At 43.5% G+C, this 57,671-nt stretch carries 37 protein-coding genes (2 of these 37 running past the window's edge); 1 reads left to right on the forward strand and 36 read right to left on the reverse strand.

The features are described from left to right. From ACFFGT_RS05955 to ACFFGT_RS06045, 19 genes are all read right to left on the reverse strand, one after another. On the reverse strand, positions 1-698 hold the 5' portion of the coding sequence (locus ACFFGT_RS05955) for an amidohydrolase family protein (protein WP_377021591.1). Its footprint begins 472 nt before the window's first position; 698 of the gene's 1,170 nt are visible here — the first part of the coding sequence; its start codon is at positions 696-698; its stop codon lies off the left edge, out of view. Between the two features lie 41 nt (positions 699-739). Then, complete coding sequence (locus ACFFGT_RS05960) at positions 740-1,852, reverse strand: acyltransferase family protein (RefSeq protein ID WP_377021592.1); 1,113 nt, start codon at positions 1,850-1,852, stop codon at positions 740-742. Between the two features lie 30 nt (positions 1,853-1,882). Further along, a complete protein-coding gene (locus tag ACFFGT_RS05965; protein WP_377021593.1) occupies positions 1,883-2,968 on the reverse strand; it encodes an acyltransferase family protein in 1,086 nt (361 codons plus the stop codon). Between the two features lie 3 nt (positions 2,969-2,971). Then, positions 2,972-4,102, reverse strand: coding sequence for an SGNH/GDSL hydrolase family protein (locus ACFFGT_RS05970; RefSeq protein ID WP_377021594.1), 1,131 nt, complete (start codon positions 4,100-4,102; stop codon positions 2,972-2,974). A gap of 10 nt (positions 4,103-4,112) precedes the next feature. Further along, complete coding sequence (locus ACFFGT_RS05975) at positions 4,113-5,306, reverse strand: glucuronyl hydrolase (RefSeq protein WP_377021595.1); 1,194 nt, start codon at positions 5,304-5,306, stop codon at positions 4,113-4,115. A gap of 156 nt (positions 5,307-5,462) precedes the next feature. Beyond that, complete coding sequence (locus ACFFGT_RS05980; protein WP_377021596.1) at positions 5,463-6,884, reverse strand: RagB/SusD family nutrient uptake outer membrane protein; 1,422 nt, start codon at positions 6,882-6,884, stop codon at positions 5,463-5,465. A gap of 12 nt (positions 6,885-6,896) precedes the next feature. Continuing rightward, positions 6,897-10,013 (reverse strand): SusC/RagA family TonB-linked outer membrane protein, encoded by a 3,117-nt coding sequence (locus tag ACFFGT_RS05985; RefSeq protein ID WP_377021597.1) that lies wholly within the window; start codon positions 10,011-10,013, stop codon positions 6,897-6,899. Between the two features lie 79 nt (positions 10,014-10,092). Then, positions 10,093-12,201 (reverse strand): glycoside hydrolase family 20 zincin-like fold domain-containing protein, encoded by a 2,109-nt coding sequence (locus ACFFGT_RS05990; protein ID WP_377021598.1) that lies wholly within the window; start codon positions 12,199-12,201, stop codon positions 10,093-10,095. Positions 12,202-12,248: 47 nt separating this feature from the next. Next, on the reverse strand, positions 12,249-13,028 hold the full coding sequence (locus ACFFGT_RS05995) for a glucosamine-6-phosphate deaminase (protein ID WP_377021599.1): 780 nt from the start codon (positions 13,026-13,028) through the stop codon (positions 12,249-12,251). A 168-nt stretch (positions 13,029-13,196) separates the two neighbouring features. Next, positions 13,197-14,579: a Gfo/Idh/MocA family protein gene (locus ACFFGT_RS06000; RefSeq protein ID WP_377021600.1), complete on the reverse strand. Its 1,383-nt coding sequence runs from the start codon at positions 14,577-14,579 to the stop codon at positions 13,197-13,199. Positions 14,580-15,025: 446 nt separating this feature from the next. Beyond that, the gene (locus ACFFGT_RS06005) at positions 15,026-16,375 is read right to left on the reverse strand and encodes a Gfo/Idh/MocA family protein (protein ID WP_377021601.1); all 1,350 of its coding nucleotides are present in this window, start codon (positions 16,373-16,375) and stop codon (positions 15,026-15,028) included. Positions 16,376-16,429: 54 nt separating this feature from the next. Further along, positions 16,430-18,349, reverse strand: a complete 1,920-nt coding sequence (locus ACFFGT_RS06010; protein WP_377021602.1) for a glucosamine-6-phosphate deaminase — start codon at positions 18,347-18,349, stop codon at positions 16,430-16,432. A gap of 84 nt (positions 18,350-18,433) precedes the next feature. Beyond that, positions 18,434-19,591, reverse strand: coding sequence for a phosphotransferase enzyme family protein (locus tag ACFFGT_RS06015; protein ID WP_377021603.1), 1,158 nt, complete (start codon positions 19,589-19,591; stop codon positions 18,434-18,436). A 588-nt stretch (positions 19,592-20,179) separates the two neighbouring features. Next, complete coding sequence (locus ACFFGT_RS06020) at positions 20,180-20,959, reverse strand: glycoside hydrolase family 16 protein (RefSeq protein ID WP_377021604.1); 780 nt, start codon at positions 20,957-20,959, stop codon at positions 20,180-20,182. A gap of 144 nt (positions 20,960-21,103) precedes the next feature. After that, a complete protein-coding gene (locus ACFFGT_RS06025) occupies positions 21,104-22,444 on the reverse strand; it encodes a glycoside hydrolase family 18 protein (RefSeq protein ID WP_377021605.1) in 1,341 nt (446 codons plus the stop codon). 27 nt (positions 22,445-22,471) lie between these two features. After that, complete coding sequence (locus ACFFGT_RS06030; RefSeq protein ID WP_377021606.1) at positions 22,472-23,488, reverse strand: glycosyl hydrolase family 18 protein; 1,017 nt, start codon at positions 23,486-23,488, stop codon at positions 22,472-22,474. A gap of 18 nt (positions 23,489-23,506) precedes the next feature. Further along, positions 23,507-25,090 (reverse strand): SusD/RagB family nutrient-binding outer membrane lipoprotein, encoded by a 1,584-nt coding sequence (locus ACFFGT_RS06035; RefSeq protein WP_377021607.1) that lies wholly within the window; start codon positions 25,088-25,090, stop codon positions 23,507-23,509. 29 nt (positions 25,091-25,119) lie between these two features. After that, positions 25,120-28,629, reverse strand: coding sequence for a SusC/RagA family TonB-linked outer membrane protein (locus ACFFGT_RS06040; RefSeq protein ID WP_377021608.1), 3,510 nt, complete (start codon positions 28,627-28,629; stop codon positions 25,120-25,122). A 43-nt stretch (positions 28,630-28,672) separates the two neighbouring features. Further along, the gene (locus ACFFGT_RS06045) at positions 28,673-29,728 is read right to left on the reverse strand and encodes a FecR family protein (RefSeq protein WP_377021609.1); all 1,056 of its coding nucleotides are present in this window, start codon (positions 29,726-29,728) and stop codon (positions 28,673-28,675) included. 191 nt (positions 29,729-29,919) lie between these two features. Here ACFFGT_RS06045 and ACFFGT_RS06050 point away from each other — a divergent pair, with 191 nt between their 5' ends. Next, positions 29,920-30,537, forward strand: coding sequence for an RNA polymerase sigma factor (locus ACFFGT_RS06050; protein WP_377021610.1), 618 nt, complete (start codon positions 29,920-29,922; stop codon positions 30,535-30,537). Between the two features lie 80 nt (positions 30,538-30,617). Here the strand turns inward: ACFFGT_RS06050 and ACFFGT_RS06055 are convergent, their stop codons facing one another. The 17 genes from ACFFGT_RS06055 to ACFFGT_RS06135 all read right to left on the reverse strand — a co-directional run. Continuing rightward, a complete protein-coding gene (locus ACFFGT_RS06055; RefSeq protein WP_377021611.1) occupies positions 30,618-32,768 on the reverse strand; it encodes a glycoside hydrolase family 31 protein in 2,151 nt (716 codons plus the stop codon). Positions 32,769-32,772: 4 nt separating this feature from the next. Next, the gene (locus tag ACFFGT_RS06060) at positions 32,773-35,343 is read right to left on the reverse strand and encodes a glycoside hydrolase family 95 protein (RefSeq protein ID WP_377021612.1); all 2,571 of its coding nucleotides are present in this window, start codon (positions 35,341-35,343) and stop codon (positions 32,773-32,775) included. 1 nt (position 35,344) lies between these two features. After that, the gene (locus tag ACFFGT_RS06065; protein ID WP_377021613.1) at positions 35,345-37,810 is read right to left on the reverse strand and encodes a glycoside hydrolase family 2 TIM barrel-domain containing protein; all 2,466 of its coding nucleotides are present in this window, start codon (positions 37,808-37,810) and stop codon (positions 35,345-35,347) included. Position 37,811: 1 nt separating this feature from the next. Then, positions 37,812-38,651 (reverse strand): SMP-30/gluconolactonase/LRE family protein, encoded by an 840-nt coding sequence (locus ACFFGT_RS06070; protein WP_377021614.1) that lies wholly within the window; start codon positions 38,649-38,651, stop codon positions 37,812-37,814. 32 nt (positions 38,652-38,683) lie between these two features. After that, entirely contained in the window at positions 38,684-40,741 is a 2,058-nt protein-coding gene (locus tag ACFFGT_RS06075; RefSeq protein ID WP_377021615.1) for a glucosidase family protein, read from the reverse strand. 26 nt (positions 40,742-40,767) lie between these two features. Then, positions 40,768-42,372 (reverse strand): glycoside hydrolase family 28 protein, encoded by a 1,605-nt coding sequence (locus tag ACFFGT_RS06080; protein ID WP_377021616.1) that lies wholly within the window; start codon positions 42,370-42,372, stop codon positions 40,768-40,770. Positions 42,373-42,374: 2 nt separating this feature from the next. After that, a complete protein-coding gene (locus ACFFGT_RS06085; protein ID WP_377021617.1) occupies positions 42,375-43,592 on the reverse strand; it encodes a glycoside hydrolase family 88/105 protein in 1,218 nt (405 codons plus the stop codon). A gap of 32 nt (positions 43,593-43,624) precedes the next feature. Continuing rightward, positions 43,625-44,077 carry a c-type cytochrome gene (locus ACFFGT_RS06090; protein ID WP_377021618.1) on the reverse strand — a complete coding sequence of 151 codons (453 nt, stop codon included), beginning with the start codon at positions 44,075-44,077 and terminating at the stop codon, positions 43,625-43,627. A 6-nt stretch (positions 44,078-44,083) separates the two neighbouring features. Beyond that, complete coding sequence (locus tag ACFFGT_RS06095) at positions 44,084-45,367, reverse strand: PQQ-dependent sugar dehydrogenase (protein ID WP_377021619.1); 1,284 nt, start codon at positions 45,365-45,367, stop codon at positions 44,084-44,086. 13 nt (positions 45,368-45,380) lie between these two features. Further along, a complete protein-coding gene (locus tag ACFFGT_RS06100) occupies positions 45,381-46,937 on the reverse strand; it encodes a rhamnogalacturonidase (RefSeq protein ID WP_377021620.1) in 1,557 nt (518 codons plus the stop codon). Positions 46,938-46,992: 55 nt separating this feature from the next. After that, entirely contained in the window at positions 46,993-48,702 is a 1,710-nt protein-coding gene (locus tag ACFFGT_RS06105; RefSeq protein ID WP_377021621.1) for a RagB/SusD family nutrient uptake outer membrane protein, read from the reverse strand. An 11-nt stretch (positions 48,703-48,713) separates the two neighbouring features. Beyond that, positions 48,714-52,079 carry a SusC/RagA family TonB-linked outer membrane protein gene (locus ACFFGT_RS06110; protein ID WP_377021622.1) on the reverse strand — a complete coding sequence of 1,122 codons (3,366 nt, stop codon included), beginning with the start codon at positions 52,077-52,079 and terminating at the stop codon, positions 48,714-48,716. A gap of 158 nt (positions 52,080-52,237) precedes the next feature. Continuing rightward, entirely contained in the window at positions 52,238-53,125 is an 888-nt protein-coding gene (locus ACFFGT_RS06115; RefSeq protein ID WP_377021623.1) for a FecR family protein, read from the reverse strand. A gap of 97 nt (positions 53,126-53,222) precedes the next feature. Beyond that, positions 53,223-53,786, reverse strand: coding sequence for an RNA polymerase sigma factor (locus ACFFGT_RS06120; RefSeq protein ID WP_377021624.1), 564 nt, complete (start codon positions 53,784-53,786; stop codon positions 53,223-53,225). A gap of 415 nt (positions 53,787-54,201) precedes the next feature. Then, a complete protein-coding gene (locus tag ACFFGT_RS06125) occupies positions 54,202-55,008 on the reverse strand; it encodes a DUF4350 domain-containing protein (protein ID WP_377021625.1) in 807 nt (268 codons plus the stop codon). Positions 55,009-55,031: 23 nt separating this feature from the next. Further along, complete coding sequence (locus ACFFGT_RS06130) at positions 55,032-57,203, reverse strand: alpha-galactosidase (RefSeq protein WP_377021626.1); 2,172 nt, start codon at positions 57,201-57,203, stop codon at positions 55,032-55,034. Continuing rightward, a protein-coding gene (locus tag ACFFGT_RS06135) for an AraC family transcriptional regulator (RefSeq protein WP_377021627.1) crosses the window boundary here: on the reverse strand, positions 57,196-57,671 show its 3' portion. It continues 415 nt past the right edge of the window; 476 of the gene's 891 nt are visible here — the last part of the coding sequence; the start codon falls outside the window, past its right edge; its stop codon occupies positions 57,196-57,198. Before ACFFGT_RS06135 ends, ACFFGT_RS06130 begins: the two co-directional genes overlap by 8 nt.

Genomic DNA, 57,671 nt, shown 5'->3' on the forward strand with positions numbered 1-57,671 from the left:
TACTCATATGATGGCCGGTCGGGGTGTAAGTACATGTACTCCTCACTATGTGCAGCAGCATAGTCACGGTTCCCTTTTACCGTCATTTTATCCAACGGAAGCCATGAATTCTTATGCTCGCCTAAATGGCCGATAAGCGGAATGTGATTAATAGCAAGGTAGTTAAATATGGTATCGAACCTTTCATTATCAACAAAAACCAATTTGTTGTCTTTATCCCTCAGCTGCATTCCCACGTTTTTCCATACTTTAACCGCAATGGCACCTTTGGCAAATGAATTTTTCAAATAGGCGATAACTTCACTTTGCCAACCGGGTTCATTATAGTTTTTTAAAGAGAAGGTAGTAGCATAAGCAATAAGCCCCGGATGGGCTTTTACCAGCTTAATGGCAAAATCCTGTTGTTCTTCAATGGGCGTACCGGATGAGCTATATACGTTTATAGTCAGCATCCTAAAATTATCTGCCTGTGCCTGGCTGATAAATGCCGTATCTATATCTTCGGTTAAGTGCACGTGCGAGTCGATCTTTTTTACCTTCTTAAAGTCATCAACGGTATAATACCGTCCGTCCGAAACATCTTTTGCAGGTTTGGCCGTTTTTTTATGCTGATAATTTTGAGACGACAGTAAAATTACCGGCAAACTGAGGCAGGTAAGCCTTGTGATCATTTTAAGCATTGATGTACCTTTAATCATATGTTAAGCTTGTTCTATATTAAATACTACGCTGCTAAATTTTATATTTTGATAAATACCTTTTTCCTGAACATATACCAGCACAAAAACCACTCAAGTAAAAAGGTTAACGCGGAAGCAATTATCCCGATGAACAATACCGGCAGATGGGTTGGGGTTAGGAAAGCTATCGTTATATGATTAACATACTCGTTAATTCCGCCAGAAATGGTTTCGATAAAAAGATAAATGAATAACGAATTCATTCCTACTACAGTAACGATCCACGCATATCGGGTATGCCCTTTAATGTCATTCCACCAGTATAAAAATGCCAGGGCAACCAGACACCATCCGCCCGAAACCAGTACAAATGAACTTGTGGCAATTCTTTTAACAATAGGGGTAAGCGTAGCTCCATTGATGTATCCTAAAGCCAGCAAGATTATTCCGGTCATCATTAACCACTTTAATTTTAAACCGGCTGGTTTATTAGACAACAAGAGCGACCCGGCCATCATTCCCCAAATGGTATGGCAGGCTGTTGGAATAAAATTGATAGTAACCCAGCCCCCCTTGCTAATCTTATGCACCAATAAAAGGTCGATATAATTCCCGAAGTTATGCTGATCGGTAAAGGGCTGATTAAAGCCGCTCACATTGGTAAAGCGATATAGGATTTCGGTTAAAACCAGTAAAAAAAGACTAAAAAGGATCTGATTTTTAATTGACCAGCTAAAAATCAGAAAGGCCATCAACGTTGTAAACGCAAGCTGGGCCAAAACATTCCAGAGCTCAAAATTTAGTCCTTCGGGCTTTACTGCCCTTGTCCATATACCCCAAAATAACAAAAGAGCAGAGCGTTTCAGTATTTTTATAAACGATTGTCTCCAGGGCACACCCTGCTCCTGTTGCCGGTGCAATGAATAGGCCATTGCGGCACCGGCAATAAACATAAAGCCGGGCTGAACAAGGTCCCAAAACCGGAGACCATTCCAGGGATGATGGAAAAATTGCTGCACAACAACATTAAAACCAGTACCGGCTGTTGCGGCATCTAATTTTTCAAATAAGCCGGTACCCTCCAATATCAGCAAAATCATGATGAACCCGCGCATAAAATCGAGGGATAGCAACCGTTGCCGGGGCTCAGCAAAATAAGTTGGATTGGCCATGATCATTTTTTATTTGAAGCTTTGATAGTTTTAAATCTTGATGAATATTTTTCGCTTGTACAAAAAGTAACAGATATACCACATCATACCGGATACGACAAGTATTGTAGCGGTAGTAATTGCGTCAGGGCTTATCCAGCCAAAAAGCCTGTTTGTAACCGGTTTAGTAAGGTTCATGAGTACAAGCCTACCTCCTGAATGCCAGAACAGGTAAATAAACAGTGGGTTCATGCCAACAATTGCAAAAAAAGCAGCACCCTTTTTAAAATCGAGTACATCAATCAACAAGTAAGAAACGGCAAGGCCAACAAAAGCATATCCTCCGCTTAGTATGATAAATGAGCTTGTGCAAATACGCTTAATAACAGGAATATATATACCAAGGATGTACCCGGCTATGATACCGGCAATGCCTATGGTAAGCAGTACCCACACTTTTTTTTGAGGCGTATAATCTTTCATTAGTATCATCCCGGCAATTACCCCCCAAATGGTGTGGGCGGTTGTAGGAATAGCGTTAAATGCAACCCATCTATCTTCGCTTAGCCCCCCGGTGAGGAAAACATCGAACCATGAGCCAAAATTATGATCGGCAGTAAAGGGCTGATTAAAACCCTGAACAGGCCACGCCCGGTAGATCACGTCGGTTAAAACAATCAATACAACCGAAACCAACACCTGCCATTTGATGGCTTTGCGCATTACCAAAAAGGCGATAAGGTAGGTTACCGATAACTGAGCGAGAACATTGGTAAAAGATGATTTTGTTTCGGAAGATAAAAGCCAGCCGAGGAAGAGCAATAAAAGCGACCGTTGTAAAACGCCCCGTAACGACTTGTTCCAGCTCTCGTGCTTAGCCCATTTCCTTGAAAAAGAAAACGGCATTGCTACCCCAACAATAAACATAAAAAAAGGCTGAATGAGGTCCCAGGCGGTAAGCCCCTGCCAGTTGGCGTGATCCATTTGCCTCCCCAGGAGCGAAACAACCGGGTTACTGCTGGCTGGATTAAACAGCTGCCCGTAACCGGATACAAGCATAAACATAGTAAAGCCACGAAAAAAATCAATAGAAAGAATACGCTCCTGGTCAGTGTTCAGTTTATCCTGGTTTATCATTTTTTATTGATTTTCTTTTTTTAAAACAGACTTGATAAGCGGTAACATTTGCTCAGAAAACCTTAGCATCCCCACATCGTTCGGATGCACTCCATCTGCAGTCCCTTCATGGTCATATCCAATTAAGCCATCTCCTGTTTTGTAATACAACCCCTTAATTCCCGATTGTTTAAGCAGGTCAAAGGCTCGCCTCAACTCCTTTCTCTTAGCGTCAATATTAGCCAGGCCATCCTTGTTAAAGTAACTATCCTCATAATAAAACCCTTCTACCAGCAAAACCGGGATCAATGGTCTTTTCGCTTTCAACAGCCTTACTACCTTTATCGCGCTGTCACAAATAATTTCCTTTTTTGAGTTGGGGGTACAATCAATAATATATAAAGCAGCATCTACCTCGCTCATTGCCAACGCCACCGACAGATCAAATTTCCCCTCGCCGCTAAACCCAAAATTGATGAATGGTACATCTAATTTTCGTGACAGCATATTAGTAAAAGCCATCCCCGGCCGAGAAGCTGCCGCACCCTGGGCAATGCTGCTGCCATAGTATATAATGGGTTTCTTCTCAACAAGATACTTTTCAACAGGCTTCGAAATTACAGCGCCCTCATTTACCCCGATAGCAAGTGAATCGACCCCGTTATACAAAGGAAGGTTTAGCAAATACTCCTTGTATGCTCCGTCGCCGTTACGCAGCAGTATAAACTCGTTAACTTTTTGTTTGGGTTTCCCGGTATTTACATATTGCCAGCCGGCTCCGGTGTTACAATACAAATCAATACCGTCCGTTCCGACAGGGCCTGCTTTTTTTGATAGCGGGTCAATTTCTCTCAAAGACCATCTTACCGCAATGCGTGTTGCATTGGTCCGAAACCGGATAGCAATACCCGCCGAACTCAAACTCTCTTCCCACACCTCAGCCCTCAAAACCTGTTGATACCGGCCGGGAAAGCGCCGGTAGTTTTCTTCATGATGAAACCGGCCTATCACCGTGAACTGGCGGGCATCATAAAAAGTCACAGAATCTGCGGCTATATCATTTCCGGGCAAACACCTTGCATCAAATGCAAAAACGGTTATTACTAAAATTGGCAATACTATTTTTAAATAAACAAAGTGTATCCTTTTCATCATTTCCTACGTGCTATAAATACCACTTTTTATATCTCATCAAAGCCTCAACAAAATAGTAATCTGCATAGGTTAATGGTACATCAACTTCGGCATTAAAAGGTATAGCGCCAACACTATGCTTAAGCAGAAAGCCGCCGTTTGTGCCCGGTCTGGCTCTGAATAAAGGTGAGGAAAGCGTTTTAATTATTTTTTCTGCCGCGGTTATGTATAGTATTTTGTTCTGCCCACCGGTGTACCTGCTTAATTCAAGAAAGGCCGATGCCATTATTGCCGCCGCCGAAGCATCGCGATAAGTATTTGGAATACCCGGTGCATCAAAATCCCAGTAGGGTATCATATCGGCCGGGAGGCGCGGATGGGTTAATATAAACCGGGCAATATGTTTTGCCTGTACCAGGTACCGGCTATCCTTAGTAAACCGGTACATCATGGTATAACCATATAAACCCCATGCCTGCCCCCTGCTCCAGGCAGATGAATCGGCTGCGCCCTGCCTGGTAATTTTACGCATTACCTTACCTGTCGGTAAGTCATAATCGATTAAATGATAGGAACTATAATTGGGGCGGAAATGATTTTTTAACGTTGTGTTTGCATGGTTTACGGCAATATCGCCAAGTTGCTTGCTCCCTCCATTTTTACTGCTCCATTCCAGCAATTCAAGGTTCATTAAATTATCAATAATTACCGGACACTTATACATTGCGGACGAGTCCCAGGATTGAATTGACTTAATGGAAGGACGATACCGCGTTGCTAAAGATTTTGCGGCCGTTAGTACAAGTTCCTTATATTCCTGTTGCCCTGTTACGCGGTATGCATTACCAAAACTGCAAAATATTTTAAACCCAAGATCATGATTGCCCGCGTTAAAAACCTCTTGTTTTATAATTGCCATCCGCTGCTCTGCTTCTCTTTTCAATACGGTATCGGCCGAATATTCATATAAATACCATAGCGTACCCGGATAAAATCCGCTACACCACCAGTCCGAATCGCTTGTAAGCAGTTTATCTGTTGCTGCATCATAAGTTTTCGGCATTTTACCGGCCGGTAAAATGTTTATCAGCGATTTATATTGCTGTACGGAAAATGCCAAATCACCGGTCACTAACTTCCGCATTGATTCGCGGGATGTTCTTTTTTGTGCAAACAGCACAGCGCAAAGAGATATTAATATCCCGGATAGTATAATTTTTTTCATTTGAGCTTTTGCCAAACAATCAGTAATAAATAAAAAGCAGTATTGATTTATTACGGGCAAGTGACATACGCCGATATCACTTTACCCAGGCCTGATTAATTTTGAATTAATTTATGAAATTTTATCCTTGATGCACGCACAACTCAGCCTGATAAATTAATACCCAGGATTTTGCGTAAGCGAGGGATCAACCTTGATATCATTTGTGGGGATTGGCCAAAGGTAATCGTCACTGCTAAAATTGATTTGTACATCCGGCAGGCTTTCCTGTTTAAGTATGTGCTTTCTTATCAAATCAAACCACCTGTCTATTTCAAAACATAGTTCGTAGTTTCTTTCCTGTATCACCTTGTTATCAAATGCAGCCATCGAGAGGCTGGTTGTGGCCAAAGGATCCTCGTTATTTACAACGTAACCATTTGCGCGGTTTATAACCTTGTTAATAGCATCGACAGCCTGTTGTGTGGGTCCGCCTTTTGACATGTTCTCGGCCTCTGCAAAAATCAGCAGCACATCGGCAAAACGGATAACCGGCATATTCACAATTGAGCGTCCGGCGGCAAAATCTGCAGGTGAGTCATACTGAAACTTTTTAACACCAGGCCAATAATCACCAAGATTGTAGTAGAGAACCCCATCCAGGGTTGTTTCGATAAAGGCATCTTTCCTTGGCTGTTTTGGATAGGCTTGTTCCCAGGTGGGTTCGGCGCAAATATCACCAAAGCCCCTCATGTCTGACCATATACGGGGATCCGGGCCCAGGTTTTGATAATTTGAATTCAGGCTCCACATCATCTCCGGTCCGTATTGGGTAGCAACACTAAATAAATCCTTAATATCCGGCACCAATGAATAATGAGCGCTGTCAATTACTTCCTTGGCCATTTCTGCAGCCTTTGCATAATTAGCAGGCATATTCAAGGGGTAAGTAGCCATTGTAAGGTAAGCTTTCGCCAATAAGCCCTTGGCTGCATCCCGGGTTGGCAATCCTCGCATATCTGCCGAACGGGTTACCGGAAGTTTGGCAATAGCATCGGTAAAATCACTTACAATCTGATCATACACTTGCTGAACCGATGCACGTGCCAATTTATTAGTAACCGGATCGGGCGTAGTTTCAATAATCAGCGGCACGCCACCAAATATCCTGACAAGCATAAAGTAATTGTAGGCTCTTAAAAACTTACCCTCGCCTATCAAAACATCAGTCTGCGATTTGTCTGCACCCGGTAATCCTTTTTTTAATGCTTTAATTGCTGTGTTAATATTTAACAACGCGTTATAGTGGGCGGCCCATAACTCGGCGCCATAATCCTCTGGTATATTCAAATCTCCCCGTACTATCTGATCGTCCTGGTTAAAATCATCCATATAAGCCTGGTAGCCTACATTATGTCCCCACAATGCATTTAAAGATGCTGTATAGGCCGATTGTACCTGGGTTGCAGTTGTATAAAAATTGTCAGGAACGATAACGCTTGAAGGTTTTTCCACTAATTTTTTACACGATGATAAAAATATGAGGGCAGCTACTAACAGGTAGCGTGTGTTCCTGGTAAATAATTTAAAATTTTTCATTGCCATGATTATTTATAATGAAACATTTACTCCAATGTTGTATATTTTGGATTGCGGGTAGGTACCAAAATCCGACCCGAACTGGGCGTCGTTTCCTGTGTATGAACTTACTTCCGGATCGCTGCCTTTATATTTTGTAATGGTTATTAAATTGGTTCCGCTTACATATATCCTCAGGTTGCTTACATGGATGCTTTTTGCTATGCCTGCGGGCAAATTATAACCCAGCGTGATATTCTTTAAGCGTACATATGAGCCATCCTCAACCCAACGGGAATTTCTGTTGGCCGAAGCTCCCGGTATCTTTACCTTGTTTACTAAACCTGCGCTGGCCCGTGTTGCCTGATCAATAATAGCGGGGATAGAGGAATTCTCGTTGCCTGGCGACCACCTGTTTAACAAATCGGCACTGGTGCCGCCGGGCGATTCAAGGGCGATTCTTGATATATCAAAAATACTGTTGCCATGCGTTCCCTGTACCAGGAAATTTAAATCGAAATGTTCATAGCTGAACTTGTTAGTCCATCCAAAAATAAATTTCGGCATCGAGTTGCCTATTACTTTTTCGTCGCTTGCATTGATAACACCATCGTTGTTTACATCGTCATAGCGCGGATCGCCCGGTAATTGGCCATACTTGGCTGCGGCTGCCGCTTCACTTGTTTTCCATACACTTTTGTAACCGTAGCCAATCATTTCGCCGTATGGCTGCCCCTTTACCAGGTACATAAATGAGCTGCCAACTCCCTGGCCCCCTGTGCCGCCTGATGCAAAAGCAATGCGGTCAATACCTCCAAGGTCTACTACTGTAGCCCGGTTGGCCGAGAAAGTAATGCCCGTATTCCACGAGAACTTCCCTACAAACGGATCGCCCGAAATTCCAAATTCAATACCGCGGTTGCGGATAGAGCCCACGTTATCCAGAATGGTGGATAATCCGGAGTAAGTTGGCAGTACCCTTGGCAGCAATAGGTCTGTTGTGAGCTTATTATAATAATCAAACGTAAGCTCCAGTCTCCGGTTTAATATTGCCATATCCACACCCGCATCGGTTTGGGCTGTTTTTTCCCATTTAAGCTTTGGGTTGGCAGTTGAAGTAATGGAATACCCAAGGTTATTTACATCGGTACCAAAGTAAGGGTAATTATAGCCCGATGTAATGTGCGCCAGCGTTTGATAAGGGTTTATGGCCTGGTTGCCTGTAACGCCATAGCTAACCCTGAATTTCAGGTCAGAAAAAATATTAAGATTTTTGATAAACTGCTCTTCGGATGCTTTCCAGGCGATTGATCCCGACGGAAAGTATCCCCATTTATTATCGGTCCCAAAAACGGATGAACCATCGGCCCTGACACTGGCGGTTAAGAGATACTTATTATCAAAAATATAATTTACCCTGGCAAGGTATGAGTTGATAACCCTTTCATAGGTGTTTGAGGCGGTAGTAACCGTTTTTGCACCACCCACGTCAAAAATACCGGTTTGCTGCACTGCAAAATCATTAGCATTAATAGTGGAGTTAAGGTCTTTGGTATATTTTTGTTCGGCTACCGCGGTAATAGTAAAGTGGCTTTTGTGTAAGGTTTTATCATAGGTAAGTATGTTTGAGTTTTGGAAATAGCTGTTATTGTCAGTAAAAATATTACCGCTTCCGTTCAGTAAAAAGCCGCTGAATGTTTTGTTATTATAAAAGCTGTAATTGTTTACATTGGTTAATATAGCGCCGCCTGTAATTTTGAGCGTTAAACCTTCCAGCAGCTTAAATTCCAGGAATGCATTAATATTATTACGGATAACACCGTTGTTAATTATAGGCTCTTTGGCGCTGGCAACGGGGTTCCAAAGTGTTGGATTGGCATACCGCAGGGCAGCCGCGCTATAGTTACCGGTGGTATCATATACAGGTATTGTAGGCGAAAACCTTGGGGCAGCAATTACGGGGTTTGCCGGGTAATTAATACTGCCGCCAAACAGGGCAGAGTTTGATTTTTCTTTGGATGTAGATAAATTTACCCCGAAACCAACCCATTTATTAATATCACCTTTAAAGTTTGCCCGAATGGAATAACGGTCATAAGCAGAATTGATGAGTATGCCCTGCTGATTTAAATAAGCACCCGATAATAGGTAACTGATCTTCTCGCCGGCGCCGCTAACAGATATCTGGTGATTTTGAGTATAGGCTGTTCTGTACACCTGGTCAACCCAGTCTGTTCCGCCATTTTTTTGGAATGCCTGAATTTCTGCGTCCGAAAAAATTGGCTGGGGTTGCGCTCCGTTACCATTTTGCGCTAAACGCACCTTATTTATTTCCCTTGCATAATCGGCCGCATCTAATAGTTTAGGCTTGTTATTAAGGTTGGCAACGCTACCGTCAAAAGTGTAATTAATAATTGCCTTGCCGGGTTTGCCCAATTTGGTTGTTACCAATATAACACCATTTGCACCCTGCGACCCGTATATGGCTGTAGCCGAGGCGTCCTTCAGGATTTCGATAGAAGCAATATCATTAGGGTTTAATGAGTTAAGGGTCCCCCCTTGTAATCCATCTATAACAACCAGGGCACTGTTATCTCCATTTATAGAGTTTGATCCTCTGATGCGGATTACCGTGTTGCCGCCCGGAGAACCATCCGTATTTTGTACAGATACACCAGGTGCGCGGCCCTGCAAAGCCTGATCAACACGCTGTGTTGGCAATAATTTAAGGTCTTCGCCTTTTACACGGCTTACCGATCCTGTAAGGTCGCTCTTTTTCTGAGTGCCATAGCCAACAACCAACACTTCACCCAACTGGCCGGTTAGCGAATTAAGGACGATAACATACTGGTTTTTTGAACCAATTGTAACTTGGCTTTTTTCATAACCCACAGCCGAAAAAATAAGCATCGAACCGGGTGCTGCAGCTATTGAAAACCTGCCCGATGAATCTGTTTGGGTTGCCTGGCCGCCACCTTTCACTGTTACCGTTACGTATGCCAAATTATGTCCGTTCTCGTCTTTTACGACGCCCGAAATCGGTTTCGCTTGCGCAAAGAGCAGGATAGGGGTTATAACAAGCAATATGCCTGTTATAATTTTCCATTTCAAAGTGCCTCTTTTTAATGGAAGATAAGTAAAGTGTTGCATGCTCAAAAGTTTACTGTTAAATACCAAGGGTTAATTTGTAGTATAAGTTATAGGGGTACTATTTGCTTCATTTCAAAATTTATTGTTCAACACGATTGGACCGAACCCACTCCGACACCTTCCTGTTCATTGCCAGTTCATACCAATACATCCAATCGGTGTTATAGGTGCTGCTTGCCAAATGGGCGTGAAGGTTTGAGTCTAATTTGTATCCTTCCGGCCTGGCCATGACGCGGGTTACCGCAAACACTTTTTCCAGCCGCCGGCGTATCACCGGAAATTGACTTTCATAATCATCAATCCGGTGTAATACCATTTTCTTATCGGCCAATGACCTGGCATCATCGTATTGCTTAAGCAGGATCAATAGTTTTGAGGAATAGGCCTGCAGCTCATTTATTTGCCCAAATACCTCCAGGTTATACTTGTTTCTTTCCGCAAGTATCATGGCTTCTGCTATCCGGTTTTTTACGGTATCATACATGGAAACTGCTTTTGCGGCCTGTTTTAGCCGGTCTTTATACAACGTGCTCCATTGCCCGCTTTTGGATTTGTCGGGCATATCTACCAGCTTAAACAATTGGTGATAGTTTTCCCTGTCGCCGTTAACTATAAAGGCTGTATCCCAAATGCTTACCGCTCTTTCTAAAATATCCTCAAACTCATACCGTTCTCCCGCCAGTTTGGGCGAATAAAACCGGTGCCTGAACGCGGCATGAACAACTTTCCCGCTATAATCTTTATCATTCCAGCTAAACCATGCAAAGTCATGGATACCGCGCCAGGTGGTCTCGAAATGAGGCGAACTATCATCCCATACCGTACATAGTATCCCTTTTAATTTTTTACCGGCAGTAAGCCGGCAAAAATCTTTAATTGACTGAAAATTAGATTGGTTACGCTGCAGCATGGCATAGGACATTTGTGCCGATGTTGCCGCCATTACATCCAGGTTGTGCGCTTTATACCAATCAAGCGCCAATATGTTGCCTGCAGCGGCGGGCGCCTCATAATTCCAGCGCATGTAAATACAGTTCCTGGGAAAAAGGGGGATGTTTTTATCCAGCGTGCTTTTGTTTTTGTCCCAAAGCTTATTAACCTCTTTTACGTTTAAAGTCGAATCCCAGGTTGTTTGGTATAAATTGCCCAGTTTAAAAACCATATCGTCCCAAAAAATTGGGATGCGGTGGTGTTCAACAGCAAAATCGGTAACTTTTTTGAGCCAGTACATCTGGAGCTCCAGCGGGCTTTTGCCCGACGCTTTGGACAGCTCCGATTTGCCCAGGGCACCAACTTCATCTCCGCCAACGTGCAGGTATTTCCCATAGGGGGTAGCTTCTATGGCATCTTCGTACATCGAAAACTGGAGATCGTAAGTTTTTGGGTTAAGCGGATCAAATGCCCAATCCGATGTTGGGTTATCACGCAGGTCTTTATAAGCATCGTGTTTTAAAATGAAAGATGCATGCCCCAGCCCCTGAACAAGGGGGCTTATTTCAATGAAACGATCTTTTGCATATTTGCTTAATGCAGCAAATTCACCGATGGATATGGCATCCGCCGCGCCTACATCCTTTGCCTTTTTGTACCGCAGCTTGTCTTCAAATTCAAAAATGATATTGTTTATCTTAATTGCTGCTAAGCGGTCTATGGTTCTGTAGTAGTAATTGCCTGCATCCAGGTGGTTTTTCAGGTCGATATGAACAGCCCTCACCGGGATAGCGGGATAGTCGGTTATCCTGCAGGCCGGAATCACCACATGTTGATCGTGTGCATCCTCCAGCAATTGGTTCAGGGTCTGCATGCCGTAAAATAACCCGCTTTTGGTTGACGCTTCAATAACCACCTTTTTGTTTTTCACTAAAAGAATATAGCCTTCATCTGATGGGAGCGCCAGGTCCTTCTTTATTACCAGCAAAAGGGAACCCTTTGTTGAGGCCTTTAAGCGTCGGAGATTGTTTAGCAAGCCCGGAATAACCAGGTCCGCATCGACGCCATTCAAACAAATGCTATGTAAATCTGTAAATAACAGCCCTTCTCCGTTTAATAACTGAACATTTTGAGGCCGGGGCAAAAGCTTAAAGTAACGGTCGAAAGTGGGGATATCTTTCGCTGCGCATACGGAACACAACAATACAGACATTGTCAATATCATTATATAACGGGCATGTTTTACTTTTTTGAGCATTTTATTTACGTTTATAAAGCCGGGGTTACAATTTTTATACTGAAGTATCAACCTTCATAATTCGCCGTCATTTTGTAATGAGAGGCATCGTTTGAAAGCAATGAGGCAGACAGCGTTTCCAGGAACAGGCAGCAGCTTTGGTGCGAGGACAAAATAGTAGCCGGATACAAATTGCTTATTGGTTTTTCCAGGCAATTTTTAACCGCTTTTGCTTTTCGCAAATCCGGGACAGAACAAATAATATTTTTGGATTTCATGATTTGCCGAACCGACATACTTATAGCCTGTGCAGGAACTTCATCAAGGGAAGCGAACCAGCCTTCATTCATTTGTTGTTGCTTACAATCCTCATCTAATTTATAAATGATGATATAGGGGTCAGTAGTTTCAAAATCAGCAGGAGGGTCATTGAATGCTAAATGACAGTTTTCGCCAATACCGATTAAGGCAACATCTATCGGATGCTTGTCAATAAGCTTGTTCAAGCGTTCGCATTCTGCCGTTGGATCTGTTTCGCCGTTAATCAGGTGCGCGGCTTTTAATGGCGGTAATTTGTCAAGAAACAGTTCTGTCAGATATTTCCGAAAGCTTGCCTTATGCGATGCAGCGATATTAATATATTCATCTAAATGAAACATAACCACCTTGTCCCATGCTATTCCGGGCGCTTTGATCAACTGCTTTAATGTTTCAAATTGACTTGTGCCTGTTGCCAGGATGATGTTGGCCGTGCCCTGCCTGGCTATTGCTTCGCGAATGTGCTGTGCAGCTGCATCGCCGGCAATAGCGCCTAAGTCTTGTGCATTTTTTTCGATGTAAACTCTCATAAAGATGACTCGTGTTTTCTTATTTATAAACTATTGTACATAACCCTGCCGGTAGCCTGGTTTTTAGCCTGCTTTATCTGTGATAGTATTAACCCGGGGTGTCTTTTCTACGCACCATTAATACCATCTGTATTAACTCCGTATTAGTTGCCAGACATTCCGCTTGGTTTACGAAATGTTGAAAGGTGTATTATTTTGCCATGCGCCGCGTGTAAAATCCGGAACCTCTATCGGTTTCGATCCATTAGCTACAGACCATTCGCTCAAGGGGGCTATCGAGCTCCAAAGGGCAGCATCGTAAACATCATGGTCTACCGGAAGACCGTTACGTAGACAATCAATTAGCCGCCAGTCTGTTAAAAAATCCATTCCCCCGTGTCCGCCAACTTTTTTGGCCAGTTCGCCTACTTTTGCAATGAATGGAAGGGTGTATTTTGCCTCTATTTCTGCAAAAACCTCCGGCGAAACCCACCCATCATGACTGGTGGAAATTTTGGCCGGCCCGGCATCGCATTGAATAGTTGCTTTGGTGCCGCTAATGAGATACCTGGATGATTTAGGCCGGGGCGAAGAAGTATCATGCTGCAGCATAATTGTCCTTCCCTTTGTGGTGCGTATGGTGGATGTATTCATATTACCCCTAAAATGTTTATCGACGTATTTTGAATACATAGCATCTTTGGCAGCCAGTTCTACGGCTATATCATGTAAAGTGAAATCATTGGTACTTACTGAGGTTAAAAAATCCATTTTATCGCCACAATTGATATTCATGACCTGGCAGATTGGCCCCAGCCCATGTGTTGGATACAGGTTACCATTACGATGGGCGTTTTCATCAAGCCTCCATAAGCCCGGGCGTTGTATGGGGTCAAAAAGCGACCTGCCGATACTATGAATGTAAGCGCCTTCTCCATGAAGCACTTCACCGAAAAAGCCCTGGCGCGCCATGTTAAGTGTCAGTAATTCAAAAAAATCGTAACATTCGTTTTCCAGCATTACGCAATGCAGTTTGGTTTTTTCTGAAGTTTCAACCATTTGCCAGCATTCGTCGATGGTTTGCGCAGCCGGTACTTCAACGGCAACGTGCTTGCCATGCTCCATTGCGTAAACAGCCATTTGCGCGTGCCAATTCCACGGGGTGCAGATGTAAACCAAATCAATGTCGCTGCGCTCACATAACTTTTTCCATACATGGTCATTGCCGGAATATAAAGCCGGGTTATTTGGCGTTCCCTTAAGACTTTCCTTTGCTAACTCCACCTGTTTGGGTTTAATATCACACAGGGCCCTCACCTCTATCCCTTCGATATTAAGTATACGCGGCACAGCTTCTGATCCCCTGCTTCCTAACCCAATATAACCGATCCTCACCTTATCTATTTTTGGGGCAGCATAACCATGCATGTTAAAACGCTGGCTGCCCTTAATCATGTTAAAAGGTTTACTGCCACCATCATCGGCAACTGAAAGCAGTGGCAATGCTGCACCCACCAATGCCGATGCTGCGATGCCGGTATACTTTATAAAATCTCTCCGGTTATTTTTCATGTATTAATATTTATTATATTTTGTAATTGAAAAAGCCTTAAAACAGTGTGTACTTCTATTAATGTATTGCCAGTCTTATAGTCAAAAAAAACAGCTGCATGTTAGTTTAATAATTGCCGGATACGGCGTTGTTTAATACTATCTTAACACATGCCTGAAGTAAATCTAACGAAAAGCGAAGCACTTAGAGCGGGTTTGGCCGAATAAATCAGCGAGAACGTTATCGAAAATAATGTAGCCGGCTATCCGTTATTCCGGGGTCATTAAATACTGAATTATAAACCATTAGCTGTTACAATACACCCCATTTTCTCTCCGGCCATTTATAACAAAAACAGCCCTGCAGCCCGGAGTATTTTATTCCGTATCAGCTGCAAGGCTGTTTGCTTTTATGAAGGATATTATATTCCAGACAATGCTTAACCGCCTGTTGAATTAATGATGATTTAAAACCCGCTATCGTCCAGGGCGAAGTTATTTTTCCGCTCTGTCCATTTGCCATTTGTGAAATCAGGAAAATCCTGCAATGAGTTTCCCGATTTCAGGGATTGTACTGATAGTGGGGCAATCACACTCATTGTAACAGAATCATAAACATCTATCGGGGTTTGTCTCTTGTGTTTAACCGACTCAATAAATGCATTAAATACAAACCAATCCATGCCTCCGTGGCCCGCTCCTTCGGCCAGTTTTTCATATTTTTTCCAAAGCGGATGATCATACTTGTCAAACCATACCTTTGCCGGGTCCCATGCGTCATCTTCTTTTGCCTGATGGTCGATATATATGCTGTCGGCCACATCCATCCAAATCCCTTTTGTACCCTGAACACGGAAACCCAGCGAGTAAGGCCTTGGCAAGTGCGTATCGTGACTTAACAATACGGTTTCGCCGTTTGCACAATTAATCATCGTTGTTGTTACATCCCCGTTTTTATAATTGATCTTTGAATTTTTATGTCCGGGCGATAGCTCCTGTACATAAGCCGCTAAACCGCGAGATTTAGAGCTGAATGATACCAAACCGGTAAAGCGGTTGCCCGCATTGATATTTGCATAATGCATACATGGCCCGGCACCATGGGTTGGATAAATATCTCCGTCTACATCAATGTTAAACTGGGTGCGCCATTGGGCCTCACCTATGGCATTGGGCCCAAATTCAACACCACCACCATGAAATTGCCTGCCATTATTGAACAGCACCGGCCTTAAGTTATGCTGGTAACCGCCCTCTAAATGGACCAGCTCACCAAAAAGGCCCTGCCTTACCATGTTTAGTGCTGCCATTACATCACGGCGATAGCATACGTTTTCGAGCGTCATATAAGGCATCCGTGTTAACTCCGAGGTTTTTACGATATCCCAGTGCTCCTCAACCGTTAACCCTGCTATCACTTCGCAGCCAACATATTTACCGGCTTTCATGGCATCAACCGATTGTTGATAATGGAATTGCCAGGGGGTAGCAATAATTACGGCATCTATATCTTCATGATCAAGCAAACGCTTATAGGCATCCAGGCCGCCGGTATATTCCTTTACTTTAGGGTGCCCATTTTTGGCTATAAATTCCCTGCAAATTTTTAATGAACGTTCCTGAGTATCGCATATGGCAACAATTTCCACATCGTCCCGAAGCAGTCCTTCGCTGATGTGGCTCATTCCGCGTATCCCAACTCCAATATATCCTAATTTTACTTTTTTGGAGGCAGAAGCAAATAGATTACCGGCAGGCAGCATGGCTATGCCAGCAGCGGCAACCGCACTTTGCCTTATAAATGTTCTTCTTTTCATCTGTTTGTTTAATGATTGTTAAATCGGTTGGCCGTTCACCCAGGCGGCAATTTTTCAAAATTTAAATCTCACAAAAGCTTCTATAGCCTCATACTCCGCAAGCCCCAATTGATTATATATCCTGGCTGTTTCGCCTGTACGGTGCTCTGCCCGCACCCAAAACTCCCGGGCATCATCACCCGGAAAAACCGGGATATCTTTTTGTGATTGATGTTTAAAAATTGCCAAACGTTTTCGCATAACCTCATCGGGCGAAAGCGGGACCGCCATTTCTATTTCATGAATTTCAAACTCATGCCATGCCCCCCTGTATAACCATAGCCAGCAATCTTTTATCCACTCTTCAGTATCGTTTAAACGGGTTAAGGCCTGAAGAATAATATCGAAACAAACTTTATGGGTCCCGTGCGGGTCGGCAAAGTCACCTGCGGCAAATACCTGGTGAGGTCTAATTGCCTGTAACAATTCCATCGTTTGTAAAATATCGTCTTCATAGCTTACAAGCTTTTGATTTTTAGCCCTGTCATAAAAGGGAAGATCCATAAATTGGATACAAAACTCGGGCAAGCCAACAAACCGGGCGCCTGCTGTCGCCTCGCCTTTTCTAATTAACCCTTTTATCGTCCGTATTTCGGCCAAATCAGCCTGGTTAGGTTGTTTTGTTTGAAAAAACTGCCACATCTTTTCATAAAGCGCTTCAAGCTGATGCGTACTATGCCCCTGGCTTTTAGCAAAATCAATGGCAAACTCCATATAACGTAAGGTATCATCGTCCCAAACAGCGGTATTGCCGGATGTTTGATAAGCCACATGTACATCATGATTTTGATCGGCCAATCGTATGAATGTGCCCCCCATAGATATTACATCATCATCAGGGTGGGGTGAGAAGATGATAACGCTTTTTTTAACCGGCAACGCGCGCTCCGGCCGTTTACTATCATCTGCGCCGGGCTTACCGCCGGGCCATCCTGTTATGGTATACTGCAGCTTATTAAAAACCTGTATGTTAATGTCATATACCGGGCCTTTTGCTGTTGCCAGTTGTGCCATACCATGGCTATTATAATCATCTTCGGTAAGTTTCAATATCGGTTTTTGGAGCAGCTGAGCCAGCCATATTACCGCTTTCCTGATCAATTGATCGTCCCAGTTACAGTCTTTTACCAGCCAGGGCGTATTGTAGCGCGTGAGTAAGGACGCTGCATCATTATCCAGAACAAATTCTACACTATTTGAAAGCTGAAGGTACGTTGCCGGTATTTCGGCAGAAATTTCGCCTTCGATGGCTTTTTTAACTATTTCTGCCTTTTTTTCACTCCAGGCCATTAAAATTATTTTGCGTGCTGCCAATATTGTCCCGATGCCCATGGTAATTGCTTTTAATGGCACGTTTGCTTTGCCACCAAAGTCCCGCGCGGCGTCGCTCCGGGTAAGTTCATCCAAAGAAACCAGGCGGGTACCCGAATTAGGGGCCGAGCCTGGTTCATTAAACCCGATATGCCCTGTACGCCCTATACCCAATATTTGTAAGTCGAGACCACCGCTGGCAATTATTTTCGCTTCATAACCGATGGAAAATAAGGCAACATCTTCCTTTCTAATCATACCATCGGGTATGAGAACGTTATTGATGTTGATATCTACATGATCAAACAAGTGCTTTTGCATAAACACTTTATAACTTTGAGCCGAAGATGCTTCTATCGGAAAATACTCATCAAGATTGAAGATGACCACATTTTTAAAACTCAGGCCTTCTTCTTTATGCAGGCGCACCAACTCATCGTAAAGCATAATTGGCGTTGCGCCGGTAGCCAAACCCAATACGGCGTTTTTCCCTTCGGCCGCTTTTTGCCGTATTAAGATGTCAATACGTTTAGCTACTTCTTTTGAAGCAGCCTGCATACCTGGAAAAACTGAAACGGGAACTCTCTCAAATCTTGTTTCTTCTAAAAGATTTAAACGTCGCATACTTTATGTAATATGTATTTTATGGCTTGCCGGCAACCTGCCCGGGTAAGTACCTGATTGTTTATCGTATTCTATTTCATCGATTCAGGCCTTCAAAACCCCTAAATCATTTTTTAATTGCAGCCATTCCTGTTGTATGATATCGGTTAGCTTGCCCTTTTTTGATTCAAGCATTTTAAATAATTGAATCTGGGCCCTTGCCCGTTGCAGGTTATGCCCCGGAAAGTGAGTTTTGTAATAAACATCTCCCTCCAGATAATCTGTCAAAAACCTGACAGCCTGCATATACGGAAGCAACAATACTCCCTTTACCAGCGACTTTAATTCCTGTTCGGTAAGAAAGGACACCGTTTTGCCCAGATATCCTTTTGCAAATGCCTCAAAAAGCGGCATATTTAATTGTATAGCATCAAGGTCCTTTTCATCTTCGGCAGCGGTATTGATAATGGAACGAACGGCATCCCCAAAATCATAGGCTATATAACCGGGCATTACCGTATCAAGGTCGATTACGCATTGAACCTCATCGTGCTGATTGAGTAAAATATTATTAAATTTCGTATCGTTATGGGTGATGCGCAGCGGTAATATTCCGGCCCTGCCTAATTGCAATATCTCGCCCATGCTATTTGCACGTTCAAGCAGGAAAAACAATTCTGAACGTACGGATCTTACGAGCCCCGCGCTATTTTTTTTTATCGCTATTGTTAAGCTATCCAGTCTTTTTTCGATGTTTAAAAAATCGGGAATAGTATCAACCAGTAAAGCAGGATCAAGATCACATAATAAACAGTGGAAATTTCCAAAAGCGCATCCTCCCTGGTAAGCCTGCTTAGTGGTTGTAACTAAATCATAACTTTGCGTATCCTTCAAAAAGAGAGTCATTCGCCAGTAATTTCCCTGGTGGTCCTGGCAGTAATATTTATTGTTTTTGCACTGCACCAGTGTGAGTGTTTCTTTTGCCGGCCGGCCTGCTTTTTCTGCTTTTTCTGCTTTTTCTGCTTTTTCTTTTAAATGGTTAATCACGCGCAGCATATTGTTCATTAAACCATCAATATTTTTAAAAACAAAATGATTGATTTTTTGAAGCAGGTAGGCATCCTCGTATCCGGGTTCAGTTGTCAGTAAAAATGTATCATTAATATGCCCCGACCCAAAAGGTTTAATATCAAAATTTCCGGAACTTATCTTAAAGTTTGCAATGATGTTTTTAAAATCATATGTGGTTACTTCGTTATGCATATAAATGTCTTAATACTTATTTCGATTTGTTACCGGGCAGGTACCTGTTCAATATGTGTTTAGAAATAGTTGATTTTTGTACTGAAGGGTTGCTCCTATTTAACCGGCGGATTAGCTTATACCAATCCATTACGGTATGCTAAAAAAGCCCGCACCCGCCTCTTGACAATGCCAAAAACTATGGAAAAACTGTTTGATCAAAACACGACCAGCAACCAGGAAAAACAATCAAATTGTGAGTTCCCTGAGCTGGTAACCAACACCTGCCTGAAGTAAAACTAATTAAAAATGAGGCTCAAATAACGGACATCCGGGAATAAATCAGCGAGAACGTTATCGAAAATAAAGTATTAGTAACGGAAGGGAGAAATATAACCTGCCATGGAATTGGCGAAATCCCGCTTAGACCTGAACATGACAAAAAACGGCAAACTGGCAACGGCATTTTCGTCTGTAATATTCAGTTTAACACGGGCAGGATCCTGCTTAACAGGCCCGGATATAGTATGCCGGGTAGCAAAAGAGGCTGCATTATCTGGATTTAATGCAGCCTCTTATATAAAATTATCAAATCACAAGAAATGCAATTTATAAGGGCGTAAACTTAAAGCTGTGGATAATTACTTCCACCGGCTGATTGTTTGAAGGAGCTAAGCCTCCATATAACCACAAATTGATATGTACCGGCATACTAAGCGTACTGATAGAGGTTGCCGGGCTGTTAAACGTTGCAGTTTGAAATTGATTCGCATCCCCATCTTGAAAACCATACAGGCTTTGAAGCTTAACACTGCTGCTGGTCCTCTTGAACCGATGGGTAGTATAAGTACCGTTGGGCGTAGTGAACGACGCTGTATAAACCCCTGGACTGGCAGTTACCCCTGTAGCGGGCCAAATGGTATAATTGAGGTTATCCCAGGCAGCATTTCCCCAACGTGCAATCTCTATATCCATTTCATCGTGCTGATCGTTACCGGAATAGTTATACATGCCTAAAACAATATTTTTATCGAATGAACCTAATGTTCCTTCAACCTGCCATTGATAGGTTCCATAACCTAAGCTTTGCGTAGTATAAACCTCTGCACTCTCCCAATGATTATTTGATGGATTTTTCGCGATTTTCAAATGCAGCCAGCCATTAACGTCAACCCAGGCATTTGATCCGTTCCAATAATTTGGCCCCGGACTCACCAAACCGCCTGGAGCACTCACAACCCAGGTATAACCGGCAAACGATAAAGTGCTGTTTACAACTTTTTTCTTTGCAACAGTGGGATCTGAAATTTCTGAATGTACGGCTGCGCTTTCTTTTTTACAAGCCGTAACTATTACAGCAGCAAGGAGTACTAAAAACATTCTTCTCATAGTTTCTAAATTTTAATATTAAAATTATTGATGTAGGTAAATTGCTATGTTGGGTGTATATCATTACTTTCTTAATGCGATTTCAATAGTTTTTTACTTAAGCTTGTTAGCGATAACCGGTTGTCCTGCCTATGGAAATTTATTCTATTTCAAAGCCTGATAAATAACAGCCATAAGCGAGTTGGCGCCAACAGCATCATAATCGGCAGCCCACAAATAAGCGCCCTTAAAACCGCCGGTCTTAATATAATTGGCCTTTTGGGTTACCAGCGGAACGCCATTATAATATACACCTTTGGCAATATCAGCCCTCTCCTTACCTGCGTTTGCTGGGTCGGCTGCTATAATAGCTTTATAGGTCATGTAATCGTATGATCCCCAGCTGTCGTTATTACCGGCCGCGTTAAGCGCGTTGTAACGTAAACCGAATGCCGGGATCCCTATTACGAGCTTGCTGGCCGGCAGGTGAAAGTTTGTCCAGATCTGCGCACCCGATACCATAAAATCATAGCTTGATGATTGCCCTACAGGTGCATCGGGGCCAATGTGAATATTATCCTCAAATGCGTGAATATTTACCCAATCGGCTTTTGAAAGATCAGGGTATTCCCAGTGCTGATAGTTTACCGGCGCAGTAACCGTAACCAAAGCATTTGCAGGCAAGGCAGCTTTTAACGCCGTTAAAAACGGACCGATAGCATGAATGTTATCCGGCGCATTACCCGAGTTGATATCTGTCATATAAATATCTACACCATCCATTTTTTTGCGGGTAACATAGGCCTTTACCGAATCGATCAACAGTTTCATTGCTGTTGGGTTACGGATGGCCGTACCAAAATCATTGCTTTCATAAATTGCCCAGCCATCAATACCCGAAAGATGGCCGCTGATGCCCATAATAACCGGCACACCGGCTATGTGCGCACGGGCTACTATTTCATTGGCATGTTGGTTAACGTTTCCCTTTGATACATCAAGCGTACCATCCGCAGCTACCTTACCTACCTGGTATTCGAGGTGGGTGATATTACTCCAAACCACATCGGCAGCGGTACCATCTTCGGTAAGATTGGCCAGTGCAACTTTTGTATACGGTTTAAAAGTATAGGTTGAGGGATTAACCAGCACCTTGGTTTGCCGTGATGTGGAGTCACCGTTATAGGTGGCCACCAGTTTAATGGTATACTCGCCTCCCGCGGTCGGGGTAAATTTAAACGACGGATCGGCCGACATTTCTTTACCGTTTACCTGCCAGCTTATTTTTACTTTACCTGCCGGGGTGAACAATACGCCAGAAAAACTGGCACTTGTCCCCTCGTCAATGATCTGGTTTGATCCAAATACCCTGAGGTTATCAAAGATCCTCGGGTAATAAGGGTTAGCCGCTTCCTGGTCTTTCACCTCATCTTTTTTACACCCGGCAAATGCCATCAGTATAACCAGCATCAGTACCGGTATAGGTGCGTACTTAATCTTTTTCATGTTTAATATCTTTTAAATAGTAATCGATCATTTTGTGTGTGATTTAATCACCGTACTAATAGTGCCTAATAACGAGTTTGCGCCCGTTGCATCCTGCCGTAATTGCCAGATCATGATACCACCGGCCTTTTCAAGCGCCAGTTCTGTTTTAGCTTTTATGGTTGGGATCCCGTTGTAGTAAACAATACCTCCGCCGCTAACCGTTACCTGGTCAAGGTTCAGGGCATTGGGGTAAGTGGTAATAATTTCGCTGAACGACAGTGATTCAGGTGCATTGGTACCAAAACCATAGCCATAAAAAGGTACGCCAAGGCTCAGTTTTTCTTTGGCAATGCCACGAGTACTGTTCCAATAGGTCAAATCCTCTACTGCCATGCTGTAAGGGGCATGCTGGCCGGGATTTGATTGGTTCCATGGCCCGGTTTTATCGTACGACATGATGTTGATAAAATCCAGTTTGGCTAAAGCCTTGTCAGAATACCTGCTTGCATAAACCGTAGCCACCGCAGCGGTTGTAAGTTTACCTTTTGCTTTTAAAGCGGCGGCAAGGGCAGTAACAAATGATTCGTAATTATTATCTATAAGCTCCTGTTCAATATCCACATCAATACCATCCAGCAAATTATCATCAACCAATTTCACAAGCCCGGCAATAAATTTAGGCTGCATGGCAGGCGTTATCAAGTTGCTGAAGTATGCCGGCGGGATCCCTCCTGCAATAGAGGCCAGGATCTGCACCTTGCTGTTATGGGCCAAAATGGCTACCTGTTTCAGGTCGGCATCCACGGTAAAATTTCCATCCGCATCAGGATTGATAAAAGCCACATAGAGGTGTGTTATCTTGCCCATGTCAATGGCCTTTGCTTCGTTAAGCAGGTTCCCCTCATACCTCAGGTATCCTACAACCCTAAAATTTGAGGTTACCGTTGGTGGGGTTGGATCGGGTTTAACTTCGGCTTTAACATCGCTTTTTTTACAGCCTATCATATGCAGCAAAACGAAGGCTATGGTAGTTAGCAGGGCCTTATTTTTTAATATTTTCATTTGTTATCGTATATCAGGTTATTGTTTATCCCACCAAACATGTGCTGTCCATGTGTCCTTACCGCCAAGTGCTGTGATCGCCGCCGCTATATTAGCCGAGTTTTGTTCACGCTCGGTTAAAGGGTATTCAAACCTGCGTGGTATGGTGGTCACGTCCGATTCGGCGGTTACACCCGGTACCAAAACAGGGAAGCCTGTACGACGCCAGGTAGCATAAGCTTCAGGGCCGTTCATGAGCTGCGCTATCCAGATCTGGGTGTCAATCTGCTGTAATTCTTTGCCCGGAGCAAGCTGGTTATCCTGTTTAAATTTTTGGATCTCGGCGGCGCTTAAGGTTGGCCCGGTTGGGTATAAGCTCAATTGCAGGCAGGCAGCCTCCAAACCGTTTTCAAAATGTTGTTTAGCCGAGCCGCCTAAAGTTAGCCCCCAGCGGGTGTTGGCTTCGGCCAGTAAAAACTCCACCTCGGCGTAGGTCATGTGAAAATACGGGGCATCACTGCGCACCATAAAATCGGCCAGCTGCACTTTTTGCCCGCCGTTTGGAACTGATAATGTACCACGACCGGGATAATCGATATTGATAGGCCCTAAAAAATCATCATAGTTATATTTCCCCGGACCAACGCCTATCAGCCCAACCTGTGCTTTTACCTGCGCGGTAACATCAAGCCTGTCGGTCAGCTTATCGGGGTTAACCCAATATGCGCGGGGGATATAGTTTAAGCGCGGATCGTTGGTGGCCTTCATCTGATCAAGCAAGGTGGTACAAACCCTCGGGCGGCCGTCATCCTGGTATTGGTTGATCCCTACCGATACACCGTTACCCCTGATTTCCGAATATCCATTGGTGATGTTGATATAATCCAGCTTGCAGATATCATCGTTACTGGTTAATACGCCGGCATTAAACGCATCTGTTGCCTCGGCTTTGGCAGTTGCGTCATCAATCTTTATCAAACGCATAGCTAAACGTAAACGCAGCGAGTTGGCAAACTTTTTCCATTTGGTGAAATCACCATGGTATAATAGTTCAGTAGCAACTTCATCTTTACCTGTACCGAGCTGGGTAACGGCTGCTTTCAGCTCCTTAAAAAAGTCGGCATAAATATCCTTTTGCGTATCAAACTTTGGGCGTACCGTACCGTCGGTATAAGCCTTGCCCGCCTGTGTATAAGGAATATCACCGTACAAATCGGTAAGCCTTGCAAAAACATAAACCTTCATAATACGGCAAATGGCATTCAGGTTTGGCTTGGTGGTGCTGCGCTGTACAGCATCAACAATGTTCAAAACATCATTAGGGTAGCCAAGCTCCCAAAGTTCAGACATGTATTGCCTGTCTTCAATATAAGCGCTGCCATAACGGGTATAATAAGCACCGCCTATTTGCTGTGCCATGGGCATGGTAAGGATAATGCTTGTACGTTCGTTGATAGTTACATCACCGCCAAACCTAAGCTCAACCAAATTAAGCTGATTTATAGGGTCGAGGTTAGCAGATTTTGTGGGGTCGGTATTTACGTCTCCAAATTTTTTGCACGAGAACAGCAATAAGGGCATCAGGAGCGCGGCCAACGTATATTTGTTTAAAGTTCTTTTCATGTTGTTTGTTCTAAAATTATACATACCTGTTAAAACCTGAAGTTGAGGTTAAATCCCCAGCTTCTTCTGGAAGGTAGTGAACCATACTCCAGGCCCTGCCCGTTACCATTGTTGTAGTTTGAATCGGGGTCGACATTCGGAACATTTTTATGAATAATAAAAGGGTTGCGGCTTACCACAGCCACCGTCAGATCTTTAATGCCCAGTTTTGAAATGGCAGATGCAGGGAACCTGTAGCTCACTGTGATCTCGCGCATTTTTATGTAGCTGGCATCATAAATAAATGGCGTGGCCACACCATTGCCATCACTATAAAACTGCGACCAGTAGTTTGACGGATCAACAGCCGTTGTGTTTTTAGTGTAAATAGGATTTCCGTTAGCATCAGTACCGGTTTGCACCACACCCTGCGGTGTATAACCCTGTACCTTGCCAGCCGCCCGCCATTGTTCAATGGTCATACCGGCAGTTTGGCGCTGCTCTTCAGATTTGATCCATTCGGCACGACCGGGTAATGTAGAAACATGACTACCCCGGATAATGGCAAACATATTGGTCATCGAAAACAGATCGGCACCGTGTTTAATATCAATAACCGCGCTCAGTCCAAAATTCTTGTAGTGAAAATTATTAACCAAACCACCAGTCCAGCTCCAGGTGCCTTTACCCAGTACGCTGCGCTCTTCGGCCTGTTTAGGTGCCAGTGTTTGCGGATCGAGCACAATGTTACCCTGCGGATCGCGCTGGTAATCAAACCCTAAAATGGATCCATAAGGCGAGCCCGGTTTAGCTACTACCGATACACCTAACCAGCGGGCATCAGACAGTGACAGGTACGGGATACCATCGGCCAATGATATTACCGTATTGGTATTTTTGGCGAAGTTGACATTGATATCCCAGCCAAAATCTTTGGTGGCCAAAGGTGAGCCATTCAGTGCTATCTCCACACCTTTGTTGCCTATCACCCCTGCGTTAACCAGTTGCTGTGCAAAGCCCGATGATAAGGGTGCAGGCACCAGGTTGATCTGATCGCGGGATTTAGAGTTGTAGTAAGAAACATCAAGCCCTATCCTCTCGCCAAAAAACTTGAGCTGTGTACCTATCTCAAATGATTTTGTACGGGTAGGCTTCAGGTTTTTATTAGGTAATACAGTACTGGCTATCCCACCTACCGATGTGCCGTTGAAGGTTTGCGGATACAGATTATAATTTAAGTTTAGCAAGTAAGGATCGGTATCATTACCTACCTCTGCGCCCGAAATTCTTAATTTACCAAATGACAGGATTGAAGGATCGATCTTAAAAAAATCGGTAAAAATAAAGCTGGCTGCTACCGATGGGTATACGTAGCTGTTATTATCTTTTGGCAAGGTTGATGAAGCATCTTTACGCATACTTGCATCAACGTACAGGTATGATTTATAGCCAATGCTTAACAAGGCGTATGCGCCGTTATTGCGTTTGCGGTAATGATTTTCAACCACCGATTTATCCGAAAAGCTATTTGGGCTGATCACATCAGGCACATTTAGGTTTATAAAGGTTGAAGTTGTGCCTGGGTTATCGATCCTTGAAAAACTGCCTCCCAGCCTTAAGGCCAGATTGAGCGATTTACTTACCTGTTTCTGGGCGGTTAACAAAGCGTCGCCTTCGGTAGTGCCCAGTTTCTGATCAAACTGATCCAGCTCGCCGGCTAAAGCGCCGGGCGTAGTGCGAGGGCTGAATTTGTTATAAGTAAGATAAGTAAAATCGGTTGAGATGCGGCCTTGCAGGTTAAGCCAGCTGGTAATAATATAGTTGCCCTGTATGGTACCGATGAAGCGGTTTTTACGGGTTTCGTTATGCATTTCGTTGATCACCCAGTAAGGGTCCAAACGGTATTGGCCGCCGCCCCAGTCAACATAATTGCCTTCGCTGTCTTTATAACCGTTTTTAAAATAAGCCTGGTCAACGTTATTAGCCAATCCAACAAAGGCGTTGCCGATGTTACCCGGATCGTCGGCCAGCGCAGGGCGGTTAACTACATCTTCGTTAAGATACATCACCTTAGCCGATAAGGTTACCTTGCTGCCAAACTTTGAGCTGCCGTTAAAATTAAAGGTATTGCGGCGCAGGTTACTGCCCGGCACAATATCCCGACTCCGCATATCCGTTACCGACAAACGGAAGGATGAAATATCATTTGAATTGGAGAAAGCTACGTTATTGGTAGTGGTGGCACCGGTACGAAAAAAGTTATCGATATTGTTTTTTACCAGGGCATATGGGCGGTATTTACCATCAAACCCTATCACCTGCAAATTAGGATCGAGCCTGGGGCCAAAGTTATTGAACAGCGTATTTTTTGCCTGCGATGGATCAACCACCATTTGCTCGGCAGTGCCCTGGCCGTAAATATACTGATAGTCGTTATAGTGGGTAAGCTGGTTTTCGATAGATGTAGTACTGTTTACTTCAATACCCAGCTCCTTTTTTGAATTACCTTTTTTTGTGGTGATCAATATTACACCGTTACCCGCGCGGCTGCCATACAGCGCCGAAGCAGAGGGGCCTTTCAATACAGAAATTTTATCGATATCGTCGGGATTAATGGCCGAGATGGCATCGCCAAAATCAAAACCACCCGAGTATTTACCTCCGCCTACCTGGCCATAGTTTGAGTTATCTATCGGCACACCGTCCACTACATAAAGTGGTTGGTTATTGCCGGTGATACTGGTATTACCCCTGATGATAACCCTTGATGAGCCGGCAGGCCCGCCTGCTGTGCTATTAATGATCAACCCGGGAACTTTACCGGCAAGCGAGTTGATCACATTTGGCTCGCGGGCATGTTTCAGGTCGTTGCCATCAACCTCTGCAGTGGCATAACCTAAAGAGCGTTCTTCCCTTTTAATGCCAAGAGCGGTAACTACTACCGTATTCAACTCTGTAGCTTTTGTTTTGAGCGTGATCTTTACCGTTTTTGCTTTATCGGTAGCAATGATGGAAGTGGTTTCATACCCCATCATGGCAAAGGTTATCACATCGCCATTAGCAACAGTTATTACAAAGCTGCCGGTTTCATTAGTTACTGCCGATTTGTTCCTGGTAGTGTTTACAATGGTAACACCCGGCAGCGGCAGATTTTGCTCATCGGTCACTTTACCGCTGAGGTTAAAATCTTCAGCAACCTGTGATGTTACTTTAGCAGGCGGCTTTTCTGACTGGATCATTACGGTTTCGCCTACAATTTTGTACTGCGCATGCAGTTGCTTGCTTACCAGGTCGATCACCTGCTGCAAACTTTGTTTATTAATGGTAAGGCTGATCTTTTTTTGCAGATCGAGATCCTTTGGATTGTATGAAAAATGTACGCCGGCAGCTTTCTCTATCTGGGTAAATACTGCCGGTACCGGTGTATTTTTCCAACTGAAGGAATAAGCCTGAGTGGATGACTGCGCGTACCCTGAGAAGGATACGATCAATAATATTGAAGGTATCATCCTCTGCAGCATCCATGAAAGCAATCGTGAATGGAGTAGTGGTTTTTGCATATAGTGTTGGGTTTAAGAAATTTAAAAATCAGTGCATTGGAGTTCAGAACAGCAGTTTTATGGTATTACCATCCTGTTTATAAGTAAAATGATTGGTAAAGCCAATGGCTTCCAGTACCTCGTTAATGTTCTTTCCGCTAAACTCGCCGGTAAAGGATATGCTGTCGCCCGCCTTATCAACAGGGGCGATAATTATACCATACATGGCCTTTATTTTTGCGGCTATCTCGGGCAGACCGGCATCTTTGAACACCAGCTTACGATTTATCCAGTTTTGAAGATCGCTTGCGTTAAAATCGGTTTGTGTAAATACCTTGTCGCCTTTAAAAAGGGCAGCCTTTTGCCCGGGGATAAGGGTTACATCGGCCACATCCAGATCGGGCCGTGTACACTCCACCTTAACCTTACCTGTTAATAACATTACACTCGCCATCGTGGCATCAGGATAACTTTCAACTTTAAACGAGGTACCCAGGGCTGTGGTGGCCGTTTTTCCGGTAATTACCACAAAAGGCTTATGTTTATTTTTAGTAACCGAAAAGAAGGCTTCGCCTGTTAATAAAAGATGGCGGTTATGAGCGTTATAATCAGTAGCTATTTTTAAGGAGCTTGCACCGTTAAGCAGCACGGTGCTCCCATCGGGTAAACGGATAAACCTGCGTTCTCCGGCTTTTGTACGGCCTATCAGGCTATAGTTATGGTCATTGGCGGCGCTATAAAGGGCTGCCCCTGTGGGGTTGGTATTTAACTGGTACACCGCAAACGCGCCGGCCATGATCAGCACGGCGGCGGCCACCGCTATCCATCTCATTACATAGTTGCGCAGGCCAATGATCCGGCTTTCGGGCAGTTCTGCTTCAACAGTTTCATCCAGGGCGTTTTTAAGGCGTTCGAGTGCGATGGATTTTTCTGCCGCGCCAACCTTAATGCCCAGCAACAGGCATAATTCGCGTGCCTCATCTATTTTGAGGCCGAGGTCCGGCTTTTGCGCTGCAATATTTTCCCACTTTTCAATGGCTTCGGTGCTTTCGGCATAACAGTATGCTATAAAGCTATCGTCGGTTAAAAAATCTGCTGTTTGGTATGAAGAATAGTCCATTTGTAATATAAATTGAAACTTTTATACACAAGTGCAGTAGATTATTCTTTTTTACCAATGTTTTCCCAAATAAATTTTACTTTTTAATTTTAAACTGTATAATTGTATAATTCAATAAGTATGAGGCAGTTTTGAAAATACTTTAAAAAGCCTTATCCCTTGCTCAAACCCTTATAATTTTTAATCTTTAGATGGAGGTATCAAAATCAGTATTGATGGGTCCTAAAAATAAGGACATTTATAAAAACTGGGCTTTGCTTGCAGAAGGGGAAAAGCAGGGGCTTTATGCGTGTTTTAATCTTTTTTATGACGACCTGTACCGGTTTGGCCTTTCGCTGTATAAAAATCCCGAATTAGTTAAAGAAGGAATTCACAACCTGTTCCTGGAACTGTGGCGCATAAAACACAAACTTGCCGATGTACAAAATGTACAGCAATACACACTTACCATTTATAAACGGATCTTATACAAAACTTACCTGCAGCTTTCGGAAGAAACACAAACCGCCAACCTGATAGATATCCCTGCGGATAATATCCCTGTCGAGCCCTCGTATGAATCAATACTGATAGCCAGCCAGCATGACGAACATATGAAAAAGCGGCTGCAAAAGGCACTCAACCAGCTTTCTCCACGCCAGAAGGAAATTATTCGCCTGCGTTATTTCGACGCTGTATCCTTTAAGGATATTTCCGGCCAAACCGGGTTGAGCGAAAGAACTGTTTACAACACTTTACATAATGCCATTAAAGCGCTACGGGATTTAATATGTTTAACGCTGGCATTACGATTTATAAAAACACACTGATCCGGTTTTACCGGAATATGAATTTCAAGACAGTTACCCAAAAGCAGATCATTGTGGGTAAGCATCCTTTTTTGTTTAAGTTAAAAATCAGTCATGGCTTTGAAACTTACCTTGCCCACGTTATCCGGTTTCCCGTTTGGGGCCGGTGTAATGGAACCTTTTAGTTTCCCATTTACTTTTTGTACCGTAATTTTTCGAAATGTGTAGCTCCCTTTTTCATAATCGTAGGTTTCGCCATCATCATCATATAAAAAATAGGCGCCCGGCTTATTACCATAATATCTTATCTCTATATCAACTTTTTGCTTTGCCTTTGGCGCATGCAGCATTACGGGCATCATGGGTATAATTCCACCATCCTTTACATAAACAGGGATTTTATCAAGGCCTGGCGTAACACTGATCACTTCGCCATCGCCAGCATATTTGCCGGTATAAAAGTCATACCATTTACCTTTGGGCAAGATCACTTTTCTGCTGGTTTCACCTGCAAACATTGGGGCCACCAGTAAATATTCGCCTGCCATATACTGGTCTTTTACTTCTTTGGTTATGGCTTCTTCATAGGGGTTTTCCTCCAGGTTCAGCTGTTTTTTCTCGGTTTTGGCTTCGGCGTTTCCAAAGCCATCTTCCAGATACATGGCCCTGAATGGCGGAATGCCTTGAAAATGATATTTGGCAAATTCACCGTACCAGTACGGCATCATTTGCATCCGCAGATTGGCCATGGCTTTAACCTGCTCAGCAACCTCGGGAAACGACCATGGCTTTGTACCGCTTGCCCAGGCATTGATCATGGCCATAGGCGAAAAAACATTTGACTGGAACCTACGTAGCCACTCCTCCCCGGTTTTGGATGAACGTACTTCGGGAGTCCACAGTACCCCGGCAAAACCGCTGTTCACCAATGCGGTAATAAAGTCGCGGTGATCATAATAATCGTTATAGATCACATAAGGAAATGATGATCCCCCTCCATTTGACGCCCGGACGAGGCCAAAAGTACGTTGATTACGGTTGTGGTAAATTTCGGCCGTGTAGCGTTGCATCATTAAACCATAGGTTTGACGCATCTGTTCGGCAGCGTGACCGGATGGAAAAACGGCTACATCAGGCCATAAATAATTGTCACCGCCATCAACCTCATCCATTTTATAACCGCTGATGCCGATATCGATCTTTCCCTTTTCCAACTCGCCGAAGAAGATTTTGCGGGCTTCAGGCATACTGATGTCCGGTACGATGCCGTTCCAAACTGTATGCGAGCCACTGTAAGGTAAAACATCTTTATAAACCGGCGCCTGCGGCGATACATAAGGATTTGTCCATAAATTGAGCCTGATACTCATTTTCATCATTTCCTGCACCAAACCTTTAGGGTCAGGGAACCGGCTTGCATCCCATTCAAAAGTGCAGGGGTATGATTTACTTTGCCAGCCGGGTTCAAGACCAATAAAATCAAGCGGATAGCCTTTTTCTTCAAATGCCTTTGCTTCATCTTTAACACCTTGCGCATCGGTTAAACGCTGCATCCGCTGGGTAAACCCCAGGCCCCAGCGCGGTGGCAAACAACCGCCGCCATTTAACAAATTATAACGCCTTACAGCATCTAAGGCAGTAGGGCCTGCAAATACATAAATCTCTGCGCCGGCAGCCGGCACAAGCATTTCTACACCATCTGAATATGGATGTGAATTCCACGTTTTATCAAGGTTCCTGTCTTTTAAGTCGGGTGGAATCTTACTGTCACGCCTTACCGCTGTACCGGCATATACATTAATATACCTTGCCGAATTGATAAACACACCGTAACCATTTGATGACACGTAAAATGGCGTTGGTGCATGGGTGCGGCCATTATCCTTTCCGGCGTAATTATCAACATGAAGCGTAAGCACTTTACCTCGCTGAAATACACCCTGAAAATTTAAACCAAAGCCAAACAGTTGCTCCTTTTTTTCTAACGGGAACCGCAGATAGGTTTTACCATCCTGCACTCTGCCGATAATTTCCTGCTGAAGCAAAGGGAACCCTGCTTTAGGCATTTGCAGTAAACCAGCCTCATAGGGTTGTACACCCGCTGTTTTCAACAGATCAAACTCTTCGGGTTTGCCGATTATACCTTTCCAGATCCCTGGTTCCACCTCCGTCCAGATGATGGATTGCGCATTTGAGGCAGCTGCGAAACTTAAAAGCAAACAAAACAGTAAATAGCATTTAAAATTCTTCATAGTATTATCTGGGTATAACGGTATAGGTTTTGCCTTTTTGGGTAGCAAAATCAATTAAATAACCTTTATTAAATGATATGTCCGGGAGCTGGGCCTCATCTGCTTTTTGATAGGGAGGTATCGTGGGGACGATGTTTAATACATTACCATTTGTACCAACAGCCGTTTTACTGCTCACCTCCACAATCCTTACAGGGATAGGTGTACGTAACCTGCAATTTCCTCCAATGTTTGATTTGATGATCGCTTTGTTCAGCTTTCCTTTTTTCCAGTCGATAGCCACCTCAAAATTTCCACGGGCTTTAATTCCTTTAATGCTGCCATTGGACCAGGCGTCGGGCAGTGCCGGTAATAATTCTATTTCGCCATCCTGGCTTTGCAGCAGCATTTCGGTCATGCCTGCCGTTCCTCCAAAATTTCCGTCTATTTGAAAAGGTGGGTGGGCGTCAAACAAATTAGGATAAGTACCGCCCCCGCTCATTTGTGCTTTTTTCTGCAATGGGTCCATATAGTTAAATGCGGCAGCCAATATTTTATAAGCATGGTTACCATCATGCATTCGCGCCCACCAGTTTACCTTCCAGGCCATCGACCAGCCCGTGCTTACATCGCCCCGGTAAATCATAGATTGCTTTGCAGCAGCGGCTAATCCGGGTGTGTTAAATAGGGAGATCTGCCTCCCCGGAAACAGGCTGAACAGTTGTGAAATATGCCTGTGGGTATCTGCCGTATCATCCCAGTCTTTGAACCATTCCTGCAACTGGCCATGCTTGCCAATGTGAAAAGGATACAGTTTACTATATGCCTCTTTAACCCGGGTGGCAAAGGCCTTATCAGTATTCAGGACCTGCGCACTGCTAATACAATCCTGGAACAACTCCCTGATGATTGACATATCCATCGTAGAGGCCATACTTACCAGGTATTCTTTACCATTGATCTTTACCGTATTTTCGGGCGACGTTGAAGGGTTTGTTACCAGGTAACCTGTATTTGGATCGGTAACCAGCCAGTACAGCATAAATTGTGCTGCGCCTTTCATAACAGGATAAGCGGTTTTACTTAAAAATTCCTTATCGCCGGTAAAAAGGTAATGATCATATAAATGAAGGCTCATCCAGGCCCCGCCCATCGGCCAGGCCGACCATCTTACCGAACTTTTAGGATCCTGATCGAAATTGCCCACCGTTGATGTTTTAGCCCAGATATCGGTATTATGGTGCTCGACCCAGCCTTCGTTGATATCATAATTCTCTTTAGCGGTGATTTTACCGTTTATGGCAAGCTCTTTCAAAAAATCAAATAAAGGCTGATGACATTCAGAGAGATTCGTGTTCTCGGCCAGCCAGTAATTCATTTCGGTATTGATATTGGTAGTAAAATTACTGCCCCAGGGTGGTATTACCTGGTCGTTCCAGATCCCCTGTAAATTGGCGGGAGCGCTTCCTGGCCTTGAGCTGGCAATGAGCAGATAACGCCCAAATTGATAATATAAGGCTTGCAATTGCTTATCGGGCTTTGCTATATCGAATTTTTTAAGCCGCTCATCCGTAGGCTGTTTTACCATTTCATTATCAGCACCTAAATTAAAACCCACACGGTTAAACAAATGCTGATAATCGGCAATATGCCTTTGTTTAAGTTGCGCATACGTCTTTTGCGCTGCAGCCAGCAGGTTTCCATCGGCCGCAATAGCTGGATCTTTACCCTGTAATCCAGGCGATTTGTTAAACCCGTTAAAGCTGGTAGCTTCGGTCAGGTAAAGGATAACCTGGTTAGCCCCGCTAACCAGCAAAGCATTGTTAACAGCATCTACCCTGCCGCCATAATTCTTTATTTGAAGATTGATGCGAAAATTCATGCCCTCGCCTTTGGGTTCGTCATAAATCACCTGCCTGGGCTCGTAATCGCGGTTGGCCACGTAAGTCGGCGCTTTTCCGGTCAAAATCAATTTGTTGCTACCTTCAGCAGTAACACTAAAGCGTAATTTACTTTGCAGGTTAGCTGTAAAATTTATGGCACCTTTCTTATCGGCAGTAATGCGTACCAGCATTACTTTATCGGGGTAACTTATAAATGTTTCCCGCGAAAAGTTAACTCCGTTAACTTTATATCTTACTGTAGTGACCGCATTATTTAAATCAAGGTCGCGATAATAATTGCTGCAGGTACTATCAGCAAGGTTAAAATTGAGCAATAGATCTCCTAAGGGAAGGTAACGGGCGGTGTAAGGCCCCTGCAAATACTTTTTCCAGATTACTGCCGCCTGGTCAAAATCACCATTAAATACTGCGGCGCGAACCTCGGGTAAATGGACAGGCCCCTGCGGGTTGTTTCCCGGTTCAGGATAGCCCGACCAAAGATTATGATCATTCAGTTGAAAACGCTCATGATTAACACCACCAAACACCATTGCTCCGGTAGTGGCATTACCTAAAGGCAGCGCTTCCTCCCAGGCAACTGCGGGTTTGGTATACCAAAGTTTTAAAGCAGCGTTATTGGCTGACGTTTGCGCAACAGCAAGCTTAGTGCTTACCAAAACCGCCAAAACCAAATATCTTTTAAGCTGATGCATATTAAAGATTTATAAATACGGTTTGTAATCCCGGTGATTGTACACCAACAACACTTTTACCATTTTGGGTTTGGACTTTTATAGTAGCACGCCCGTTATAAGCCTGTACTTTTCTCGATCCGCCGGATGTACCCAGGTCATCCTGCAAAATGCCATCTCCGCTTAGTGAAAAACTGATCCAGTTCACCGCATCCAGGCATTGGACGCCGTTTTTATCTAAAACTTTCACCTGCACTGTGGCAAAGCCATTTTCGTCGGCTATTTTCTCCAATATTAGCTTGGCTGGCTTGTCCCATTTATCGGTTTGATAAACCTGGTTAATTTCGTCGGTTACCGTAGTTTTTCCTTGTTGCCCCACTACCCGGATATTATTGGCTCCTTTTTTAAAGGTTACTACCCAACGCAGTCCGGCCGCCGGAAAATCCTGGCTGTTACGTTTTTTTACACCATAGCTTTTGCCGTTCAGAAACAGTTCGGCCGTTTCACAGTTCGAATAAACTTTAATCATCTTCTGCTCCCCCTCGTTCCCCCATCGTACAGGCCAGGTATGCCCGTAAATATGCACCATGGGTTTTGCAGTCCAATACGACTGGAAAACGTAGTACGATTCCTTTTTGGCCATATCACGTTCCAGAACGCCTTTCTGGTTCATGTAAGGTATTGGATTATCCGGCCGTAAGGGCGTTGAAAAATCTTTAAATATCCAAAAGGCCGATCCTGTTAACCAGGGCATTGTTTCCTGCTCTTTTAAATGCCAGTCGAACAGGTTGCAGATATAGCTTTCACTCCAGTCGCCATCCTTTGAAACCCGTGAATCGCCGCCGGAAAGTGATGCATCGCCTGCGCGCTCATCGGCACCACCACCCGTTTTAATGTTCACAAAAGCTTTATCAGGATCCTCCGAATGCCGCAACGCATGGCTATCCCCACCCCATTCTGCATGAAAAAAATGGTTTACTTTGTTAAACTCGTCAAGGGTGGTTTGTTTGTACTCATTGTAAGTGCCCCGGTACCAGCCAGCCCATATGGAAGGCGAATACACATCAACAATATCCTTACAAAAATCACAGCGGCGAATGGTGGTTTTACGCGAGGGATCAAGCCGGTGGGCACGATCATTCTGTTCGCTCATGAAGGCCCTGATCTTTTCTTTATCAAACTCCGGGAAATCCCCTTCCCAATCGTTCTCATTTCCCAGTCCCCATAAAATTATGGACGGGTGATTATAATGCTGCTCTATCATATTGGTGAGCATTTGCCGGGCCTGGTTTTTATAAACCTCGCCTCCTAAACCGCCACGGCACCAGGGCTCTTCTTCCCAGGCTAAAATCCCCAGGCTATCGCATAAATCAAGTACAATACGCGATTGCTGGTAATGCGCCAGGCGAACAAAATTTACGCCCATATCCTTCATCAACTGCATTTCCTGCCTTATCATACCTTCGGTCATCGCGGCTGCAACACCGGCCTGGTCTTCATGCCGGTGTGTGCCTCTTAACAATAAGCGTTTGCCGTTCAGCATAAAGGGGCCATGATCCACAAATTCAAAATTCCTGAACCCTACTTTTTCCCTTTGTGTAAAAGTGCCTCCATTTGCGCGGGCAGTAACCTCAACAGTGTACAATACAGGATGATCCGGCGACCATAATTGCGGCTTTTTCACCATGAATGAGCCAACAGGTACTTCCCTGGCTGTAGATGATAAATTATATTTTGATTGCTGTATAACTTTACCCTGCGGATCAATGATCCTGATATCACCGCCTGCAGCATTTATATTTTCAGGATCGTAGATCCGGACACCTACATCTAACCTGCCTTGTTTACCATCTTTATCAACCTCTGCTTTGGCAAAAACTTTATCGAGCGATACAGCAGGTGTATATACTAAATTGAGATAACGATAAAGGCCCCCGTAAACTGTAAAGTCTGATAAACGCGAAGGAATACTTTCCAAATCGCGCGAGTTATCACATCTTATTTCGACGGGAACACTCCCTTTAAATTGAGTTTGGCAGATTTCCGTTTTCTTAAAATCATCAACAGCCTTAGTAATATCCACTGTCCATTCATCGTACCCTCCCAGGTGCGAGCCTACCTTCGTATCATACACATATACATCCGTTTTTTGCCCGGCACCTTCAAAATGCAATAATATCCGGCCGTCGTTATACGGATTATTAATATTTAGCTGTGTACGATACCATCCCGGCCCCTGGTAATAGTTCATATCAGGATTAACTGCGTCGCGTGCATTAAAACAATGCGGAAGCGTTACCTGCTGCCAGTGAGGGACATCATGAGGAATGCCTTTATCTTCGGGGCGGATAGCTTCCCAGATGCCGCCCAAATCCCGCTGCAAAAATTCCCAGCCCGTATTTAAACGGATGCTTTGCTGCGCGAATAAAGTACTGCTGATTAAAAAGCAAATAATTATTAAGTATAACCTTAAGTTTTTCAACGGCATATCAATGGGTTATTAGTTTAAAGGCCATTACCTTTTTAGCCCAAAAGGTGGGCACGTATAAAATGTGGTTAACAGCATCATACGCCAGGTCTGCCGTATTTACTTTTTGCGCCTGTGTATCAAGCAGTGTTTCTATTTTACCATCGGCAGTTACATAAAATATATGGCCCGACCAGCAGGTGATCAAAAAATCACCATTGCCTACGGGTTCAAGGCCATCGCCTCCGCAACTAAGTGTGGTTATTTGTGTTAAATTACCCTGACTATCCGATTTCATAAATTTTTGACCGCCCAATATGTAAAGATCAGAACCGATAGCTTTCAGGCCGTTTACCCCACCTACGTTTGTTAAAAATGTGGATACCCTGCCCTTTTCAATGCGATGGATCTTTTTGGTTTTACTATCCGATACATAAACTATCCCTTTGTCATCCACCGTAATATCATTTAAGGCTTTGGCGCTGTCAATGGCGATCTTATTTTTCACCTTCCCGGTATTGATATCGATAACCACTACCTCCGACAAATCAGCAGCATATAGTTCATTACCAAACCGCCCCAGCCCTTTAGGTGCGTTTAAGCCAGTTGTAAAATCCAGGTTAATGATCTTCCCATCAACAGTAATTTTGGCCACTCCGCCTTTGCCATCAACAGCGTTAGGGTTTCCGTCAATTTCGGATACATATAACACGCCTTTTTTCAGGTCGGGCAAAACAGATTCGGGAACCCTTACAACTGTATCTGTTTCCCAAAGCTTTTCCAGCTGATGTGTTTGGCCAAAAACACCATGAACCACAAATACCATTAAAGCAGGCAGGGTGGATTTTAAAAATTTGTTCATTGCAGATTATTTTTTGATTATCGGTATACCATTTACAACACCACTGATTGCGTGTTGCCATCATTTATCCTGTACTTAATTATTTTACTGCCTTCTGTTATAGTAATAAGCAACTTCTCTTTGCTTTGACGGGATATTTTAAGATCAAAAACCCGCCCGAATGAATGTATATTATTCAGGGCCATTTCATTCCATCCATTTGGCAGGCGGGGGGTACAATCAAAATTGCTAAAACCTGTTGGCCTGATACCGAATAAGCCTTCGGTAAAAATCCTGCAGTAAAGCCCGCTCTCGGCCGATAAATGCCGTTGATTGCCTTCGGGATAAGCTTCTACCGGGTAAGGGACATGCTCGCCCAGTAACCGCCTGCGCGAATAATAACGCAGGTAATCCATTGCCTTTTCTGTTTTACCGGCCTGTAATACACCACGAAGCGCATACAGGGTTGAGCGGTCCCAGAAAGTTTCTTTACCGGCCTGCGTTGCTAATCCATCGGCTGTCCACAAACGGGGCGAAAACAGGGCATTGATGGTTCCTTCGCTCCTGTCCAAAATACCCATAGTAAGCGGCAGGCAGATCCAGGCACGCAGTACATCATTAGTTTCATAGTATTTATAGGTTTCAAAACCTTCGATACTTGCACCGAAGTATTTTTCGATATTACTTTTTAGCGCGGCAGCCTGCTTTAAATATTCATCTGTCTGTGCTTTTGGCTGATGTAATTGTTTGCCGAGGTATGCTGCCGAGATCAGCGCATCATAATAAAGGCTGTTGGTTGACAGGTTGGCTTTGCCTGACGGAAAGCGCCCTTCCAGTTCATCATGATCTGAAAGAACAACACCCTGATCATTCAATTTCCTATGACTGTATTCCAGGCACCAGGTAATAAGCGGCCAAAGTTTTTTGGCAGAATCGGGTTTACCATAAGTTAATGCATACCTTGATGCGCCATAGGCGATCATGGCCTGATCACCCCTGTCGCCGGCCCCTTTCCATACAGCATCACCCTCAGCCACTATAGAGCTGGGGATGGGTTTATATTCGGGGTTCATGTACTTTGCGAATAGCCGGTAACAATTCATGGCCGACAGGTTGCCGATACTATCACCCGAAAAAGCAAAAAACGGGCTTATGTATTCGGCCTGGTCATTTGCCCAGATAGCGGCATAATAAGCAAGCCCACCGGGCCCGTGCAGGTAGCCCACCTTGGTTTTGTAAATACTCTCCGTACCTCTGATCTTAGCAAAAGCGAAAGCGGTATTCAATAAGCTATCGGGTGTTTTTAATTGCAGTGGTGATAAAATAGTATTTATACGGTTTTCACGCGCCTTTTCTTCGGCATCTGCATCAATTTTAACATGCTGGGCTGGAAAATCCGTAGCCAGGTAATAAACTGCAAAGGCCGCATTTGCCCCGGGTTGAATTACCCTGCTGCCATCATTAACAGTACCCATGATTACCGAATGAGGGCGAACTTTGCTTTTAGCACTATCCGTCCGTACCTCACGGCGCAGATATTCCATAGTAAGGGTAACCGGTTTATCAGTTATATTGGTAAACACAAACTTTTCAATTACCAGGGGCTTATCTACAGAAGGGAAAATACTCCGGTCTATTTTCACCAGGGCAGGATTACCGGCCGATGCCTCAATCCTCATAATACCTTTATGACTGATGCTTTTAATGTTATAGGAAAGGTCGCCTGATTTTTTCCCGTTGGCCAGATCTGTTTTTAGCTTGCGGTTATTAATAAAAAAACGCGGCAATTCGTTATCCTGAAATGAATAGTCGATATGGCTCCGGGTACCATCAGGCAGCATCCTGAATGTGGGGAAAACAACAGTTCGCGAAACTGAGGCGCTACCGGCACTATCTAATCCGTACTGCACCCATACGGATACTTTTTCGCCCGACATTTCAATATGATCGGTATGTGGGAGCCGGCCGTTGATAGTCCACTTGATACTTCCATCGGGTTGGATAACCCAGCGATCTGTTTGTGCCGGCAAAGCAACCTGCTGGGCATAAACCATACAAGAAAACAAAAAAGCGAGAAAAGCTCCCAGTATTTTATGTGTGTTTATCTTCATATGCTGTATTCCATTGCTCATTAATACTAACCTAAAATGGCTGTGCCTGCTTTCAGCCCGGCAGATAGTTCAACCTTTTTGGGTATCCCGGGGATTTTATTGTTCAGGATCCGGATATCACTGCTTGTATTACCTTCAACACGCACAAATGCCCCCGCAGATCCGGCAACGGTAGTATTACTTATGCGGGCACCGGTAACATTCTCTAACCTTATTACCGCCTGTGCCCCTGTGGTTTCAGGAATTATACCGGAGTTGAATTCGATGTTTTTCCCATCATCACAGATGAAAGCCGGCCGGAGATCATTATGGCCTAAGGTGAATTTTACATTATTGGCCTTTAACCCGTCAACATGCCTTGCCCAAATGCCATAGGCGGGTACCCGGGGGCCAAATGTTTTTACTTCGGGGTACTTATCGATAGCCTCCGGTACAATCTGCCGGGCATTTTCTTCAGTTCCGCCGCCTGCAAGGTTTATTTCGATATTTTCTAAAGTCAGGTTTTTAACAGGGTGTCCCGGAATGCCGGTTATTAAAATGCCTGATGGCGGCATCAGCTGTGCACTATCCGCTGCTTTTGCCTTTACATTTTTAATGGTTACGTTTTCAAGCGTTCCTATTGGCTGTTGCGTGTCCTGGTCTTTCCGAAACACACTTAACCTTGCCCCTAAACGGATCAGGATAGGCGTTTTTACCTCAACCATAGTAATATCATTAATCTGGACGTCTTTGATATTTGCGCCATCGACAGAAAGAAGCTTGATCCCTCCATTAGCCGTATCATAAATGTAACATTGGGAGATCTTGATATTTTCAAATGCCGCCATAGATTCGGTACCAATCTTGATGGCCCCCTGGCCGCTTTTTAGCCGCAAGCCCGAAACAACAATATCCTTACAGGCCATTTTGCTCGATGTTGTTTTAAAACACAAAGCATCATCGCCGCTTACCACATCGCAATCTTTAATAGTAACATCCTGGCAGCCATCTATATCCATCCCATCGTTATGAGCAACTCCTCTACTTACAATTTTCACATTTTGAATGTTTACCTGCCTGCATTGAAAGTAGTGTGAGGTCCAGGCGGCAGAGTAATTTAAAGTAACACCTTTTACAGAAACATTTTGACAACGTACAACCCGCAATAAAAACGGACGCCTGCCCCAGCGCTGTGATTCGGCACGGGTATCGGTTAATATTTGCTGCGCTTTTAATTTTGCCCCCTGGCCATCAATAGTACCTTCTCCTTCAATGCTGATATTTCTTTTATCAACCGCTACAATCAGGGCCCAGCCCACGCTGATGCCCAACCCATCCACAAAAGGATCGAGGTTTTTGTAATCGTTAACATCGGTACTGCCTAATAAAACGGCCCCTTTCTTTAGCTGCAGGGTAATATTGTCATTCAATGCAATTGTCCCGGTTAAAAACACCCCTGAAGGAACCACAACTTTGCCACCGCCGCTCTTATAACAAGCGTCAATGGCTTTTTGAATGGCCGTGGTATTTAATGTTGTACCATTGCCCTTAGCTCCATATGCTGTGATATCCACATCGGCGGCAAACAAACTAAAATTAAATGCCAGCATCATTATGATAATACCCGGCAAAAGCCTTGTTAGCCTGCACATAATTATTTTTTCTTTTCGGCTTTAAGCATTTCGGTTCCGGCCAGTAATAAAGCGCCTAAGCCATGCGTATCATTCAGCTCGGTTGGGCGGGTGTAATAAAATTTGATATCAGTATCCATATTGGTGCCAATACAAACATCTTGCAATTGCCCGTCGGCAGTTACTTTTGAGGCCAGGCCTTTCCATCCTTCGCGGGCAATGGCAATATATTTTTCATTGATCCAGCCCTGGTTTACTGCCCTCGCCACCGCATAGGTGTACATGGCGGTAACTGATGTTTCGAGGTATGAATCGGGTTTATCCAATAACTGGTGCCATAAACCGGTTTGGTCCTGATAACGGGCGTAACCTACTATTTGCCTCAACAGCAATTTGATCAGCTCGGGACGTTTGGGGTGGTTTGCAGGTAAATTGTTTAACAGCTCAACCTGTGCCATGGCTATCCAGCCATTACTGCGGCCCCAATGACCTACGCCGTTGGTTTGGTCATCACTATAATAATTATGAAAGAACAGGCCTGTAGCCGGGTCATAGAGGTATTTATTAAAATTTTCAACCTGTTTAATGGCATCATCAAAATATTTATTATCGCCGGTAAGCTTACCCATACGTGCCAAAAATGGGATGCTCATAAACATATCATCGGCCCAAAGCGTACCAAACCGGGGTTGCGGACGGGCAAGTGTACCATCTGGAAGGCGCATTTGTTTAGTTAAGATATAAGTGGCAGATCTTTCCAGATAAGCCTGGTAATCTTTCCGGTGCGCCAGGGCATCCACATCAAATAAGCCGGCAGACATCGCTCCGCAGGCATCCAGATTGCTGATGTTGAATACAGCTCCGTATTCAACTTTAGGTGTTTTCGCTTTGTGAAGCGTTTCAAAATAGCTGAGGTTATCAAAAATGAATGCAAAATTATGCAGAGAATAGTCCGAATATTTTTTATCGCCAAGCACATCGGCAGTTTGCATCATACCTATGGTTAAAACACCATTTACATATGCCCATTTATTGTATTTACTGTCGGCCTTAATATCTGCCGATGAAGCCAAACCCTTTGTTGAACTATATTTTTCATTTGTTTTGGCATTCACAAACTGGAAGGAGGTTGTGTTAATCACATTATCGGCTACGCGGCGTACAACCTCTTCGGTATTAACGTCCTGCCCAAATGCTGCCGACGAATAAATAACAAGTAACAAGTATAAAAATGATTTCATTGTAGCTGTTTTTAATTTGATTATTATATGTTTTAAATAGCGGCTTTCTTTTTGTTTTTGCCGCGCACAGCCTTTACCTGTACCGCGGTGATCGCGCTGCCCTTATTGCCAAAGCTTTTCCTTACATAGGTTAACACATCTGCAATTTCGCGGTCTTTTAAAAAGTCATGAGCGGGCATCACATTTGAGTATGATTCACCATCAATATCCACGTTTTCTGAAAAGCCATTCAGCACCACTTTAATTAACCGGGCATTATCGCCCGTTACGTACGATGTTTTGATCAATGGCGGGTTCATGTTTGGAACGCCTCCTCCATCGGCCTGGTGGCAGGTTAAACAATGATTTAAGTAGATGGCTTTACCATTCGCAATGGACGCGGTCAGGCCGGTAGCCGGCCTTTTTGCCTTTGCCCTTGTTTTAACCTGTGCCATTAGCTGGAAACAGCCAAAAGCTAAAAAAATGGTCAATAAATATTTAGTCATTCTTTATTACTTTTTAAGATAGATAATGCGGTATATAGTACCCTTTGAATCATCTGTAACATATAATGAACCATCGGCGCCCTGAGCAAGGCCGCAGGGACGATGATCGGCACGCCCGGCGGCTGTTTTCTCTGGTGAGCCCGAAAAGCCATCGGCAAATACTTCCCATTCTCCGTCAGGCTTTCCATTTTTAAATGGCTGAAATACTACAAAATATCCAGCCTGTGGTTCGGGGGCCCTGTTCCATGAACCATGAAAAGCTATAAAAGCCCCGTTTTTATATTTTGCCGGGAATTGGTTACCTGTATAAAACAACAAACCATTCGGGGCCATATGGCCAGGATAGGCAGCCGCCGGATCAAGAAACTTAGCATCGGCCTCTTTTTTTCCATCGCCGCCGTATTCAGGGGCCTGGATCTTTTTATGCTGGATCTGGTCATAGTACATGTATGGCCAACCTGCATTGTCGCCTTTTTTAAGGGCATATAAACACTCCGCAGGTAATTCGGCCGATTGTTTGGTGGTATACAGCTCGGGCCATGAACTGTTGAGGTTATCCCGGCCATGCTGCATTACAAAAAGCTGGTTATCCTGCTGGTTCCAGTCCATGCCCACCATATTCCTTAAGCCGGTTGCATACCGTACACCATCGCCATAGGATTGGTTTAGCTTATTTATTTTAAACTGCCATACCCCACCCATCGAATCCAGTATCGGGCATCCCGGGATTCCCGGCGAATGCAGCCCGCGGTCTTTTTCCTGGCACGAGTTGAACCAGGCGCCAATGTTTACATAAATATTGCCATTGTTATCCAGGGCGAATGATTTGGTTTCATGCTGGCGGCCTGCCTTTAACCCGGTGATGATTTTTTCGGGCTGATCGGGGTCGATCACTTCGTTTTTATCATTCACCTTATACCTGAACACCTCGGTATTTGATGAGGCATACAGGTACCCATTCTTTAAATAAACCTCCGTACCGCCATAAGTACCAAAGCCCGATTTAAGTTCAGCCTTACCCTCGGGGCCTTCATGCAGTACCAAAATGCCTTTCCCTTCTTTATTGGGTTTGGCCAGCTTTACATAAATATCGCCCTGCGGCGTAACTACTAAATGCCGGGCCCTTGCACCGGTTTCGGCTACTTTCAGGGCGCCGAAACCAACAGGTAATTTCAAACCCGCGTTATCAGCATCGGGTACCACTTCTGATCCCGGTTTCAGAGCATAAAGTGCTATGCTTACCGGTACGAGGGTAAGTATGATCACCCATTTAAATAGTATATTTTTCATGCTGTTTATTTAATTACAATTCCTTTTTATTTGCATCGGCCAGTTTAGTGTTTGCTACCGGCTGGCTGTTATAAATATTAAAATCCTTTACTTCATTTAAAACAAACGTTGCGGCCCCTGCTGCTTTTTGCGCTTTAACATGCTGAAAATCGGCGCCGGTTACATGGTCAAGGATAAATGCCGGGCGAAAATCATCCGCGATATAACTAACTTCTACATCATTCATTTTAAGATCTTTAACATTGCGGATAAAGAAACCATAAGATGGCATTGTGCCAAAACGGTATGGCTCGGGATATTCTTTTTCTAAACCCGGCACTTCACGTGCTGCCTGTTCTTTAGTACCGCCGCCTTTATAATAGATCCTGATGTTGCTTAACCGCAAATCTTCAATATCATGGCCGGGGATACCACTGATAATTGCCCCGTGCTTATAATCGGCATTATAACATACCACGTTGCTGATGATAACCCTTCTGAGTGCCCCTACAGGAGTACCCTCCGGTGCGCGCATCCGCGCTCCCAGCCTTACAAAAATTGGTGCATTTACAATATCGCGCATCGTAATGTTGGTAATGGTAACATCTTCCAAAAGCGCCCCATCAACAGTTTCAAGCGCTAACCCACGGCAATAATCAAACACACAATTTGAGATGGTAACGTTCTTAAATCCACCGTTTGATTCGGTACCCATTTTTATGCGGCCTGTAGGGTTACCATCTGAGTATTTTTTTTCGTCGCGTTTAAACGTGCCATCCAAAAATGAGCCTTCGTCGTAACCGCTTACCTGGCAATTAGTGATGGTAACATTTTCGGTAGCCCGGGCAAAACCCAGCCCAAAAGTGCTTTTCAAACAGATCCCATCATCATAAGGCGAATTAATGCTGCAATTGGAGATCCGCACATTACGGCAGCAGTCAATATCCATCCCATCACGGTTGGTATCCATTTTTACATTATCTATCGTAAAGTTATCTATTCCGGTGGCCAGGATGCCGAACCAGCCGCCATGTAATATGGAGATATCTTTGATGATTACATTTCGGCATAAATAAAGGCTGATGGTTTTGTTAGGTCGCTTATCGTCCTCTCCTTTATTACTCCGTACCAGGTCTTTACCCCAAAGTGTACCGGGACCTAAAATGGAAATATCATGCAGGTTTTCGCCCCAGATCAAACTATTGTGCCAGTGCCTGTGCCCAAAATCCTGGTATTTATTGTCAATCTTTTCTTCTGGCTCGTCATAACCTGAATCATCTGCAATGGGGGCGGCTATTATGATAGCCCCCTGATCAATATATAAGGAAATATTGCTTTTAAGATGGATGGACCCACATAAATAATTTCCTGCCGGGAAGTAAACAGTACCTCCCCCGGCCGCAGCTGCTACTTCTATTGCCTTGTTAATGCTTTTGGTATCAATAGCCTTGCCATCGCCTTTTGCGCCGTAAAATTTTACATTATAAGGAGAGCTTTCAGGTGCCGGAGAAACACCTGCATGAGCTGCAAAACCAAAGGAAAACAAAATTAAGGCAAAAAGGATTCCCAATACCGGATTATGCTTTTTCATACGGTTATAATTATTGTGTTATGTTTTTAATAAAACGATGTAAATGAACCCTGGTTTACCAACCAGGGTTTTGCGGGTACGGGGTGCCGGTAATTGTGGCATCAATTTGTGTTTGCGGAATTGGGCGCAGTACATGAAATGGCTTGATATTGTTTTTGCCATCAGTATTATGCAGCTTTACCCTTTCTAACAATTTACCCGTTCTTACCAGGTCCATCCAGCGCACAAGCTCGCCGCATAATTCTCTCGACCGCTCATCCAAAATAAAATCCAGTGAAAGTTCATCAACAGTAATATCCATTGCAGCAGCATTGCCCGATGGGTAAGCTGCCCTTTCACGTACGGCGTTTATATATTGCAAGGCATCGCCTGCGCGGCCATCCATATATAATGCTTCGGCCGCTATTAAATAGGTTTCGGCTAACCTGTATATGATGATAGGCCTGCTGGACGGTGAATTTTGATCGGGGCGTTTAGTATCAAAATATTTGATCATAGCCGGCGACAAGGCAATACTATACTTAGCCGGCGGAATAACCTGGTAACGATACTTTGCAATTTGAGCTGAAGTCATAGCATAACCGGGCATCCATATAGCTGTATCGCCTACTGTAAATTTAGGTGCGCCGGGCTGTGCCCCTGCCGGGGCACCGGCTGGTAAAGGGTTTGACCAGGTAGGTACGGATGATGCGTTATTACATAGCCACGCGGTTTGAAAGGTTTTATTATACCGCTGATCGTTTACCCTTTCACTAAAAACAGTATCGGTAAGCCAGTGGGTAGGCACCACACGTATATACGGACGCCCATAAAGCGTACTGCGCTGCATGCCCGGCTGCACCTCATATTTGGGCACAAATAAATGGCACAGAATGTTATCCGGGCCGCTGTTATTTTGTGTTGGCGAGCCGTTGTAGGCCAGTGTTGAAGTGTGTTGCACAGTCCATAATATTTCACTGTTGGCTTCATTTCCCTCGGCAAATACCTTTCCAAAATCCTGCTGCAGCGCCATGCCCGCAGCCGGGGCAACGTTGGTAATTAAATCAATTGCATTGGCATAGGCATTTTTATAATCATCAGCTTGTTTGGCCGATGAACCTGCCCTTGTTAAATAAACCTTTGCCAGCACATGCATAGCCGCTGCTTTTGTTGCTTTACCCGGAAGCACACCATTTGTTAACGGCCCCGCGGGCAAAGCTGCTATGGCATCCTTGAGGTCCTGAATTATGAAGGCATATACATCGGCCATCGGCGCACGTGTGGCAGACGTTGTTGGAGTAGCCTGAAAGCTTTTATTTAAAGTAACATCGCCCCAAAACTGCACCAATATAAAGTAATAGTTTGCCCGCAGAAACTTTGCCTCGGCAATATTGGTCGCTTTTGTAGCGGCATCGAGCCCCGCCGGGGCATTGTCAATAAGGCCGTTGCAGGTATTGATGTAGGTGTAACAAGTTTTCCAGATCCCGGCAACTGTACCATCGGCCGTGTTGAAGTTACTGTTGTATTTTACCAATCCATTATTACCGTCATTGCCGGCAATAAACTCATCGGTACCGGGCACGGTCATTTCAAAATAGGTATCAGGCCCCCAAATGTTCCGGAACCCGGCATAAGCCGCTGTGAGGCCGGCCTGGAAGCCCTGGTTTGTTGCAAAGAAAGCAGGTGTAAGCGTTGATTTCGGGTCTTCGACCAATGTTTTTTTACATGCCGTAGTTATTAGACCTAAAAACAAACAGGCGTATAAATATATAGATATCCTTTTCATCTTATTTAAATTTAAAGTGCCATGTTAATACCGAATGTAAGTGACTTGGTAGGCGGAGTATCGATATTTAAACCTCCTGCCGTTTCAGGGTCAAGACCGTGAAAGGTATTGCGGTAAGGCGAAAAGAGGATGAACGGGTTTTGCACCGTTGCATATACTCTTAATGACCTTGCTTTAATCCGTTTTGTTATTTGATCGGGCATGTAATAACCTAAGGTCATACTTCGGATCTTAAGAAAAGTACCATCAAAATAACTCAGCAATGACGAGTAAGGCGTGTTGGTTGATGCAGAATTGGGTTTAGGGTAATAATTTTGATGATTGGTTGGTGTCCAGTAATCCTCATTTAAATTATTATAATTGCCCTGGAAGGTGTTGATAAAACCACCGCTCTGAAATAACTTGGAGGTTATTAGGCCGCCAACCCGGTAAACACCTACTACAGTAAAATCAAATCCTTTATAAGCAATACGATTGGTAAACCCGCCCGTGTATTTTGGCTGATCAGATCCGAGTATAACCCTGTCGCTTGCGCTGATCTTTCCATCTTTGTTTACATCCTCTACCCTAATGGTACCTATAACAGAGCCGGTACCTGTAGTTGTAAGGCCAAGGCTTTTAGCCTGTGCAGTATCAGCGGCTGTATTTTGCCAGATGCCGATCTTTTTATAATCAAATATGGCATTTATAGGCTGGCCAACAAAAAGGCCGTTAGTGATATCCTGGGTAACCCCGCTTGATAATTTGGTTACTTTGCCGCGATTAAAGGTGATATTAACGTTTGTTGTCCAGCTAAAGCTATTGCGGCCGTTACCCGGTATATTAATGCTGCTTAAACTTATTTCGATACCTTTATTTTGGGTTTGGCCAACATTAGTTAAGATGCTGCTGGGGATGCCCGACGTTGGCGGCAATGCCAAAGGAAGCAGTAATGAACGCGTGTATTGATGATAGGCATCAACCGCGCCCGTGATACGCCCTTCAAACAAACCAAAATCAACACCGGCATTCAGCGTAGACGTATATTCCCAGGTTAGGTTAGGGTTTGGAACACTTGTTGGATAAGCCCCCGTAAGGTTGGTTGAGCCAAAATTATAGTTAACTGATGTTAAGGCGCCTAATGTTTGATACGGATTAATTGCCGTGTTACCCACAGTACCATAACTTACCCGCAATTTAAGATTTGATAACACGCGTGAATCTTTTAGCATGGGCTCCTGCGTAACATTCCATGCCACCGCTGCCGAAGGGAACACATGGTACTTATTACCCGGCGCCAGGCGAGATGACCCGTCTGAACGCATGGTTAAGGTGAGCAGGTATTTATTGGCATAGCCATAATTTACCCTCGCCATGTACGATATGATATCCCATTTTGAATAGCTGCCTGACCCGCTTAGATTAGATCCATACTGCGGATTAAAATATTGAACACCATCTGACAGGATATTATTATAGCTAAAGGAGTTGCTTTGAGATTGACTTTCCTGCAAACTGTAAAGACCTGTAAAATTTATATGGTGCTTTTGAGCGATAGTTCTGTCGTAAGTTAAAATGTTTTCAAGCGTGTAGTTATAACTGTAAGTACTTTGGTTATTTGCTGTTGATGCGCCACCCAGGTTATTGGTAGTTGCACTGGCGTAATAATTTCCATAAATATCCGGCCGGATCTCGGCACCGCCATTAAACCTGTATTTTAAGCCCGATGCCAGGTTAACTTCGGCATAAGCAGTTGTAAAAGTGCCAAACCGTTTACGGGTTTCAACAACAGCGCCGGGAACAAAATTGGCAAGCGGGTTCCATACCTGGTTAGCGCTGCCTGCGGTGAAACCTACCAGTTTGCCGGTAACATCATCATAAGGGGTTGAAAGCGGACTTGCCCTTAGCGCCTGCCCAAGTGGATTTGCATTTTCGCCGTTGGTATAACTTAAGGTATTTAAGCTGCTCAACCCAATTTTAACATTTTTGCCTAATTGCTGGTCAACGCTTAGCTTTATAGAATACCGTACAAATGACTGGCCGAAATAAATCCCTGTTTCATTATAGTACCCGCCTGATATGGCATATTGAGTTAAATCGTTCCCGCCTGATACACCCACCTGGTGATCGGTCACAAAGCCGGTTTTATAAATAAGGTCCTGCCAATCGGTACTGCGGCCGCTTTTAATTGATGCTACTTCCTGCGGAGCAAATGAGCCGTCTGTTAAAAAAGCAGGATCATCTATACCTGTATATTTACCGGGATTACCGTTAATGAGCCCCCACTTTTTAAGGTCTTCAAATTGCGGACCATTCATAATATAATAATGCCCTAATGGTTTGTTAAAACCAGCGTAGCCGCTGTAGGTTACTGTTGTCCCCCCCTTTTTACCACGACGGGTTGAAATCAGCAAAACACCATTAGCCCCTCTTGAACCATAAATGGCTGTTGAAGATGCATCCTTTAATACCTCTAACGAAACGATATCATCAGGATTTATATCATTGAGGCTTCCGTTAAACGGCAGCCCGTCAACTACGATCAACGGCGAGTTAGATGCATTGATAGACCGGGTACCCCTTATCAAAATAGAGGGTGTTGCGCCTGGGTGACTGTTACCGGCGCTTTTTTGAATATCAACACCGGCTGCCTGGCCCTGTAGCGCCTGGCCAATATTTGCAGCCGGAATATCGCGAAGTGCCTGTTCATTAACTGAAACTATTGAGCCCGTTATATCTGATTTTTTCTGAACGCCATAACCAACCACAATAACATCGCTTAACGATTTCAGATCGCTTACCATTGTTACGTTAATAACCGTTTGGTTGTTAACAGCGATTTTTTGTGTTTTATACCCGATGGAGGAAAACACCAGTGTGGCATCCGGGGCTGTTTTAAGCGAATAGAAGCCTTTAGCATTAGTAACAATACCTTTATTACTACCTTCAATCACCACAGAAACACCAGGTAAGGGGCCGCTTAAATCCGACACCGTGCCCGTAACTACAATTTCGGCCGGGGGGGTATTGATTTCCTGTTCAATGGGTTTATCGGTGAGCAGGCTTGTTTTTAAGGTTGCCGTTTTTTCATAAATGACAATACCGTCATTGATTTCTTTAAAGGCAAGCGGGGTTTTGGATAATAGATAATTAAGGATATTGCTTAGTTTTTCCTCTTTAAATTTATTGGGGTTAATGGAATAACCCTTTAAATCTTCGGGGTTATATGAAAATTTGATACCTGTTTGTTTTTCAAGTTTATTGATAGAGCTTTCAAGGCTCTCCTTACCAAATGAAATTTTGACAAGGGTGGCTGAGATTTGGCTTTCTGCCGTTTTAGCGAGCAATAACTGGCAAAACACCAGCGTGCAAACTATGACAGTTAATGATACTTTCATGAAAAAAGTAAAAGATTTAGTCAATTTTTTTATCATCTTTACGTGGTTTTTATTTAAAAACTGTGTAAATCATTGGTTTAGCTTGGAACCTGCCAATAACTTACATTAACTACGGTGTCAATGTCTGTTAAGCTTTGCCCACAGACATTGGCATTTTTTTATTTCTTGTCTGTTTTCTCCAATAAAACCTCCTTTCCATTTATAGTATAGTTTACACGATGTATCGTTTTAATAATTTCAAGCACTTGCTGTAAATTATCGTTGTTTGAAAAATGAATAGTTGTTGGTAACGCATTCAACTTATCATGATCATAAATAATGTGAATGTTATAGATATTTTCGAGCCTGATCATTAGCTCGGCAAAAGAAATATCATATAAATTGACCTCATTTGTTGTCCAGGCGGCAACCTTGCGCGAATCAACTTTGCGGATAATGTGTTGATTACTTGCCCGATCATATGAAATTTCACTATCATGTGCAAGCACTCCAAAACTGTTGTTGTTTTTTCCAACCTCTACACGTCCCCTTGTTACGGTTACCCTTATATCACTAAGCTTTTTAAAATACTTTATATTGAAAGCTGTACCCAGCACACGGGCATGCAAACTGCCGTAGTGAACTACAAAAGGAGTATTTTCGTCATGTTTTATATCAAAAAAAGCCTCACCATTAATTAAGCGGACCTCGCGGGTTGCAAAAAACTTATTGGGATAGGTTATCGTTGAACCCGAATTTAGCCATACTGTAGAACCATCGGGCAGTGTAATAATATTGATGTGCCCCCTTGAGGCAACAACAGTAACATAATTGATTTTATTTTTAAAAGAGAGTTTGAGCCCAAATAGTATGGAGCAGCATAATAGCATCAACGAAGCTGCGACAGCATATTTGCCAGGAGTTGTTTTTATAAAATACCATTTGCCATAAATTTCTTTATGGATGTTATTTAACATCTGCTTTTCTATAGCTTTCATGGCTTGCTCATCTTGCAGATGCGCTTCACCAGCTACAGGTTTATGACCAGGCTTCAGCCGTTTTATCATTATATAAAAATATATTTTGGTTTTAAAATGTCCTGCTTACAAGGCAGTTTATACATTGGTACTTATAATACAAGCACAACTGGTTTTGGTACCAGATTTATTTTATAAAAAGAAGTGTGATTAACAGAAATATGTCCAATCCGGTGCGTAATATTTTCAAAGCGTTTGAAATTTGATTTTTTACGGTGCGGGGAGCTATATTAAGCATTTCGGATATTTCACCAATTGATAAATTTTGCTGACGGGACAGGACAAATACCTGCTGCATTTTATCAGGAAGCTCTTTAATGCGGCCTTCAATTGTAAGAGAAAGCTCTTTAGCAATTAAATCGTCTTCATTTGTAAATTCGTTACTATTGTTTAACTGCAACAATTCGTCGACACCTTTTTTCCTGATCGCGTCTTTTTTATAAAAATTAATAATGTTGTTTTTCAACGCCCTTAACAGGTACGACGAGTTATATTGCTCAGGACTAAGATTTTGCCGGCATTTCCACAAACTAATGAAAACCGTTTGAACAAGATCCTTCGCATCATCAGAAGAGCCTGTTGCACGATAAGCTGTTTGATACAAGCCCCTCCAGTTTCTTTTGTAAAACTCGTCAAAGGAGCGCATATCTCCTTGCCTTATCAATGTTATTAATTCTTTTTCAGACAGCATTTTTCAGATACTAAATAACACAGGCTCCTTTCAGGAAAGCTTGCATTACTAATAATTGGTTTTTATAATTGGTATTGCAATTAAATTATAATTACTGCTTGTTTATGCAATCAATTTGGCAGTTTATTCATCTATATTGCTACCCTGTTAATTACACTAACATTAATTTATAAGCCGTCCGAACAGCTATCTTTTATTTTCGGTATAAAGTTTACAGGAAAAACTTATACGCTTTTTTAACTGGTTTATAATTTTTGAGAGGCCTTAGCCTGTCACCTTTTAAAAGTATATAAAAATTAAATCAGTACAAAATTCCAATATAAAAACAACCTGCATCCGGCACTAAAAATAATTTACAAAGCATTTATTTACTGCAACTTAAACACCAACAGGTAAATTGCTATATTTTCAATCCTTAATTTGTTTCTTTTGGGCGTATCTGCATCAGGAGCCAACGGGTTATATCCTCTGCGGCTTTATCGTTTTCAAAACCAAATGAAGCCGGAAGCCGCCCATTAGTGTATTCATTATAGATCCATGGGTCGCCAACTGCAAACACGATCCCCCTCCCATACCGGGCTGTGGCTACAATTACTTTATTACTATCTGTTAACACAGGTACTGCACCTCGCGATAACTGAAGTGTTGCTATATCTTTTAAATAAACCTTCCCCGCAGTTTTAAATATGGAATTGTCCGGGCGAATATTTATTGCCCCCATTTCAAATTGTTTATCAATAACATGCTTGTACAGATCATCATTAAAATGAATACCAAATTCTTCAGCAAGCTTGTTCAGATGGGGCAGCTCGGCATTGGCGCTATCGTTGGCCAGCATTACCAATATACCGCCATTTTTAACCCAGGCCCTTATCGCTTTAATGTGGCGGGATTCAATATAATTGGGATTGGCCGTTTCCTTCCGGGTATCCGGGTCAACAATAATATAAATATCAGATCCTTTCAGGCTTTCTGCAGTGGGTTCAACAGTAAGGCTTTTTAAGGTTGCTCCATTCTTTTCAAAAACACCTCCCCATATTGAATATCCGGTGCTTTTGGTATCCTCCCACGTATAATGAAAGCGTTCCATACTACCCGCTGTGTTTTTGCGATACTCGTTATTAAAAAAACAGTCTAAAGTAACTACTTTAGTTTGCGCCCCTGCCCGCGGGGTAATTGTTATTGCGAACAACAAGGCTAAAATGTAGTGTTTAACTTGCATTGGAGTTATGTTAATTTCCTTTTTTAATTTTCTGCATTTATCTCTATTACCATACTGGTTAGCGGTATTAATTTACCCGGGGTTAAATTAAGCCCCATGGTCATCAAATAATCGCCGCTAAAAACACGACCATTTTCGGCAAGGTTTGATTTGCTGCCCGGCATCAGGTTTGTCTCGTCTATCCTATATAATTTCCTGCTATCCAAGCCTTGCAGCCGTACCCTGTTAAAAACCTCCTTATACCTTGTGTTAAGATTGTAATTAAACAAAACTGCCTTTGATTTTTGTTCATTTACATACATAGCAACCATCCTGTTCTCATCATAGGGAGAAATAATGCGGTACAGATCGCCAAACCAGATTATACTATTGAGCCGTTCATAATTTTTAACCGCCTGTTTACTAAACTGCAGTTCATCGTCTGTCATTTTGCTAACCTTAATATCGTACCCCAGTTTCCCCATCATGGCCACATCTGTACGAAATTTGATAGATTGTTTTCCCCAGGATGTAACATGACTTGAGATGGTTAACGCCGGAAAAAAATTGCTGTACCCCCATTGTATGTACACACGCTCCAGCGGGTCGGTATCATCGCTGGGCCAAAACTCTGTAAAGTATTTTAAAGCCCCATAATCTGTGCGGCCACCGCCTCCCGAACAGAGCATAATGGGTAAATGCGGATACTTTTGTCTTATGCGATCCAGGATCCGGTAAAGGCTTAATGTATAGTCAACAAATAACGCCGACTGCCTGTCCTTCAAATATGGCGACCAGGTATTGGTCATGCTCCGGTTACAATCCCATTTGATATAAGCCAATCCGGGATTTTTAGCCAACATGTCAACCACTGTGTGATATATATAATCGGCTACTTTAGGGTTTGTGAGATCAAGCACTAACTGGTTGCGCTGATAGTTTTCATCACGATCGGGTAATTTCAAAATCCAGTCAGGATGCTGCCCGTACAATTCGCTTTTAGGGTTTACCATTTCAGGTTCAAGCCAGATGCCAAATTTCAGGCCCTTATCTTCGGCCTGTTTAACCAGATAGCTTATTCCGTTTGGTAATTTTAACTTATCCTCCTGCCAATCACCCAATCCGGCTTTATCATTATTGCGCGGGTATTTATTGCCGAACCAGCCGTCATCAAGCAAAAATAAATCGACACCAAGTTTTGCGGCATCATCAAACAAACCGGTCAATTCCTTTTCATCAAAATTAACATGTGTGGCTTCCCAGTTATTTAGTAAGGTAAAGCGAGGTTTGTTGCCATCCAGCACACCGTAATTGCGTGCCCATTGATGCAAATTGCGGCTTGCCTGTCCCTTGCCTGTATTTGAATAAGTAAAAATAAATGCCGGGGTTATAAAGGTTTCGCCCTTTTTTAATTTATAGGCCGATGCATAGGGGTTAATACCCGATATTACCCTTAAGGCATTCCGCTCATCAACTTCAAAATGAAATTGAAAATTGCCTGTCCAGGCTAATGTACCTGCTATTAATTCCCCGGTTGTTTCATCTGCCGGTTTATTCAACGCCAGAAAAAATGCCGGGGTTTGGTACATATCCGCACGTGTACCTAATTTACTATCTATCTCTTTTACCCCGCTTGTAAGCTTGCTTTCCTGCATTTTCATTTCAGAGGCCCAATCACCGTGAAACTGGGTAAGCCAATAATCTTTAGCCTCAAAGTGCAGCATGGCAGATGCATAATTTTCCATGGTTATCTCTCCCTGCTCATCGTTTTTAATTTCGGCCCATGCTTTTATGATGTCCTCTTTATTAAATGCTTGGTAATGCAATATTACCTGAACCGGGTATTTGGGGTCACGTAACAATATATTGGTTTCGGAAGTATTATCGTCTACGCTTCTTGTTGTATGATTTACATACCTCAATTCCAGCGATGGGTTACCGTTTGTATGCGTTAAACGGATAGCGGGCTGCAGTAGATCTTCCATGCCACCGGTAATATAGGCCTCATGTTTATTGCTAAAGGGAACCAGGCTGATATCATCCTGATTTAAAAATCGTTTCCCCAGGTACAACTGGTATACCCGGTTGTTGCCGCCCACCGCAAATATTAAATTTAGATTTTTTGTGGCAATGGTTATTTCCTTATTGCTTTGTGCCTTTAAAACAGCGCCGCTAAAAAAAAACGACAGGTAAATACACAGTAGTAGTTTATTCATAGGAGCTTTTTGATTTTACCCGGATAAATTCTCTTTGATAACTTAAAGGGCTTTTACCTGTGATCTGCTTAAAATATTTATGAAAGTTTGCAAAATTGTTAAAACCGCTTTCATAGCATAATTGCTTTAGCGGCAGCCTGTTTTCAATCAGCAGCTTACAGGCATGGCCAACTTTGATCTCCAGTAAAAATTTAGAATAAGTTCGTTGTGTGCGCGATTTAAAATACCTGCAAAACGAGCTTGGGCTTACCCCGGCCAGTTGGGCAAGGTTATCAATTTGTATTTTGTTTTTGAAGTTGGCCAGCGAATACTCGTAAATAATATTGATGCTGTCATTTCGGGCCTCCTCAACATTGGGGCTAAATCCTAATGATGATAAACTATCAGTATGCTCACACTCGGCAATGGCATTTAATACCTCTACCAATAATAATATCCTTTTAACCCCTTCGGCTGTAAGTAGCTTTT

This window comes from Mucilaginibacter angelicae, from assembly GCF_042434235.1.
GTDB classification, from domain to species: domain Bacteria; phylum Bacteroidota; class Bacteroidia; order Sphingobacteriales; family Sphingobacteriaceae; genus Mucilaginibacter; species Mucilaginibacter angelicae.

Coding starts and splice junctions, on each gene's coding strand:
- ACFFGT_RS05960 (WP_377021592.1), bottom strand. CDS start 1,852: ATGGCCAATCCAACTTATTTTGCTGAGCCCCGGCAACGGTTGCTATCC.
- ACFFGT_RS05965 (WP_377021593.1), bottom strand. CDS start 2,968: ATGATAAACCAGGATAAACTGAACACTGACCAGGAGCGTATTCTTTCT.
- ACFFGT_RS05970 (WP_377021594.1), bottom strand. CDS start 4,102: ATGATGAAAAGGATACACTTTGTTTATTTAAAAATAGTATTGCCAATT.
- ACFFGT_RS05975 (WP_377021595.1), bottom strand. CDS start 5,306: ATGAAAAAAATTATACTATCCGGGATATTAATATCTCTTTGCGCTGTG.
- ACFFGT_RS05980 (WP_377021596.1), bottom strand. CDS start 6,884: ATGAAAAATTTTAAATTATTTACCAGGAACACACGCTACCTGTTAGTA.
- ACFFGT_RS05985 (WP_377021597.1), bottom strand. CDS start 10,013: ATGCAACACTTTACTTATCTTCCATTAAAAAGAGGCACTTTGAAATGG.
- ACFFGT_RS05990 (WP_377021598.1), bottom strand. CDS start 12,201: ATGCTCAAAAAAGTAAAACATGCCCGTTATATAATGATATTGACAATG.
- ACFFGT_RS05995 (WP_377021599.1), bottom strand. CDS start 13,028: ATGAGAGTTTACATCGAAAAAAATGCACAAGACTTAGGCGCTATTGCC.
- ACFFGT_RS06000 (WP_377021600.1), bottom strand. CDS start 14,579: ATGAAAAATAACCGGAGAGATTTTATAAAGTATACCGGCATCGCAGCA.
- ACFFGT_RS06005 (WP_377021601.1), bottom strand. CDS start 16,375: ATGAAAAGAAGAACATTTATAAGGCAAAGTGCGGTTGCCGCTGCTGGC.
- ACFFGT_RS06010 (WP_377021602.1), bottom strand. CDS start 18,349: ATGCGACGTTTAAATCTTTTAGAAGAAACAAGATTTGAGAGAGTTCCC.
- ACFFGT_RS06015 (WP_377021603.1), bottom strand. CDS start 19,591: ATGCATAACGAAGTAACCACATATGATTTTAAAAACATCATTGCAAAC.
- ACFFGT_RS06020 (WP_377021604.1), bottom strand. CDS start 20,959: ATGAGAAGAATGTTTTTAGTACTCCTTGCTGCTGTAATAGTTACGGCT.
- ACFFGT_RS06025 (WP_377021605.1), bottom strand. CDS start 22,444: ATGAAAAAGATTAAGTACGCACCTATACCGGTACTGATGCTGGTTATA.
- ACFFGT_RS06030 (WP_377021606.1), bottom strand. CDS start 23,488: ATGAAAATATTAAAAAATAAGGCCCTGCTAACTACCATAGCCTTCGTT.
- ACFFGT_RS06035 (WP_377021607.1), bottom strand. CDS start 25,090: ATGAAAAGAACTTTAAACAAATATACGTTGGCCGCGCTCCTGATGCCC.
- ACFFGT_RS06040 (WP_377021608.1), bottom strand. CDS start 28,629: ATGCAAAAACCACTACTCCATTCACGATTGCTTTCATGGATGCTGCAG.
- ACFFGT_RS06045 (WP_377021609.1), bottom strand. CDS start 29,728: ATGGACTATTCTTCATACCAAACAGCAGATTTTTTAACCGACGATAGC.
- ACFFGT_RS06050 (WP_377021610.1), top strand. CDS start 29,920: ATGGAGGTATCAAAATCAGTATTGATGGGTCCTAAAAATAAGGACATT.
- ACFFGT_RS06055 (WP_377021611.1), bottom strand. CDS start 32,768: ATGAAGAATTTTAAATGCTATTTACTGTTTTGTTTGCTTTTAAGTTTC.
- ACFFGT_RS06060 (WP_377021612.1), bottom strand. CDS start 35,343: ATGCATCAGCTTAAAAGATATTTGGTTTTGGCGGTTTTGGTAAGCACT.
- ACFFGT_RS06065 (WP_377021613.1), bottom strand. CDS start 37,810: ATGCCGTTGAAAAACTTAAGGTTATACTTAATAATTATTTGCTTTTTA.
- ACFFGT_RS06070 (WP_377021614.1), bottom strand. CDS start 38,651: ATGAACAAATTTTTAAAATCCACCCTGCCTGCTTTAATGGTATTTGTG.
- ACFFGT_RS06075 (WP_377021615.1), bottom strand. CDS start 40,741: ATGAAGATAAACACACATAAAATACTGGGAGCTTTTCTCGCTTTTTTG.
- ACFFGT_RS06080 (WP_377021616.1), bottom strand. CDS start 42,372: ATGTGCAGGCTAACAAGGCTTTTGCCGGGTATTATCATAATGATGCTG.
- ACFFGT_RS06085 (WP_377021617.1), bottom strand. CDS start 43,592: ATGAAATCATTTTTATACTTGTTACTTGTTATTTATTCGTCGGCAGCA.
- ACFFGT_RS06090 (WP_377021618.1), bottom strand. CDS start 44,077: ATGACTAAATATTTATTGACCATTTTTTTAGCTTTTGGCTGTTTCCAG.
- ACFFGT_RS06095 (WP_377021619.1), bottom strand. CDS start 45,367: ATGAAAAATATACTATTTAAATGGGTGATCATACTTACCCTCGTACCG.
- ACFFGT_RS06100 (WP_377021620.1), bottom strand. CDS start 46,937: ATGAAAAAGCATAATCCGGTATTGGGAATCCTTTTTGCCTTAATTTTG.
- ACFFGT_RS06105 (WP_377021621.1), bottom strand. CDS start 48,702: ATGAAAAGGATATCTATATATTTATACGCCTGTTTGTTTTTAGGTCTA.
- ACFFGT_RS06110 (WP_377021622.1), bottom strand. CDS start 52,079: ATGAAAGTATCATTAACTGTCATAGTTTGCACGCTGGTGTTTTGCCAG.
- ACFFGT_RS06115 (WP_377021623.1), bottom strand. CDS start 53,125: ATGATAAAACGGCTGAAGCCTGGTCATAAACCTGTAGCTGGTGAAGCG.
- ACFFGT_RS06120 (WP_377021624.1), bottom strand. CDS start 53,786: ATGCTGTCTGAAAAAGAATTAATAACATTGATAAGGCAAGGAGATATG.
- ACFFGT_RS06125 (WP_377021625.1), bottom strand. CDS start 55,008: ATGCAAGTTAAACACTACATTTTAGCCTTGTTGTTCGCAATAACAATT.
- ACFFGT_RS06130 (WP_377021626.1), bottom strand. CDS start 57,203: ATGAATAAACTACTACTGTGTATTTACCTGTCGTTTTTTTTTAGCGGC.